The 57,671-nt window shown below is 37.3% G+C and carries 47 protein-coding genes (1 of these 47 cut by a window edge); 23 read left to right on the top strand and 24 right to left on the bottom strand.

What is annotated here, in order from left to right; genetic code table 11:
* Positions 1 to 974: 974 nt before the first annotated feature.
* The gene (locus tag DKG80_RS11480) at positions 975 to 1,958 is read right to left on the bottom strand and encodes a hypothetical protein (RefSeq protein WP_162555836.1); all 984 of its coding nucleotides are present in this window, start codon (positions 1,956 to 1,958) and stop codon (positions 975 to 977) included.
* A 360-nt stretch (positions 1,959 to 2,318) separates the two neighbouring features.
* Between DKG80_RS11480 and DKG80_RS11475 the strand changes: the two genes are divergently transcribed.
* The 5 genes from DKG80_RS11475 to DKG80_RS11455 all read left to right on the top strand — a co-directional run bounded on the left by DKG80_RS11475 (position 2,319) and on the right by DKG80_RS11455 (position 8,970).
* Positions 2,319 to 3,479 (top strand): J domain-containing protein, encoded by a 1,161-nt coding sequence (locus DKG80_RS11475; protein ID WP_109831485.1) that lies wholly within the window; start codon positions 2,319 to 2,321, stop codon positions 3,477 to 3,479.
* A 48-nt stretch (positions 3,480 to 3,527) separates the two neighbouring features.
* Positions 3,528 to 5,111 carry a M1 family metallopeptidase gene (locus DKG80_RS11470; protein WP_109831484.1) on the top strand — a complete coding sequence of 528 codons (1,584 nt, stop codon included), beginning with the start codon at positions 3,528 to 3,530 and terminating at the stop codon, positions 5,109 to 5,111.
* Positions 5,108 to 6,955, top strand: coding sequence for a M61 family metallopeptidase (locus DKG80_RS11465; protein WP_109831483.1), 1,848 nt, complete (start codon positions 5,108 to 5,110; stop codon positions 6,953 to 6,955). The genes DKG80_RS11470 and DKG80_RS11465 overlap by 4 nt, the downstream gene beginning before the upstream one ends.
* Before the next feature lie 115 nt (positions 6,956 to 7,070).
* Entirely contained in the window at positions 7,071 to 8,417 is a 1,347-nt protein-coding gene (locus tag DKG80_RS11460) for a PhoH family protein (protein ID WP_109831482.1), read from the top strand.
* A gap of 190 nt (positions 8,418 to 8,607) precedes the next feature.
* Positions 8,608 to 8,970: a DoxX family protein gene (locus DKG80_RS11455; protein ID WP_109831481.1), complete on the top strand. Its 363-nt coding sequence runs from the start codon at positions 8,608 to 8,610 to the stop codon at positions 8,968 to 8,970.
* Here the strand turns inward: DKG80_RS11455 and DKG80_RS11450 are convergent.
* The 3 genes from DKG80_RS11450 to DKG80_RS11440 are packed head-to-tail and all read right to left on the bottom strand — an operon-like array spanning position 8,967 to position 14,670.
* On the bottom strand, positions 8,967 to 10,772 hold the full coding sequence (locus DKG80_RS11450) for a glucosyltransferase domain-containing protein (protein WP_109831480.1): 1,806 nt from the start codon (positions 10,770 to 10,772) through the stop codon (positions 8,967 to 8,969). The genes DKG80_RS11455 and DKG80_RS11450 overlap by 4 nt on opposite strands.
* A gap of 2 nt (positions 10,773 to 10,774) precedes the next feature.
* A complete protein-coding gene (locus DKG80_RS11445) occupies positions 10,775 to 11,710 on the bottom strand; it encodes a glycosyltransferase family 2 protein (protein ID WP_109831479.1) in 936 nt (311 codons plus the stop codon).
* A 26-nt stretch (positions 11,711 to 11,736) separates the two neighbouring features.
* A complete protein-coding gene (locus tag DKG80_RS11440; protein ID WP_162555834.1) occupies positions 11,737 to 14,670 on the bottom strand; it encodes a triple tyrosine motif-containing protein in 2,934 nt (977 codons plus the stop codon).
* 539 nt (positions 14,671 to 15,209) lie between these two features.
* On the opposite strand from DKG80_RS11440, the gene DKG80_RS11435 reads away from it, so the two are divergent.
* Positions 15,210 to 16,031, top strand: coding sequence for an ion transporter (locus DKG80_RS11435; RefSeq protein WP_109831477.1), 822 nt, complete (start codon positions 15,210 to 15,212; stop codon positions 16,029 to 16,031).
* Between the two features lie 376 nt (positions 16,032 to 16,407).
* Here DKG80_RS11435 and DKG80_RS11425 read toward each other — a convergent pair whose 3' ends face one another.
* Positions 16,408 to 17,601 carry an S-adenosylmethionine:tRNA ribosyltransferase-isomerase gene (locus DKG80_RS11425; protein ID WP_245906999.1) on the bottom strand — a complete coding sequence of 398 codons (1,194 nt, stop codon included), beginning with the start codon at positions 17,599 to 17,601 and terminating at the stop codon, positions 16,408 to 16,410.
* 73 nt (positions 17,602 to 17,674) lie between these two features.
* Between DKG80_RS11425 and DKG80_RS11420 the strand changes: the two genes are divergently transcribed.
* On the top strand, positions 17,675 to 18,766 hold the full coding sequence (locus tag DKG80_RS11420) for an o-succinylbenzoate synthase (RefSeq protein ID WP_109831474.1): 1,092 nt from the start codon (positions 17,675 to 17,677) through the stop codon (positions 18,764 to 18,766).
* 81 nt (positions 18,767 to 18,847) lie between these two features.
* Here the strand turns inward: DKG80_RS11420 and DKG80_RS11415 are convergent, their stop codons facing one another.
* The 12 genes from DKG80_RS11415 to DKG80_RS11360 form a co-directional block, all read right to left on the bottom strand.
* A complete protein-coding gene (locus DKG80_RS11415; RefSeq protein ID WP_109831473.1) occupies positions 18,848 to 19,630 on the bottom strand; it encodes a queuosine precursor transporter in 783 nt (260 codons plus the stop codon).
* Positions 19,627 to 20,541 (bottom strand): ribonuclease Z, encoded by a 915-nt coding sequence (locus DKG80_RS11410; RefSeq protein WP_109831472.1) that lies wholly within the window; start codon positions 20,539 to 20,541, stop codon positions 19,627 to 19,629. The genes DKG80_RS11415 and DKG80_RS11410 overlap by 4 nt, the downstream gene beginning before the upstream one ends.
* 15 nt (positions 20,542 to 20,556) lie before the next feature.
* Positions 20,557 to 20,940 carry an STAS domain-containing protein gene (locus DKG80_RS11405; RefSeq protein ID WP_109831471.1) on the bottom strand — a complete coding sequence of 128 codons (384 nt, stop codon included), beginning with the start codon at positions 20,938 to 20,940 and terminating at the stop codon, positions 20,557 to 20,559.
* A gap of 10 nt (positions 20,941 to 20,950) precedes the next feature.
* On the bottom strand, positions 20,951 to 21,886 hold the full coding sequence (locus DKG80_RS11400) for a phosphoribosylaminoimidazolesuccinocarboxamide synthase (RefSeq protein WP_109831470.1): 936 nt from the start codon (positions 21,884 to 21,886) through the stop codon (positions 20,951 to 20,953).
* 57 nt (positions 21,887 to 21,943) lie between these two features.
* Positions 21,944 to 22,210: a DUF2492 family protein gene (locus DKG80_RS11395; protein WP_109831469.1), complete on the bottom strand. Its 267-nt coding sequence runs from the start codon at positions 22,208 to 22,210 to the stop codon at positions 21,944 to 21,946.
* Between the two features lie 120 nt (positions 22,211 to 22,330).
* A complete protein-coding gene (locus tag DKG80_RS11390; RefSeq protein ID WP_109831468.1) occupies positions 22,331 to 22,855 on the bottom strand; it encodes a GNAT family N-acetyltransferase in 525 nt (174 codons plus the stop codon).
* 103 nt (positions 22,856 to 22,958) lie between these two features.
* The gene (locus DKG80_RS11385; RefSeq protein ID WP_109831467.1) at positions 22,959 to 23,414 is read right to left on the bottom strand and encodes a GNAT family N-acetyltransferase; all 456 of its coding nucleotides are present in this window, start codon (positions 23,412 to 23,414) and stop codon (positions 22,959 to 22,961) included.
* A gap of 363 nt (positions 23,415 to 23,777) precedes the next feature.
* Positions 23,778 to 24,623, bottom strand: a complete 846-nt coding sequence (locus DKG80_RS11380) for a hypothetical protein (RefSeq protein WP_109831466.1) — start codon at positions 24,621 to 24,623, stop codon at positions 23,778 to 23,780.
* Positions 24,624 to 25,125: 502 nt separating this feature from the next.
* Complete coding sequence (locus tag DKG80_RS11375; protein WP_109831465.1) at positions 25,126 to 25,812, bottom strand: hypothetical protein; 687 nt, start codon at positions 25,810 to 25,812, stop codon at positions 25,126 to 25,128.
* 485 nt (positions 25,813 to 26,297) lie between these two features.
* Positions 26,298 to 26,513, bottom strand: a complete 216-nt coding sequence (locus DKG80_RS11370) for a helix-turn-helix transcriptional regulator (RefSeq protein ID WP_109831464.1) — start codon at positions 26,511 to 26,513, stop codon at positions 26,298 to 26,300.
* Positions 26,506 to 26,961, bottom strand: coding sequence for a hypothetical protein (locus DKG80_RS11365; RefSeq protein WP_109831463.1), 456 nt, complete (start codon positions 26,959 to 26,961; stop codon positions 26,506 to 26,508). Before DKG80_RS11365 ends, DKG80_RS11370 begins: the two co-directional genes overlap by 8 nt.
* Positions 26,962 to 27,237: 276 nt before the next feature.
* A complete protein-coding gene (locus DKG80_RS11360) occupies positions 27,238 to 28,377 on the bottom strand; it encodes a hypothetical protein (protein ID WP_109831462.1) in 1,140 nt (379 codons plus the stop codon).
* Between the two features lie 716 nt (positions 28,378 to 29,093).
* On the opposite strand from DKG80_RS11360, the gene thrA reads away from it, so the two are divergent.
* The 7 genes from thrA to DKG80_RS11325 all read left to right on the top strand — a co-directional run bounded on the left by thrA (position 29,094) and on the right by DKG80_RS11325 (position 39,377).
* A complete protein-coding gene (gene thrA, locus DKG80_RS11355; protein WP_109831461.1) occupies positions 29,094 to 31,541 on the top strand; it encodes a bifunctional aspartate kinase/homoserine dehydrogenase I in 2,448 nt (815 codons plus the stop codon).
* Positions 31,542 to 31,557: 16 nt separating this feature from the next.
* Positions 31,558 to 32,496, top strand: a complete 939-nt coding sequence (locus DKG80_RS11350; protein WP_109831460.1) for a homoserine kinase — start codon at positions 31,558 to 31,560, stop codon at positions 32,494 to 32,496.
* Positions 32,497 to 32,534: 38 nt separating this feature from the next.
* Positions 32,535 to 32,900: a four helix bundle protein gene (locus DKG80_RS11345; RefSeq protein ID WP_109831459.1), complete on the top strand. Its 366-nt coding sequence runs from the start codon at positions 32,535 to 32,537 to the stop codon at positions 32,898 to 32,900.
* Positions 32,901 to 33,076: 176 nt separating this feature from the next.
* The gene (gene thrC / locus DKG80_RS11340; protein WP_109831458.1) at positions 33,077 to 34,384 is read left to right on the top strand and encodes a threonine synthase; all 1,308 of its coding nucleotides are present in this window, start codon (positions 33,077 to 33,079) and stop codon (positions 34,382 to 34,384) included.
* Positions 34,385 to 34,582: 198 nt separating this feature from the next.
* Positions 34,583 to 37,264 (top strand): right-handed parallel beta-helix repeat-containing protein, encoded by a 2,682-nt coding sequence (locus DKG80_RS11335; RefSeq protein ID WP_162555833.1) that lies wholly within the window; start codon positions 34,583 to 34,585, stop codon positions 37,262 to 37,264.
* A gap of 136 nt (positions 37,265 to 37,400) precedes the next feature.
* Entirely contained in the window at positions 37,401 to 38,690 is a 1,290-nt protein-coding gene (locus tag DKG80_RS11330) for an oxygenase MpaB family protein (RefSeq protein ID WP_109831456.1), read from the top strand.
* Between the two features lie 9 nt (positions 38,691 to 38,699).
* The gene (locus DKG80_RS11325) at positions 38,700 to 39,377 is read left to right on the top strand and encodes a DUF6989 domain-containing protein (RefSeq protein ID WP_109831455.1); all 678 of its coding nucleotides are present in this window, start codon (positions 38,700 to 38,702) and stop codon (positions 39,375 to 39,377) included.
* 50 nt (positions 39,378 to 39,427) lie between these two features.
* Here the strand turns inward: DKG80_RS11325 and DKG80_RS11320 are convergent, their stop codons facing one another.
* From DKG80_RS11320 to DKG80_RS11310, 3 genes are all read right to left on the bottom strand, one after another.
* The gene (locus tag DKG80_RS11320) at positions 39,428 to 39,817 is read right to left on the bottom strand and encodes a hypothetical protein (protein WP_109831454.1); all 390 of its coding nucleotides are present in this window, start codon (positions 39,815 to 39,817) and stop codon (positions 39,428 to 39,430) included.
* 190 nt (positions 39,818 to 40,007) lie between these two features.
* A complete protein-coding gene (locus DKG80_RS11315; RefSeq protein ID WP_109831453.1) occupies positions 40,008 to 40,448 on the bottom strand; it encodes a GNAT family N-acetyltransferase in 441 nt (146 codons plus the stop codon).
* A gap of 97 nt (positions 40,449 to 40,545) precedes the next feature.
* Positions 40,546 to 42,063 carry a sulfatase family protein gene (locus DKG80_RS11310; protein WP_109831452.1) on the bottom strand — a complete coding sequence of 506 codons (1,518 nt, stop codon included), beginning with the start codon at positions 42,061 to 42,063 and terminating at the stop codon, positions 40,546 to 40,548.
* 380 nt (positions 42,064 to 42,443) lie between these two features.
* On the opposite strand from DKG80_RS11310, the gene DKG80_RS11305 reads away from it, so the two are divergent.
* The 8 genes from DKG80_RS11305 to DKG80_RS11270 all read left to right on the top strand — a co-directional run bounded on the left by DKG80_RS11305 (position 42,444) and on the right by DKG80_RS11270 (position 52,437).
* Positions 42,444 to 42,833, top strand: a complete 390-nt coding sequence (locus DKG80_RS11305; RefSeq protein ID WP_162555832.1) for a response regulator — start codon at positions 42,444 to 42,446, stop codon at positions 42,831 to 42,833.
* Positions 42,834 to 43,061: 228 nt separating this feature from the next.
* Positions 43,062 to 43,451 (top strand): response regulator, encoded by a 390-nt coding sequence (locus DKG80_RS11300; RefSeq protein ID WP_109831450.1) that lies wholly within the window; start codon positions 43,062 to 43,064, stop codon positions 43,449 to 43,451.
* Positions 43,452 to 43,777: 326 nt separating this feature from the next.
* A complete protein-coding gene (locus tag DKG80_RS11295; RefSeq protein WP_109831449.1) occupies positions 43,778 to 44,170 on the top strand; it encodes a response regulator in 393 nt (130 codons plus the stop codon).
* Between the two features lie 12 nt (positions 44,171 to 44,182).
* The gene (locus DKG80_RS11290) at positions 44,183 to 46,234 is read left to right on the top strand and encodes an LruC domain-containing protein (RefSeq protein ID WP_109831448.1); all 2,052 of its coding nucleotides are present in this window, start codon (positions 44,183 to 44,185) and stop codon (positions 46,232 to 46,234) included.
* 224 nt (positions 46,235 to 46,458) lie between these two features.
* Positions 46,459 to 47,217, top strand: coding sequence for a sugar transferase (locus DKG80_RS11285; RefSeq protein ID WP_109831447.1), 759 nt, complete (start codon positions 46,459 to 46,461; stop codon positions 47,215 to 47,217).
* Positions 47,218 to 47,237: 20 nt separating this feature from the next.
* Positions 47,238 to 49,106 carry an acyltransferase family protein gene (locus tag DKG80_RS11280; protein WP_109831446.1) on the top strand — a complete coding sequence of 623 codons (1,869 nt, stop codon included), beginning with the start codon at positions 47,238 to 47,240 and terminating at the stop codon, positions 49,104 to 49,106.
* Entirely contained in the window at positions 49,103 to 51,292 is a 2,190-nt protein-coding gene (locus DKG80_RS11275) for a GumC family protein (RefSeq protein ID WP_109831445.1), read from the top strand. The genes DKG80_RS11280 and DKG80_RS11275 overlap by 4 nt, the downstream gene beginning before the upstream one ends.
* On the top strand, positions 51,292 to 52,437 hold the full coding sequence (locus DKG80_RS11270; RefSeq protein ID WP_109831444.1) for a glycosyltransferase: 1,146 nt from the start codon (positions 51,292 to 51,294) through the stop codon (positions 52,435 to 52,437). The genes DKG80_RS11275 and DKG80_RS11270 overlap by 1 nt, the downstream gene beginning before the upstream one ends.
* Positions 52,438 to 52,601: 164 nt before the next feature.
* On the opposite strand, the gene DKG80_RS11265 is transcribed toward DKG80_RS11270, so the two are convergent.
* The 3 genes from DKG80_RS11265 to DKG80_RS11255 form a co-directional block, all read right to left on the bottom strand.
* Positions 52,602 to 53,132: a peroxiredoxin-like family protein gene (locus DKG80_RS11265; protein WP_109831443.1), complete on the bottom strand. Its 531-nt coding sequence runs from the start codon at positions 53,130 to 53,132 to the stop codon at positions 52,602 to 52,604.
* Between the two features lie 84 nt (positions 53,133 to 53,216).
* Entirely contained in the window at positions 53,217 to 54,056 is an 840-nt protein-coding gene (locus DKG80_RS11260; RefSeq protein ID WP_109831442.1) for a helix-turn-helix domain-containing protein, read from the bottom strand.
* Positions 54,057 to 54,264: 208 nt separating this feature from the next.
* The gene (locus DKG80_RS11255) at positions 54,265 to 55,134 is read right to left on the bottom strand and encodes a helix-turn-helix domain-containing protein (protein WP_221409114.1); all 870 of its coding nucleotides are present in this window, start codon (positions 55,132 to 55,134) and stop codon (positions 54,265 to 54,267) included.
* Between the two features lie 184 nt (positions 55,135 to 55,318).
* Here DKG80_RS11255 and DKG80_RS11250 point away from each other — a divergent pair, with 184 nt between their 5' ends.
* Positions 55,319 to 56,488, top strand: coding sequence for an MBL fold metallo-hydrolase (locus tag DKG80_RS11250; protein ID WP_109831440.1), 1,170 nt, complete (start codon positions 55,319 to 55,321; stop codon positions 56,486 to 56,488).
* Between the two features lie 349 nt (positions 56,489 to 56,837).
* Here the strand turns inward: DKG80_RS11250 and DKG80_RS11245 are convergent, their stop codons facing one another.
* Positions 56,838 to 57,671, bottom strand: partial view of a hypothetical protein gene (locus DKG80_RS11245; protein ID WP_109831439.1) — the 3' portion only. It continues 210 nt past the right edge of the window; only the last 834 of its 1,044 coding nucleotides appear in the window; its start codon lies off the right edge, out of view; its stop codon occupies positions 56,838 to 56,840.

Here is a 57,671-nt window from a genome sequence, read left to right as displayed (position 1 = left end):
TTAAAATTAATTATGGGAAACCGGTATCTCTTTACATGGCTTGTTTAGCTGCCAGAGTACCTAGCCAATAGACTCTAATGTTTATTCTATCTTTCAAGGCGAACTCTTAAAGAATAGGCATTTATACTTCATTATGTTTTTCAAGTTTGTCTTCTACTAGGTCTAAGAAGTCAAAAATAGTTGGAAGATGTTCTAAAAAATTTCGGAAGTCTTCGTTTACATTATCTCGTTCAGAGTTGAGATAGTATAAGGTTAAGGATCGTAAATACCTTCGAAAGATTTTAATATCAACGCACTCTAAGATCTCTGAGAGCTCACTAACCATATTTTGCGTTAGGTAACTTGATTTTATTACCTTAAAAGACTTGAAGAGTTCATCCATGAAAATAAAGATTATCCTTGCTACAAATGTAAATAACAAAACCTTTTCACTCTTTATAAAGAGTACTTTTTAAAGGGCATTAACCCAATCTTTGAGTTCCACTAATGAGTTCAAAGTTGCCCAACGATATCGAAACCCTTCAAAAGAAAATTGGCTCACACATCCGTCATTTAAGAGAGTCAAAGGGGATTAAGAATTATGAAAAGTTTGCTATTCAAAATAAATTCAGTCGCTCACATTATTGGAAGATTGAACAGGGTGAAGTGAATTTAACCATCAAGACATTGGGTCGTATTCTCAATTCGCTTGATACAAAAGTTGAAGACTTTTTTCAACAGCTAAGCAAGTAATCCCTCGGCTGTATTAAAATATTACAACACTACAAACCTAAGGTACCGCCATGTTTCACATGGTGGTTGCGCAACTACCATTCCGTTTGAATCATTTAAAAAATGTGAAGAGGCGTGTGGTTAATAACGGCTCGCAATTATTCGTAAGCTGGACTTTTCAAATTTCTACTAATGTATCGGATAGCATTAGCCCTTGCAAATAGCTCGAATGCATATGGAGTATAGGTTCTGTTATGATCTTTTTAATTGTTGACTTTCTTTTCAAGTTCATCAATTTTTTCCTGTTGAGCTTGAAGTTGTTTGTTCTGTTGGATTAGATACAGGGTTAACTCTTCTATCTTCTGAAGCAGTTTAGCATCCATTTCACCTAAGTTGATGCCATTTTCAATTACTTCATTTTCACTCGGAATCTGTGGGAGATGACCTTGTTCTTCTATGTGTCGTTCAACTTCCTCAAGTGTTCGAAGTTCGTAGTCTTCATAGAAAACAAAGTCAGACCATCCACTTGCTTCTACTTTAATTTCTCTTGCTCCGATTGAGCCGTCAACTGCTAGTCTATGAGAACCAGTATCATCTGTGCCTATGCCTACTTTACCCGAGCTTTTTATTTTCATTATGACATTCTCCGGATTTTTATCAGTGCTAAAATCATTATTCCCTGCTACAATGTTTAAACTTCTGACACCACTACCCTCGTTTATGAGAACAAATCCACCATACATTTGTTTTCCTGTCCCAGTAATACCTGCTAAATATATTCTTCTATCACCAAAATAAAGGTTGTTTCCTTCGTATCCGCTATTCGTTTTGATATCCAATGGATACTTTGCAATCATTTCTCCAGACCCAATTCCAACTCTTCCAGTACTCTGAATACTTAAAATTTTATTTTCTGGATTTGATATACTACTAAAATTGTTATTTCCAACAGAAAATTCCAATGACCTTAGACCTCCATGAATTGATGTAAGGTTATTAAGGATTAATCCGCCATACATTTGAGAACCTGTTCCAGTAATTCCTGCTAAATAGAATCTTCTGTCCCCAAAATATAAGTTGTTTCCCTCGTAGGTATTGTTGGTTTTGATGTCTAGGTTGAACAATGGACTGACTGTCCCAATCCCAACTTTGTCAGTTGTAGTCAGATTCGTTCCGTTATCTGTCCATTGAGCATGAGTTGATAAGGCAAATAACATTGAGGAAACTACTAAGTATATCTTTTTCATTTTGATAAATTTTGAAGTTCTGGGATTGATCATAATAACCGAGTAATAACACTCCGTTTTTTTCATATCGAAACACAATACTATAAACGACAACAACCAATCACAAACAGCACATAAATCCTTATTTACCTTTTAGCACACTTCAATCTACCAAAACAATACTTTCATTGCCCTAGAGCATACTCAGCAAACCTAAAACCGCACTTTAAATTCCTAAAAGCATCATTTATACTCCCAAGAGTACATTTTACGTATCCAATTGCATACTCTGATCGCCCTAGCGCATATTTATCATATAATATCATAAACCAATCAGTGCAATTTGTTCGTTAGTAAGGTGCCAGTTAATAAATTACTTGCATGGTTGATTACTATGAACTTCTAGGAATACCATCTACTGCCACTCAGCGTGAGATCAAGTTGGCATTTAAGGAAATGGCCAAAAGGTACCATCCCGACAGCTATACAGGCGGGGAACATACCGAAGAACAGTTTAAACTGATCAATCAAGCCTATCAGGTCTTATCTGACCCACATACCAAAGCTCAGTACGATCTGAAGCGAACGTATGGAGCCATATACTCTGCGCCTAGTCCATCGCCATTTCAGCAGCATTATCGATATCCATTTGGGCGAAAGCCTCCATTTTACCGAAAGGTCAAAGTCAACTCCAAAGAAAATATCCGAGCTACTCTGGTTGCTTTTTTAGTGACATTGGGAATCGGCATACTGGTATATGGAGGGACAGCTCTGTGGAAGTATAAAAAGTCACTCGAGCGTGCTGAGCGAATGGAGATTCGTCAGGATACGTTTAAAGAAGCGGTAGCTGAAAAGGAGAAAGGAAATGTGGCAGGAGCCCTGTTGGTTCTCAAAGGCATGGGATATTTCTCCAATGAAGAGACCTACATGCGAAAATTCAAAACAGAGTTGCTCAAGGGAATAGAGAAAAATGCAAAAGAAAACATGGCCTCCGGTCAGTTTGGAGTTGCTGCCCACCAGTACGAGGTGCTAATGGACTACACCTATTTGCCCTCTATGGAAATGATGATTCAATTGGCGCATGCCTATCACTACTCTGGAAACTACAGAAAGGCCATTCAATGGTATCAAAAGCTTCGAATCAAGGGATTAGATACCCAAAAGCTACTTTTTGAACTAGCCAAAGTGTATGATGAAGGAGTTCAAGACTATGAACAGGCGTTGGTTTATTATCAACTGAGTGCCGATCGTGCAGTATCTCAGTATGAAGCTGATTTAGGGAAAGCCTACCCTCTACTGATAAATGCAGGCATGATACCTAAGTCACACTATGAAGTATACCTTAAAGTCTCAGAAATGCAATTGATACTTGGAAAGTATAACGAGGCAGTAGAGTCAATAGCATGGGGCAAAGAGATATGGTCAGATAGTTTGGCCATTTGGGCAATCGAAGTCAAAGCATATGATGCTTTAGGACAGCGAGATAAGATGAATCATTCTCTTTCGATAGCAAAAAGTATTGATCCAGACTTTACTCTTTGAACATAGCTGCCTATTTTAGACTTATTGCCTAATACAAAACAACATTTTATGAATCCGCTGAAGATCTATTTACCTGCCTTACTCTGCCTTTTTATTTTTTCACCAGCTCTTGCCGATCGAGACATAGATGTAGTCCATTATCGTTTTGAAGTCGCACTGAATGATGCCTCAGATACAGTAGCTGTTAAAGCTGACATTCGATTGGTCCAAACAAAAGACGCATTGGACACTCTTCGTTTAGATTTGGACGCATATGATAAGACCGGAAAGGGAATGATAGTCAAGAGTCTATCTATCGATGAACAGCAAGTTGGTTTTATTCATGAGGATGAGCTTTTGTATATTTTGCTCAAGGACAAATACGCACTATCTGATACCATAGAACTATCGCTGACTTATGCTGGGATACCCAAGGATGGCATGTATATATCTCAGAATAAATATGGAGAGCGAACTTTTTTTTCAGACCATTGGCCCAATAGAGCACACTATTGGTTGGCAGTAGTGGATGACCCCGCTGACAAAGCAAGTTGTGAGTTTGTAGTTACTGCACCGAAACATTACAAAGTAGTAGGATCTGGTAATTTGATAGATCAATCCACTTTGGTAACTGGAGAGGTTCGACATCACTGGAAAGAGAATACACCGCTATCCACCAAAGTAATGGCAGTGGCTGCTGCTGACTTTGTGACCAAGCCTATGGAATCTGATCATTTCTCCACAAGCTGGGTCTACAGATCGACAGCGCAAGAGGGATTCAAGTCATTTTCTGATGTTATGAAAATATATAATTTCTTCCTGTCCAACTTGGGAGAATATCCTTACAGTAAACTTGACCATGTGGAGTCCACTACTCGATTTGCAGGTATGGAGAATGCGAGCAACATATTTTACGATGAGAATCAAGTAGGAACAGGTAAAGAAATCATTCAATTAATAGCTCATGAAGTAGCCCATCAATGGTTTGGCAATAGTGTCACGGAAAAATCCTGGGAACACGTATGGTTGTCAGAAGGCTTTGCAGAATTTCTGGAAGGGCGGTATCTGGAAGAACGAAAAGGGATGGTTCGGGCACTAGAGAAGTATGAAGCAGATCGCATAAAGATTCAAAAGTACGAAGCGAAGTACCCTGATAGGACAGTACTGATCAAATCTGTAGATGAACCTTCAAAGATCTTGAGTCCACTTGTGTATGAAAAGGGAGCTTGGATACTAAGAATGCTTCGTGACAGAATAGGAGAAGAGAAAATGTGGGAAGTGTTGATAACCTATTTTCAGACCTACAAGCATTCCAATGCAGATACGAAGGATTTTATTGCTGTAGTAGAAGAAGTGACAGGTCAAAACTGGGATGAGTTTTTCTATCAATGGCTGGAAGTTCCTGGAGGAGTCGATATTACATATGCTGTCAAAAGAAAAGGAAATAAAGTGATCGTAACTACCGTCCAGCATACAGACCACGTTTACGATGTGCGGGTTGATTTACAGATTAAGCAAGGAACGTCATTGGATGTAAGAAAATTGCGGCTTGATAGAAGAGAACAAAGCTTCAAAATTAAAGTCTCTTCGAGTCAACAAGGAGAATTTACCCTAGACCCAAAAGGGTTGATTTACGGTAAGATCAAAGGATGATGAAACTTGCTTCTCCATTCATACTGATTTGTATTTTTTATTTGGGAGGCAATATTTCATCAGCTCAATCTGTCTATCAGGTTCGTATAGATCTGACGACAGTCTCAAATGATCAACTTGCCGTAGAAGTATTGGTGCCAGAAGTATCACAGTCTAGTATTGAATTTCAATTTCCCAAAATCGTCCCAGGTACATACAAAGTGTATGATTTCGGTCGGTTTATCAGTGATTTCAGATGTTTTGATAAGGCAGGTAATGAACTTCAAATTGACTCCCTGACTGTCAATAGAAGGTTGATTCACTCCGCGCAGCAGCTTCACAAAATCAGCTATGTGGTAGATGATACCTACGATACCCATCTTAAGAATATAATTTTTGAACCAGCAGGTACTTCCATTGAAGAGTATGCTTTTGTGATGAACCTATTTGGATTCGTGGGATATCTAGACGGGATGAAATCAATTCCAATTCAGCTGAACATCGCCCATGAAGCTAAGATGTTTGGTACTACCGCCCTCAATAAAATCATTGATTCGGATACACAGGATCAGTTTGTGGCCTCTAGCTATCATGAGCTAGTAGATAGTCCGATCATGTACTGCCGTCCGGATACCACTACTTTTCATGTAGACAATTGTGAAGTAATGGTTTCGGTACATTCTTCGGATAACAGTTTGAGCTCAGGTTATGTAGCAGAGCTTATCAAACCGCTGATGAATGCTCAAAAGGAATATTTGGGTGGAAAGTTACCGGTAGACAAATATGTAGTACTAGTCTATTTACCTTCATCATCCACATTGTCTGGAGGATATGGAGCATTGGAGCACTCCTATAGTTCGCTTTTAGTTCTTCCTCAAGCCAGCCTTTTTTTTCTTGGACAGTCTATCAAGGACATCACAGCACACGAGTTTTTTCATATAGTCACACCTCTCAATATTCATTCTAAAGAAATAGCCAATTTCGATTTTATCAACCCAAAAATGTCTAGACACCTATGGTTGTATGAAGGTATGACCGAGTATGCCGCCCAACTGACACAAGTCAAATATGGAGAGATGTCAATAGATCAATTCCTTGAAGTAATCAATAATAAAATCCAATTCTCTTATCGCTACGTCGATTCATTGGCCTTTACCGAACTGAGTCTTCATTGTTTGGATAGACATATCGGACAATACAACAACGTCTATTTTAAAGGAGCCTTAATAGGGATGTGTTTAGATATACTATTATTGGATTTGTCTGACGGACAATATGGTGTTCAACAGATGATGAATCAGCTATCTGACAAGTATGGTAAGAATCGACCATTTGAAGACGGTGAGCTTTTTGATGTAATAGGCGAGATGACCTATCCTGAGGTGAGAGATTTCTTTAAAGAACATGTAGAGCAAGCGAATCCTATCCCTTACCAAAGATTTTTTAGAAAAGTGGGGCTCGAATACCAGCCTGGTTCTGTTATCCGAGAGTTGTCATTAGGTCATATCAGTTTTGGAGTGACTGAGGAAACCAATTTATTGGTGATCAATTCCATTGATTATATGAATGTATTTGGTAAAGCGATGGGATATCAAGAAGGTGATATCATTTACAAGTTTGATGGCGTCAAGATTGATATTGAGAACTATGAAGAAGAGTTTACAGAGTTCAAAAACAAACATGGAGTCGGGGACAAAATCCATGCTGTAGTTTTTAGAAAGAACAGAGAAGGGAAGCTGAGGAAAGTAAGGCTATCGGCAAAAACAGTGGACACTAAAGTGACCAAGTCTTCAAAATTGGAAGTCTGGTACAATTCCTCCGATAGACAGGAACGACTCCGTAAATATTGGTTGAATATTAAATAAAACGGTATTTATCAGTATGATAAAGCCACAAAAAACCGTGTCGTTTCAGTGGGAGAAGAGTTGGAGTTTAGCACATTTTTAAACAGATTACTAAAAATAAAAACCACTCTATTATATGGCGAAAAAAGCTTCCTCTAAGAAGATCTTTGTACTAGATACATCGGTTATTCTTCACGCTCACGACTCCATCATGAATTTTGCAGAACATGACGTCGCGATACCTATCACAGTCCTAGAAGAGCTTGATAATTTCAAAAAAGGAAACGATACCATCAACTTTGAGGCCCGAGAGTTTGCAAGGCTTTTAGATGGATTAGCAAAAGAACATCTATTGCAAGATTGGATTCCTCTCAATGGAAATACCAAAGGGAAGTTAAAAGTATTACTCCATTCTAAAACAGAGCCGGATCTAGACGCTGAGCATATTTTCAGTGATCATAAGAATGATCATAAGATCCTAAATGCAGCGCTCAAACTAAAGAAGGAAGAAAAAGGCAAGAAGGTAATTCTTGTATCCAAGGATATTAACCTTCGCCTCAAAGCAAAATCCCTTGACCTCACTGCTGAGGATTATGAGACAGGCAAGATCAAGAATGTAGACACGATGTCTTCGCTTGGCAAAAGTGAAGTAGGAAAAGTATCAGCTGCTGCCATTGATGATTTATACAAGATTGGTGCTGTTACTACTAAGAGAGCACTTGGCAAGCAGGAGCCAGTGAATAACAATTATTACATTCTTAAAAGCTCCAAGAATTCCGCTCTTGCTTACTACAACCCTATTGAGAAAAATGTCGGACATGTAGAGAAGAGGTCTGTCTACGGTATTAAACCAAAGAACGCAGAGCAAGCTTTTGCAATTCATGCGATGATGAATACAGATGTGAAGCTTCTAGCCATCACAGGAGTTGCAGGCACAGGGAAAACATTGATGGCTTTGGCTTCTGCTTTGGAACAACGACGTAATTTCAAACAGATATTCATTGCAAGACCCATAGTTCCTTTGAGTAATAAAGATATTGGGTATTTGCCTGGGGATATCAAGTCCAAATTGAATCCATATATGGAGCCACTTTGGGACAATTTGAAGTTCATTCAAAACCAATACAAAGAGACAGATAAAGAATATACTCGCCTTACGGAGATGGTCAATCAAGAGAAACTCTTGATTACTCCCTTAGCATATATTAGAGGGCGTAGTTTGTCCAATATCTACTTCATAGTCGATGAAGCTCAAAATTTGACGCCACATGAAGTGAAAACCATCATCACTCGTGCCGGAGAAAATTGTAAGATTGTCTTTACCGGAGATATTAATCAGATCGATACTCCATATCTAGACTCACAAAGTAATGGCTTGTCGTACTTAGTAGATAGACTTCAAGGTCAGGAACTATTTGCGCACATTACCTTAGAGAAAGGAGAAAGGTCAGAGCTAGCGAATCTTGCTAATGAGTTGTTGTAAATGATGTTTGAACAGGATAACAATAGCCTGAATCAATTAGTTTTTGGGCTTTTTTCATAGTTTTACAAGCTTTACGAAGAAGATACTTGTTCCAATAGGACGAGGTGCTTCGGGAATTTTTTTAAACTCGACTAAAGGGTCGGCGAATTAAACACATTGGGCTATTGCTCCAAGATTAAACCAAAAACGAATGAATCATATAGGTCTGTTATTATTGAGAGTATCTTTTTCAGTGATGATGCTTACTCATGGATATCCAAAGTTGATGAAGCTAGTAGAGGGGAAGATGAGTTTTCTTGATCCTATTGGGATCGGTGAAGTACCTTCATTGATATTAGCAGTGATTGGAGAGTTGATTTGTCCGGTATTGGTAATTGTAGGATACAAGACTAAGTATTCTGCTCTTCCAGTGATAGCAACGATGACTGTGGCAACTTTCGTAGTTCATGCAGGAGATGCTTTAGCCAAGAAAGAGCTAGCTCTACTCTATTTGTTCGGTTTCATTGCGATAGCTTTATTAGGCGGAGGAAAACACAGTATCGACCGTTCCTAATCGAACTTGACGATTACATATTCATCTAAGACATTTATAGAGCCTTCTTCTGGGTAAGAAGGCATTTTTTTTACCCTTTCTATGACTGTAGTCGGTAGATCATCTTCAGATACTACAGGGTAATTGAAACCAAGGTAATTCATAACGCCATTCAGTGTATGAGCCTCTCCATATGTACCCATTCCTGAAGCTGTGATCATTGTTAGCGCATTTTCATCAAATGGAGATAGTTGGTTATGAGGGAAGCGTTTACTTGATAAGTTACCTATCCTTACTAGTTTAAATTCTGGACGATATGCTTCTAATGAAGCAATTTTGACAGATATATCACTTGCTATTCTTAAAGTCGTTTCAGTCCAAAGGTGATTTTTTAGGTGGATAATATTGCTTCTATTAATAAAGCCTATCAGAATAACTATCCCTATCACATATCCTAAGCTTGATAGAACGCTAATGTGTTGACGAATAATGAAGAGAAGCAATCCAGCAAATACAGGCACAGTACCAAAGGTCAGAAGTGTATAGATATCTGTATTTAAGAATTTAGTGGCAAATACTAAAGGAGGAGCGACTAGTACTAATCCAATTATTACGAGTTTCTTACTAATAGTAAGCGTGGTAGAGGAGCGAAATAAAAGAATTAATATCGATATACAGAATAATGCTGCAATTCCAAGAAATAGGTATCCAGGAATAGAAACATATAGACCTGAGAAGAAATGTTTGATGGTACTGTAAGTCAGTAGAAAATTTTTAACGGAATGTTCTAGAATGTATTGAGTATTGATTTCATCGGCGTGGAGGTATTGGGTATACTCTAAATTAAGTACCCAAAGGATCACGTTTGTAATAAGCTTGTAAAATACGGATCCTCCGACGATCAGTATCGCATATCTTTTAATATTGAAAGGACTATTTGTTGATACATTTTGGATGGTAAGTACAAGAATGACTGAAGTAGCAAAAGAAATTAGTCCCTGATAAGTACCTAACATCAATGTGAACAAGATCAAAGCTCCGATCATGGATTTGACAGATTCTTTCTGAGCAAGAAAGATAGAAGAAAGCGCCAAGACAGTCGCCAGAGGATAAATATAGCATACCCATGTATACGACATACCCACTGCATACCCTGGGTAGCAAATTAGAACTGCAGAAACTAAAAGTTGACCAAGAGTGGACCTTGCTCCTAATATTTTGCTAAGCATCCATCCTGATATTGCTAGAAGGATAATACTAATCGCTACGAAAGGAAAAGGGAGAATAGTACTCTCACTGATGGTTCCCAATAAAGCTGTAAACCATCGCCCTGACGGAATATGCGCAATATTTGAATAATTTAAATTAAGAGCTCCATCCCAGTTGATAATAATATTAGTCAGTAAAAAACCGTGACAAAAGATCCCTATTATGATATTGATACCTAAAACGCTCCTGTCCCTAGAAGATAGTGAATGGAATACATTTTTAATGTTGTTCTCTAGGTTGAAACTAAACAACTCACTTAAGTATTTGTTATATATTGTCTTGAGTAATTGCTCCTTGGTTAATAGCAGTAAGGAGGTAGAAAGTCCTAGAATTAAGAAAAGCAACCCAAATATTAGAGTGATTAACCTTATATTGGTTAATGCGGTTAACTTACTAGAAGGAATATTACCATCTAGAGATAAATATTTAGTGACATACTCTGGAGTAAAAATAATATATCCTAATAGTGCTATTCCTGCTAATACAAATAACGAAATACCAAGTCCTAAAACTTGGCTTCGATGGTTTATATGCTTTTGCGTAGAGTCTGTCAAACTTAGTTTAGGTTAGTTTCCCTGATTACATAACTAGGTCGGTTTTTAGAGCTAATGAAAAGCCTTCCTAAATATTCTCCAAGCAATCCAAACATTAGCATTTGTATACCTCCTAAAAAAGATACTGTAGCTAGTAATGACGCCCAGCCATCTACTGAGGTATCCGTAAATATTTTGATATATACCGCATAACAACCATAGAGCATGGATAAAGATGCTATTACCAAGCCTATTACCAAGGATAGTCTTAACGGCTTAATTGAAAAGCTACTGATACCAGATATGGAAAAATTCACCATTTTCCTTTTGGTAAATTTAGAATCACCTGCTGTTCGCAAACCTTGTTCATAAGAAATCTCTGTCTGCTTGAACCCTAACCAACTGACCATTCCTCGTATGAAAAGAGGAGTTTCGGGAAGGCTTTTGGTAACATTGACCACTTTTCTATCTAGTAACCGAAAATCTGCACTTCCTTCTTTGAGCTCAATATCAGATAAAAAGTTCATCAAGCTGTAAAAGAGTTTTGAAGATAATCGCTTGAACAGCCCTAAGCTCGAATGCTCTTTTCGTAAGGTATTTACCACCTCGAAGCCATCTTGCCATTTGGAGATCATGGCTGGTATTAGTTCTATTGGATGCTCCAAATCACCATCCATTGATAATACACAGTCTCCTATTGAGTGGTCTAAGCCTGCTTTGAGGGCAGCTTGATGCCCAAAATTTCTAGAGAACGAAAGGTATTTGATTCTTTCGTTCTCTAAACAAATCTTATAAATCTTTTCAAGAGTGTGATCATTGCTCCCATCGTCTATAAGAAGTAATTCATAATCATACTTATGAATTAGTAGTAATGAAACCAAACTATCTACAAAGTCCTGAATGATGGATTCTTCATTGAAGAAGGGGACGATTATAGATAGTTTGAAATCGGATGACATGTTTACATTTGGTTCAATAAAAAGGTTTAAAGATCCTTCTTGGTTAGCCTTTTAATAGGCTCAGTCAATTTCAGAATATCCAATAGACCTTTACCGGCTACACCGTCTCCCGTACCATCAGCTTTTAAGTATTTCTTCAATAATTGCTCTAATGGGAATACACAAAGTGCAATAATTACATCAATACCAAAATCAACTACTGGAGAACTCTGTATGTCCAGATAGTTTCCTGCAACCGTTTGAAGGAATTCAATGATCATCACAAGAGTAATGATAGTAAGTGCCTCAGTTACTATGACGTATTTAGTTTGAGCCTTCCTATTCATAAAGGCTGAGGCAACTACCAAACTGGTCATGAATAAGATTTGTAAACCGTAAAACCACAGTGTCTGCCAGAATGGAGGCCTGATAATAATGTGGATAGGTTTTGACTCTTCTAAATTGTCGAACGAATCATGTGCTTGTACTAATAGTGTGTAATGTCCCGGAGGTAAGTAGTTAAACATAATATGGTACTTGTGACTCCACTCTGACCAAGATTCATTAGCTCCACTTAGTTTGTATCTATATACTGGACTTAAGATTCCTCTGTAATCAGGCTTGGACAGCTCAAAATCGATAGAATTTTCATCAAAGTCGAAGTACATAGTTTCAGAGAGTTTAACATCTCCCTTATTACTACTGACTTTTCTAAAGAACATTTTACTCTTGGTATGAAGACTGTCAAGAATAGCCTTATCGAATTGTAATACTTCCTTGGAATCATCAATTAACCAATGTCTTGAACCGTACTTAGAAATGTAAGTCATGTTAGGGAATAGCCCGAAAACATCCATTTCTTCTATCGTACGATCATGATCAATCTTAAACCAGTTTTGACCATTATTAATCCACACTACTCCATCACGTTGTTGAAGGTGACGAATAGGCTTTCCAATTTGGTTTAAAATAGCAGTATCCTCTTTGATAATTTGCTCTTCAGGATCAAGATAAAAGTAACCTTCAGAATTGATTAGATATAGAATGCTGTCAACATATGCCAGTTTAGTTTTATCGATAAACTGGTTTTTATACTTGAATAGTTTGTATTCGAAGTGATCTACTGTAATATCATCAAACTCAATTAGTGCAGTAGGAGTTACAAACCAAGTTCTGCCACTTTGATCGTTGAATGCAGTCATTACAAGGTCACCGTGCATGTTTAGGTTTTCTGTTTCTTCCCAGATATTACCTTCTTTATGATAGATCTTTACTTCGTTGTAAAGGTTACCAACAATTAGTTTATCATGTTTTTTCTCAGGCGTAATGAATCGAACCGGTTCGTGGATTACAAGTTCTGCTTTGTCATTTTTGATTTCATAGACTCCATTTGTTCCAGCTGCATAAAGGTTTCCTTGATAGACAAAGAATTTTTCAGTTTTAGCATGGATGCCATCTACATGTTTGAAATAGTATCTACTATCTAAGTACTGTCTCTTTACACGACGATATTTTTTATTTTTAGCCGTGATTGTGATTCTCTCTTGAGGCTCGTATATAGTTTCGGAAGATTTTTTAGACCTTTTGTGCTTTCTGATGAGTGCTGCGGTATCAATTTTTATAGTTTGAACTTCTTCAGATGAATCATCACTACCTGAGAAGAAACTACTTAATCTAGAGAAGAAACTCTTTTTGTTAGGAGTAGTTGTATTTGACTCGCTTGCACCTTCAGGGTTAGAGCTCTTTTTAATTTCAGTTTTTGGTAAGCGCTTCGATACAGGTATAGATTGATACTCAGTTTCGATTACTACTTCTTCATCAAGAGCTCCCTCTATTTCTGCTTCAGGTTCCTCAGGTTCATACTCTTGGAAATTTTTGTTTTTGAACTCTGAGTAGTAAACGATGTTCTTATATCTCTTCTGTCTTATGAGATGGAATACTCCTTCACTAGTAGCCACATATAGATTCTTCTTGTGGAAATAGGCTTCGTATAGGTTTCCATGAAGCCCTTGAAAGTTAGTAAAGCTTCTAAAGGGAATATCAATTTCCATTCTGGAAAGTCCAAACTCATGAGATATCCAAAGGCCTTCTTCTTTGTCAACTCCTATGGCTCTTACCTCATTGTCGGGTAGACCTTTACTTTGGTTAATGACTTCAACGATGCGAGAACGTTTATTATCATAGAGGATTACTCCGTTCTCCAGTGTACTCAGTGCAAAGTACCTCTCATCTACCCACATACCATTGTCCACAAAAGACTCACTTTCAGACAGGAATTTTGAGATTCTACATTGATAGAATTTCCCCTCCCGATATATGTATGTTTTGTTATCCGTAGTACCACAGACGTACTTATTTTCAGTAGGGTGTTTATTGAAGAAGATGAATTTAGCATCTTTCGGTTGATTCCAATCAAAAGCTAGAAGGGAGTCATTTTTGTATTGATATAGACTATCATTGGTCTGTACTAAGATTGTACTGTCAATAGCGAAGACCTTTGTATAAAACTCTTCCATATTATCGAGTACCGAGATACTGCTTCGTTTGTGAGCTAAATTGTATCTAATGATATTTTCTTCACTCATGAAAAACACACAAGTATCCATGAATACAGTTTGGAAATAAATTCCATCATCTTTCTTATTAGGATTCAATGAAACAAACTTGTATTGATTGTCTTGGAAATCGATGATACCAAAATCTCCTACACACCCTACATATAAATTGTCTTCGTCATCAAATGCTATCGAAACAGCTGCGCTAGGAGTAGATATGTAGTCCCAGTGTGTTCCATCATATTGTAGTATACCAGATCTATTAGCAATACAAAGCTGTCCGTGATTGTTGGTAATGATTTGGAAATTAGTATTGTCTAGCCCCGGAATATCGAGATTGTGGTGAGTAAGAAAAAGGTCTCCTTGCTGCGAAAAAACCAATAAGGGTAGGGAGGTGAGTAAGAAAGCGATGATGAATCTTGGCATTCGATTAGCTCTATTTTTTGTTATGAGTACTATAAGGTTGAAATATAACAATATCTGAATATGGATAAAAAGTAATAAGGCTTCAAGTGTCACACTTAACCATAAAAAGATACTTTGTTTTTGATATCTTAATTGATCTTCAAATTTGAATAATATTGATTGATTAACTTCGTCTCGCAATCGAAATATTTGTAGAAAATGAAAAAGAAGAGAGATATCTCATCGTTTAGACTGTCCAAGGTATTTAGGCAGAAAAACTCATTTTTAAATATTGTCGTAGTCAGTAAGAAAGTATTATAACGGTTGTTACTTTTTTCGAATAGGATAATTGTTTTGGTATTTGACTACATTGATTCTTCTTCCTGTGTTTTATTTTTTGTCTTGAGCTTCTCTGACAGGTTAAAAGATTGTTTCGCAATGACAAGTAGTACTTGTTTTGTGGATTTGGTCTATATAAATCAGAACAAGTACAAGAATTTTCTACCAAACTAGCTCTATCATTGATAAATTTCTAAAACACTATTTACTACTAATCAAATATGACAGGTCACAGAGAGAAACTAGCAGAATTTCTAGAAAGCGGAGGAGTTCAGCATTTTATCGTTTCCCTAATAGTTATCAATAGTTTGTCTATCGGTATGGAAACTTCTCGAAGCTGGATGGAATCATACGGACGTTGGTTTGACTTCGTTGATAATATTATCTTGGGCATCTTCGTGTTGGAACTTATTTTAAAGTTTTACGCATTTGGATTTAAGTTTTTTAAAAATTCATGGAATCTCTTTGATTTCGCAATTGTGGCTGTGGCCTTGGTTCCTACAGCTGGTGCATTCTCTATTTTTAGAACGATGAGGATTCTAAGAACTCTTCGATTGATTAAAAATGTTCCTAAGCTAAGACTCATTATTGAAGCGCTTATCAAATCAGTTCCTAGTATTGGGTGGATAGCAGTATTGCTAATTACTGTGTTTTACATTTTCGCTGTATTAGCTACCAATCTATATGGCCAAGCTTTTCCGGATTGGTTTGGTAATATTGGAGTAAGCATGTTCACGCTTTTTCAGGTAATGACTTTGGAAGGTTGGTCAACAGGAATTGCTCGTCCAATGATGGAAGTTATTCCAAACGCCTATTTGTTCTTTATTCCATTCATATTGATAGCAACTTATACGACTCTCAATATTTTCATTGCCATAGTAGTAAATACAATGAACGAACTACATCACCAAGACGTAGAAGCTGATGATGAAATCGCTCGTCAGATGATGTATCAAAACTTTGAAACGATGCAAAAGAAACTTGATGACCTATCTAACAAGCTTGAGGCTATGAATGAAAGGACTAAAGAGCCTGCTGGTTGAAAGGCTGATACTTGTTTGCTTTGCTATCAGTCTTGAGGAGAGTTCTAATGGATATGATATAACTGCCGAGGGTTAAAACATTAAATAAGAATAACCATTCTATATATGGAGCATCTGATACGAAAGTTAAAAGATGAATTATTAACCAGAACCCAACGCTTAGATATAACATTTGTAAGGTGTTAGAGCTCCTTTTTCCAGTTGACTTGTCGTGTATTTGAAGAAATTTTAAATGATACTTCATGATTCTTTACTTGCCTATTTGATTTATATGCAAATAAGTATCTAATCAAATTTCAAATCCTGCCAATTTACTTTATGATCCTGTCATTCCGTTTCGAATCCTGCCATTATTTGGCAGGATTATGAATTGATGCTAAGGAAGTAATAAAGAAGTGTCTCCATAGCTCAAAAATCTATAGTCTCTCATTAATGCCTCTTCGTATACATTTTTCCAGTTACTGCCAATAAAGGCAGCCACTAAAAGAATCAATGTAGATCCAGGCTGGTGAAAGTTAGTAGATAGACCTTCTGTAATTCTGAATTGATATCCAGGATAAGCGAAGATTTTGGTTTCTCCTTTCAGTTCATCTATTTCCTGCTCATCCATTTTTTTCAAGATGGCATTGAGAGCATCTTGTTTTGAGATTGATTGAAGGTCTTTTTGATAGGCATCTTCTTGTGAGATAGAGAAAACAGCATTTGAGTCTAGAAACAGTTTAGCACCGTACCAAAACATGCTTTCTAGCGTACGCAGTGCCGTCGTTCCAATTGCTATAACAGGCCCTTTAGAGTTTAAAACATTGAGAACATTTGATCTAGATATAACGATGCGTTCGTTATGCATATCATGATCCTTGAAGTTTTCAGAAGTAATAGGTTTGAAAGTTCCAGCACTTACATGTAAGGTTAAGCTATCTAATGTACATCCCTTAGATTTTATTGTTTCTAAAATTTTATCCGTAAAGTGAAGACTTGCAGTCGGGGCGGCTACAGCTCCTTCTATTTCAGCGAAGACTGTCTGATACCGATCCTTGTCTTCTATGTCATCTTCTCGATTCATATAAGGCGGCAGAGGGACATGTCCGATAGATTCAATGATATCTAGAAATGTTATGTTTTCGGTCCAATCGAGTTGAACTAAACCTTTTTCTCTATTGGATAGCTTGGCTTCTATTTTTTGTCCATTCAGTTCGCTGAAAATGGTTTCACCATCTTTCCACTTACGAAGATTTCCAATGATGCATTTCCATGTACAGGAATTTTTAGCCTTTAAGACTTCTTGAATGTCTGGGTGAGGTAGTACGGGTTCCGTGAGGAATACTTCTATTTTGGCTCCTGACTCACGATAGAAGTACATTCTTGCAGCTATTACCTTTGTGTTGTTTAAGAATAACGTAGCGCCCTGAGGTATTTGATCAGTGATAGACTTGAATGGCAAATGAGAAATTTTTCCCTTTTCGTAGACGAGAAGTTTAGAGTCATCTCTATTTTCAAGAGGGTGTTTAGCAATTCGCTCGTCCGGTAATTCGTAGAGGTAATCTTCTAGTTTTGTTCCTTCTGCTGTCATGTCCATCGGTTTTGGGTAGCAAAATTGGAATATTCCAGACTAGAATGTGGAATGAATTCGTAAATTTATCGCCATGCCAATAAAACTGACTTTCGTAAAACATATACTCAATTTTAAGTTTGATGCAGGAACCTCTCGTGGAGTCTTAAAAACTAAGGACGCTTGGATTCTTAAGGTATCTAGTGCTGAAAATCTAGATGTTTTTGGTTTGGGTGAAGTAAGTGTAATTGAGCGACTGAGCTATGATTACAATTTAGACTTTGATTGGGAGCTTAATCACCTTGCTGAATTATTAGAAAAGGAATCTGTGCCAAAGAGTATGGAGGATATTTATCCACTTATAGATAAGTATGTAGATGAGTCTAAGCCAGCTATTCGCTTTGGGCTAGAGACTGCATTGATGGATTTGATCAATGGAGGTCAGAGAATGATCTATGATAATGGCTTCTTCCAAGATGAATCGGGTATTCCTATCAATGGCTTGATCTGGATGGGGGATGAGAGCTTTATGAAGGAGCAGGTAGAGTCTAAATTGAAGGCTGGATTTACTTGTATCAAGATGAAAATAGGTGCGATAGATTTTGATAAGGAATGTAAAATCTTATCCATGATCCGTAAGGAGTTTCCAGCCGATCAGTTGACCTTAAGAGTGGATGCTAATGGAGCTTTCGATACACAAACTGTCTTGATGAAGTTGAATACTTTAGAAGAGTTTGATTTGCATTCGATAGAGCAACCTATCATGCCAAAACAGGAAATGGCGATGCAGCTTCTTTGTCAGAAGAATATTGTTCCTATTGCTTTGGATGAAGAGCTGATTGGAGTTTTTGGAAAGAATCATAAGAGAAGGCTTTTGGAAGAAATTAAACCTCAGTATATAATCCTTAAACCATCTCTTCTAGGAGGCTTAAAAGAAACTGCCGAATGGATCAAGATAGCAGAATCAATGGAGATAGGATGGTGGGTTACTTCTGCTTTGGAATCAAATGTAGGGCTAAATGCTATTTGTCAGTTTGTAGCCGAATACGATTATGTTGGTCATCAAGGGTTAGGTACTGGACAATTGTATGATAATAATTTTCATTCTCCACTAGCAGTTATTGGAGAGCAGATATTCTATAAAAAAGGAATGACTTGGGATTTTACGGATTTAGATTTCGCTTAATCGAAGTGTGATAGCCTTTTTTAGGGTGAATTTTTCTGCTGGGTAGAGTCAATACACGTTGAACGTTTGAGGCAGCAAGGTTCATTTGCTCATTGAAGCTTCTTCAGTTAATCTTTCTGCATTTTCTTTACCTAAATAGCTGTCAATCAAATAATGCCCTAAATATATAAATGGCGTGAGAGCCATTGCGATGACAAACTTGTAAATGTAATTGATGATACCAACGGCTATTACTTGTTTGAGAGGCCAGTTACCCCAGATGTAGAAAGCAATAATTAGAACAACAAAGCTGTCGATGAGTTGGGAAAAGAGTGTTGAACCAGTTGCTCTCAACCAAATCATTTTGGGGCCGGTGATGCTTCTTAATTTTTGAAAGACGGTCACGTCAAGTATTTGTGCGATTAAGAATGCCACCAGAGAACCGACTATTATTCCTAGTCCTTGATTAAAGATTGTTTGGAAGGCAGAATTGATGTTAAACGAATTACCTTGTTTGTCCACGCTATTGATATCTACCCAGAAGTCAGCTGGTGGCAGCACTGTGATAATGTAGATCATCAGAAATGCAAAGGAGACTAGACCGGCAGTTAAAAAGCTGATTTTCTTTACTCCACTTTTGCCAAAGTACTCGTTGATAATATCCGTGCAAATAAAAACAACAGGCCATAATACTACACCTGCTGTCAAATTGAAGTCCAATACGAATTCTCCCAAAAGAGAGATTTGTGCTGGGTCGGTATTTAATAATTTTTCAAGAGAAAAAATCTTCACTCCTACTATTTCCGCAAGGAGAGCATTGGTGATAAAAATGCCTGCTAGTACTAGAAATAGAGTGTTCTTTTTGTCTTCAAATGATTGATTCATGATACCTCGTAGTCATTGCCTTCAATGGACAGTAGTGTTTCTTCAAATACTGTTTTTGCTTCTTCTAGCATGGGTTGGAGGTTTTTATATCTAGTCGAATAGTGACCAATAAGAAGCCTGTCGACTTCTGCTTTTTTAGCGATTTCTGCTGCTTGTTTGGCAGTAGAGTGATACGTAATCTCTGCTCGCTCCTTCATATCATTCATGAATGTAGATTCATGATAAAGAAGGTTTACACCTTTTATGTAAGGTATAATACTTTCATCATACTTCGTATCTGAGCAAAAAGCATATGATACAGATGGAGCTGGTGGAAGTGTATAAGCTTTTGAGGAAAAGCGAATATCTCCATCATCATCCAAAATATCTTCACCACTCTTGAGTCTCAATATCATCAGCGGTGTGATCTCATTGGTTAACTTCTTTTTATCAATTCTCCTTTTCTTAGGCTTCTCTCTAAAAACAAACCCTGAGCAGTTGATTCTGTGATTTAGAGGAAATGAATGAATTGTAATATTTTGGTTTTCAAACAATAGCTCACTTTCGTTTGGAGTCCATTCCTTCATGTTGATTTTGTAGTTGAGGAATGTTTGTGAGTGCTTTAGGTTAACAGTAATAATCTCACCTAAACCTGGAGGGCCATATATATTGAGGTCTTTGGTCCTGCCATAGAGGTGCATAGAGGAGATCAATCCAATCAATCCATAGTAATGATCTCCATGCAAATGGCTAATAAAGATATGGTCTATCTTCTGAGCCTTGATTTTGTATTTTTTTAATTGAAGCTGAGTACCTTCTCCACAGTCTATGAGAAAAGGTACTTGCATCATCGTCAGCAACTGAGCTGTTTGATTTCTGTTGTGTGCTGGGATAGATGCATTCGATCCGAGTATTTTGACGGTATATGACAAGGTTGGTTATTATGTTTACTCGGCGTCTCCTTCTTCTTTCAACCCTTGCTCTAGCTCATTCATAAAGACCAAGTCGATTGATTCCTCTACAGTAGGCAATACTGTCAGTACTTTATCTAGTTGAGAAATAGAGATAAGTTTCTTCGCATGATCCGAGACACCAGACATGACAAAAGAACCTCCACCTTCAGTAAATACTCTATTGCCAACTAGAAGTGCTCCTAGTCCAGATGAATCGATATATTTTACTTCACTTAAATCCACGATCAAGTTTCCTATTCCTTGGCCTTGCATGGTTAAAAACTCAGACTTCAAATCTGGAGAAATAGTAGAGTCAAGTTTCTCTTCATCTACTTTGATAATGTTGTATTTTTCTTCTCTCTGTAGTGTGAACTTCATGGTGTGTATGTTATATCGATTGTTCGATGTTTGTTTTAATTCTATTCTCTATATCCTCGGTATTCGCTCTTTCGAAATCTTGACCTGTGATCTTTTCGAATAGCTCTATGTAACGATCGGAGATCGAATTTACTTTTTCTTCGGTCATTACTGGGATTTTTTGTCCTTCTTTTCCTTGAAAGCCTTCAGATATCAACCACTGACGTACAAATTCCTTTGAAAGTTGTCTTTGCTCTTCGCCTTTTTCTTGAAGACTTTCATACGTGTCTTTGTAAAAATACCGTGAAGAGTCTGGTGTGTGAATCTCATCTATCAGTGTGATTTCATCATTGTATAGGCCAAATTCATACTTTGTATCTACGAGGATCAAGCCTCTCTCAGCTGCCATCTCAGTTCCTCTCTGGAAAAGTTTCTCTGTATAATCTTCCAACTGAGTGTAAAGACTTTCTTCTACGATACCCTGAGCTATGATTTCTTCTCTGGAAATATCCTCGTCGTGCCCTTCGTGAGCCTTGGTAGTAGGAGTAATGATAGGTTGAGGAAGTTTGTCATTTTCCTTTAGCCCTTCAGGTAATGGAACTCCACAGATCTGTCGCTTGCCGTCTCTGTATTCTCTCCATGCGTGACCCGCTAGATAGCCTCGGATCACCATTTCTACTTGAAAAGGTTCGCATCTCTTACCGATAGTTACAGATGGATCTGGTACTGAGTCTACCCAGTTGGGTACTATGTCAGCAGTAGCTGCTAGGAATTTTGCGGCAATTTGGTTGAGTACTTGCCCTTTAAAAGGGATGGGCTCAGGTAGTACTACATCAAATGCAGATATCCTGTCTGAGGCTACCATGGCGAGTTTGTCTTTAAACTCATAAACGTCTCTTACTTTTCCTGTATACTTTCTGATCAACCCTTCGAACTGAAAGTCTGTAGATTTTAGCCCTTTGCTCATGGCTGCAAATGTAAGGGAAACTGACAGACTATTCTATATTAGAGTTGGTTAGAAGAGCTAACTCTGGAACTCTTCATGACCATTGCAAATCTGCATGGGTGGATGGAGTGAGATCTTCCCATTTTCTATGAGGGTTACTTTTTGACGATCGAGTAAGAATTCTAGTGCGTTTTCTTTAGTAAACGAATTGCCGGAGCAAGAGGCAAAACGAACGTCATTACCCAATGTACTACCAATATTATCAACTAGCTGCTCGGGTGTCCATACGGCATTGTTGCCTTCTATTAGGAAAATTAGTTTATGAATGTGTTTGATGTTGTTCATGCGAGTCGTCGGATTAAACCCGCTTCATACACTGGAGTTTAGTAATGAGATTTTAAATAACAATAATGAGGGAGACTTAGAATGGTTGACCACCATGCTGCATGGCAGTAACGAAGGGCACTATTGGAGATGATGGTGTTTTTCACTAATTATTTTTTGCATAACAATCAGTTCGGGACGCTCTGGATCGATATAGTTCGCGGTTCTATTTATCTCTGAAAAACCACATTTGGTATAAAATGAAATTGCTGAATCGTTAGTACTCAACACGTCAAGTTGAATTTCCTGAATTTGTTTTTTTCGGCAAAAGTTTTCAATAAAATCAATCGATAATCGACCAATGTTCTGACCTTTGGCTTTCTTGAGAAGATAAATCTTCTTCAGGTAGAGGACTTTTTCATTGGTTAAACTCAGCTTAAAATAACCTACATCTTCTTGTTTACCGCTGATTATAAAATACATTGATTCATTGTGTTCAATGTCCCTTTCCAAAAACTCAATGCCAAATGTTTCTTCTAGAAATTGATTTAATGAATCTTTATTCAACCAAGTTTCACTAAAGGTCTGAATATAAGTTTCCTTACCAAGTATTGATAATTGAATGAGATCCCCTTTTTCAATTTTTCTAATGGATAACTTGTTCATTGAAAGACTTTAATTGGTGTTAAAGTTTAGTGTTTGAAGGGGGTGGTAAATAGCACTGAATTTTAGTCAACAAACAAATGTAATAATAGCTATATTCAGTGTTTTAGCTAGTTTTTATTTCAAGATTGAAGTGATCTACCTTTTCACATTTACCAAAAGTAGATTCATAAAACTTGACTGCTTGTTCATCTTCCGAGTGCGCGTCAACGAAAATTCCTTCAATTCCGTTTTTTGCTGAATAATTCTTTAAATGCTCAATTAATTTCTTTCCTATACCCTGATTATGAAATTCTGTTTTCACAGCTATATCATAAATATACAATTCACTCTTATCCGTATAATACCCCTCGAGTTCATATGCAGTCAATCCTCCAATTACTTTATTTTCATAGATTACTGCAATTGCAAGAAAATCAGGTTTGCTCAACAGTCTTTTCAATTGTCTTTCTGAAGCCACTTCATTAGGCTCTTCGAAAACCTCATTCAATAGTTCTACAAGTTCTGTGAATCGCTCGATATTATTTCCTTGAATTCTCGAAATTTCTAGGTTACTTTTCATCTTGGGATTAAACTAGATGCAGTTACGTTTCTATTGCACTTAAGCGCTCGCTATTGGCTACCATTCTTAATTTAATATAGATTATAAGTTTAAAGTAAAAAAAGTGGTCATGTTGAACAGGGTAAAACATATAATTTGTAATTGGGGTGTGCAGAGTCTCTTTGCTATGGCTGTTTTTTTGAGGTGATGGAGATTTTGAATGGTGAACCGCCATACAGCCTTGGCACTAATGGAGCTCTAAACATCTTCACTGCATTCAAGACCGTGTCAGAGACACTACTGATTCATTTCCTGTATCAAGACGCAGTCTTAAAGCAACTGGGCCTCTTCTACCTCTGAGCCGCCCTGCAGACATATCAAATGTTAGAGATATTTTTCGTCCTCCATTTGCATACAATGTTTATATCGTTTCTGCTGATTCTCTCTAGAACTAGTTTCAATTTCTTCTACTATTTCTAAAGGAGTCATGTTGATAAATGACTTACAATCGTTAATGCTTTTGATTTTTAAACTGGAACATGAACTGCTAAGATTATCCTTAATCGAAGACTTAATATAAGAACTGAAAATCCAATGTACTGTGATCCATTGAAATGATACCCATCCTCCAAATGACATATCATGCTTTCTGTTTACATAGTAAGTCGTAGAGCCATAATAAAGGTGGTAGTAATTTTTATTGTTGATTTTTGCCGACTGATAAAGGTAATGAACACCTTCATTCAATTCAAATTTTATGTTAAACCGATATGGTGTTAAATCTTCTATGATAAAATTAGAGAGTTCATTAAGAGGTGACTCTTTATTGATAGATTGAAGTTTACAGCCTATAATTTTTGCTAAATACTTGAACAAATTTCGTTTTTGAGTTAGCCAATCAAGTTGAAAAATACTCTCAAAGTTTAAATTTTGTTGTTCTAATAATAGATGATAATTTGATTCTATATAACTCATGAATTGATCAAAACTGTTGTCGTGAGGGTCAGTTTTTGCGTTATTGCAATCCGCACATATAGAATTTTCAAATTTGACCAAGGGAGATTTGTATGATTCGATTCTTTCTTCCTCTTTAGGTTGGCCGTTTTTGATCAAATACAATGAATCCTCATTCTTGTACTTTTTGCCGTACCCTTTTCTTAGTAGAGAAGCTTTGAATTTGTGTTCCCCCGTTAAAGGTAAGTCACCATTACAAATCCAGCATTTCGCCATATATTTTATCTCTAACAACCGAGTAATAACACTCCGTTTTTCTTTCGTATTGAATACAATACTATAAACGACAATAATCAATTACAAACGACGGGAATACATAGTTTACTCTAGTGCAGAATCAGTAAAACAGTCATTAAACCCATAAAACCACACCAAAACTCTCAAAAAACGACGCCACGCAGTTTAGAATGACAAAAACCCAGAAAAAATAACCCTTCGCTGAAAAAAAATGGCGCTACGGAGATTTTCTGGGGTCATTCGCACATTTTCAGGGGCCATTCGCTGTTTTTTGAGTGCCATTCGCTGATTTTGAAGGGGTATTCGCATGCGAATGGCTATAAAAAAGTGCGAATGGGCCTTCCAAAACAGCGAACACCCCTTCCAAAAGTGCGTAGAGCCATTTTTTTCAGCGAATAGGGGCAGAATAATAGCGAATGGCGGTTTTTTAGCCGTTTCTGGAACAAAAACCTGCTCAAACCCTATTCATTTATAGCGTTTGTTAGCGGTGTTTCAACCTTTCAACTTTATTCATTTGTTGAAATGCATGATTCTCTCTATTCATAATTAAAAGACCACCACCAATGTAGTCATAGGGTTCTCGCTCATAATAACTTTCTTCAGATTTATACTTTTGATAAAAATTCAAATGGTCACGTCCTTTCTCCTTCATCCAGTACATACTTAAAAACCTGTTAATACACTGTGATCCAGTATGTGGCCAAATGCCTAAATGATCAATATTTAAGTGTGACTTTACTTTTCTGGAAACTGTTTTTTTAAGACTATCCCTTATCCATATTTCAGCCTTATCGCGTATGGCTTTTTTTAATCCTTCGTACCAGAAATACCCATTGGGAAGTATCAAGTAGTCAGGAAGGATTAAATCTTCCTCTGTCAACTTACTCATCCCAATGTAATTCCATGCATCTGTTCCTCTCAATTTAGGCCTGAAGTACATATTTTGAGGGAAGCATATAATATCATCTGTTTCAAAAAATTGCGGGTCAAACGATTTTTTGATGCTAGATATAGAGTAATAATTGTATGGCTTTACAATAAACAAGTTAAATGTGTCGTCTGAATCGATATCGTGGAAAATTATTAATTTAACATATCCGAACCCTAGATTATCATCCAGTTTAACTTCAAAGATTGCTCCTGTTCTTAGATCTTTTATAGTTGACATTAGAATTTTAGGATTACCGCTATTGACCAGATATGGCACGTGCCTCTGAACCTATTTAATACCTACTAAAGTATCGGATTTAGAGAATAGTTTCAAGTAACCCCTAGGTATGTGCTATATCGCTAATATGTGCCTTGAACGGTGAATATTCTCTCAAAAGAGAGGCGTTCCAAAAGATGAAAGTCCTGTATGCGCTCCAAAGGCGACTGGGGAAGCAAAACAAGCGGCAAGGGTGGTGAGAGAGATCCTACATTTGAAGTAAGCTAGCCCCAAATTCCCTCTAGTTCCCGCCATGTTTCACATGGTGGTTGCGCAACTACCAGTCCGTTTGAATCACTGAAAGAATGTAAAGAGCCATGTGGTCGATAGCGTCTAACTATCATTAGTAAGCAAGACTATTCAATTTCTATAAAAATATCTGATCCCACCAGCCCTTGCAAATAGCTCAGCTAGCTTATGGATGATAGTATCTATTGTTGGGCTTTTTATTCATTTGATACAAGTTCAAATATTTGTTCTGGTCTGACATTAAAAGCTTTAGCAATTCGGAATGCGGTTATAGTAGAAGGAATAAACTTTCCTGTTTCTATTGTATTGATGGTCTTGCGAGAAACACCAATCATCAAAGCTAACTCAGCTTGTGTCATGTTTCTTTTGGCTCTCTCTACTTTAATAGTATTTTTCAATTCGAATTCAGCCATTAGCAATACTCTTGTTATAATAAATAAAAGCAGATAACGCTACTGTAACTGCAATGAAAATAGATATTTCGGCAGAAAGGATACCTGAAATGTCAAATGAAAGAAGGGATAAAGCCATTATTGCTAGTTGAGCCAAAACAACAGTGATAAAAGCTATCCGCCATGATTTCAATCGATTTAACTCAACTAGTTCATCATTTAGGATTTGTGCCGCTTGTTTTACTTTCTTGACTTTATACCCCATCCGAAACATTTGAATCAAGCCCAATGTCCATGTTAGCCATCCTAGTAAGCTAATTGTTGTGGCATAATTCACCATTTTATTTTCAGGAAAGTGGTTAGTAACGATTCTAAAACCATCCCAAAAAATAAATCCGATTAGAAAAACAAGAAGCCAAGTAGTTCTCATCTTTTCCAATTCTTCAATCTGCGATTCTAAATTTTTCATGTGTGTAACTTTAAGGCGTATAAAAGTAACTCTTAGGTTACAAACCTATTTAAAATATAGTAAATACATTTCGTTCAAGAAGAATTTAGATTAGTGACTTGCGAAATGCTCTACAACATCACTGTATCAATCGTGGCGTGTGGTTTAGTATAAGTTTCCCTTAATTCCCGTCATGTTTCAAATGGTGTTTGCGCAACTACCATTCCGTTTGAGTCATTTAAAGGATGTAAGTAGAAAACAGGTCTGTCCAAACTAGCAGAGTGCACCATGGCGAGATCAGCGATTGTTAGGGTCTTTTTTCATCTTCATTCTAGACTGGACTGTAGAATATTCATCAAATGAATAGCTTAAATCTATAGTCAGTTCTTGGTCTCGAAGTTCATAGATGGTTAGATGTTTTTGTAGTAGCGGATTGTCTTCAGATATTAGAGTTATGAAGTCTGCAGTCGTTGAAAGTTGCCACTTACCTGTTAGGTTTTGTTGATATGAGGAGACTGAACCTGATTCAATGTATTCAGCTTGATTGGTTAGTCTAAAAGTACTGTCCAATCTCAGATCAATTGAATAGTTCAAGTCTATGAGAGAGTCAAATATATAAGTTGTTATATTCGAAGAAAACATCTCAAAGTTCCACTTTCCAATCAATTCAGTGTAGATCTGCTGTTGTTGAGAGTTTGTAATTCCTTCAGTTTTGGTTAGAACAACCTGAGATTCTGTAGGATGATCCATATTTTGATGATCGATAATGAATGATAAACTATCACCGTCTCGATTCTTTAAGTAGAATATGAAATCGTCTAACATATTATGTCTATCGGTAATCTGTAAACAATGATATTGATTGCTTTTGTGAACTTTGTAAGTAGCAAAGGAGGTTGTTCCGAAATGTTCCCTTTGAATAACAACATTGACCTGTCCACTATCTAAGAAATGAAGTGTCCAGCCATTAAAAAAATCATAATTAGAGGAAGTTACCCAGTGTGAATTTTCAAAGTCTTTAAGTTGAATCTCTCCTTTGCTGTTTTGAAAAGGGTAGAGAATCATAAAATCGTTAGGTTCTTTTTTTACCCTCAATACTAAGCTGTCTGGAGAATGGTTGTCAACGCTAACCCTTAGACCGTTTGCTTTAAAAGTTGAATTACCACGCTTCTTTTCGAGTTTCACAGATTCAGGTTCATTTACAAAACTGTGAGATATCACCTTGTTTTTTGAAACTTCAAGGAGACCACTAAGTTTATGGTATGTTATGAATGCAGGTGATATATAATATTGATCTGTAGATCTGGTGTCAACTTCAACTGACAATGCTGAAGAATCAATAGTCTGGGCATGACTTACTCTCCAAGTTCCTTCAATGCTTTGAGATTGAACAGTTATTGATGCAATTAAATAGGCGGCTAATAAATAAAATTTCATTCTGTTCTGAGTTGACCCTAACAACCGAGTAATAACACTCCGTTTTTCTTTCGTATTGAAACACAATACTATAAACGACAACAACCAATAACAAACGGTAATCTACAACACATATATCCTTATTTACCTAACCCAAAAAAACAAACCAAACCCCTCAAAGAACGACGCCACGTAATTTTGAATAACAAAAACCTGCTCAAACCCAATCCCAACACCATACTTAACACTCCCACAAGCGCAGTTTAACTTCCTAAGACCATGTTTCAGTTTCCCCAAAGCATACTACACTTTCCTTTTAACACACTTCAGACTACCCAAACAATACTTTGATCTCCCTAGAGTATACTCAGCAAACCCAAAACCGCACTTTAAATTCCTAAAAGCATAATTCATCCACCCGAGAGCACACTTTCCGTACCCAGCTGCATACTTTGATCGCCCCAGAGCATATTACATAAAAAGTAAAGAGTAGCGGAGTGAAAAACTTACAAACGAAACACAGACACTTTCATAAAAGCTTAGACACTCTCTTATCGTCGAGGTGAACCCTCAAGTAAGACTATAATTAAATGCGTTTACCCCGTTTTGTTTCTGGCTAATAGAGGCATTCCCCCAATAGAACCATATATTTGCGAACATTTCGAAAAGCTGTTTTTTCGAAAGTATTTGACAGATCGGTGGGTTTGTAGCTGTCGATCAAAAACTTAAAAAACAAAATGAAAGTATTGAAATTTGGAGGAACTTCAGTAGGTACTCCAGCCAACTTGAGAATCGTAAAAGACATCCTAGCATCTGGTAAGTCTGGCGAAAAAACCGTTTGTGTGGTTTCTGCGCTTGGAGGAGTGACCAATCTGCTACACGAGTGCGCTACCCAGGCCGCAGAGTGTGATGAGAATTACGAAGAAAAGATCGCCCAAATCGAGCAAAGACACCTAGATACCATCAAGGACCTTTTGCCCGTACAAGGCCAGTCAGCCACATTCAGCAACTTCAAGATTTTGCTCAATGAGCTAGAAGACATCATGAAGGGAATCTTCCTGATCAGAGAACTATCCCCAAAGACACTAGATAGAGTATTGAGTTTTGGCGAAACTTTCTCGTCCAATATCATCGTGGACTACTTGAGATCAGAAGGATTGAAAGTGACCTTAGCCAATACCAAAGAGCTGATCATCACAGACAGTGCTTTCAACAATGCAAACGTCGACTTCGACGTCACCAATCAAAACATTCAGGAATTTGCCAAGACCTCCGAAGACCTAGTACTCGCACCAGGATTCGTTTCTGCCGATAAAGAAGGAGTCACTACTACCTTGGGTCGTGGAGGATCAGACTATACAGCAGCTATTTTTGCCTCAGCGCTCGATGCACAAGCCTTTGAGATTTGGACAGATGTCAATGGTATGATGACTGCCGACCCGCGTCAAGTAAAAGGAGCTGCCTCTATAGAAAAGCTTTCTTTCCAAGAAGCCATGGAGTTATCCCACTTTGGAGCCAAAGTGATCTATCCTCCGACTATACAACCTGTGTTAAACAAGAGGATTCCAATCAAGATCAAAAATACATTTGAAGTAGAAGCGGCCGGTACTACTATCTGTGAAGAAGGAGGAGAAGGTAAACAATACGTGAAAGGACTATCAAGTGTGAGAAATATTTCTCTGCTCAATTTGAGTGGAAGTGGGATGATAGGTATCCCTAAGTTCTCATTCAGACTATTCAAGGCACTCTCCGAAGCCAAAGTCAATGTCATATTCATCACACAAGCCTCATCAGAGCATTCTATCTGTGTAGGAATCGACGATCAAGACGTAGAAATCTCTCAGGAAGTCATCAACGAAGAGTTCCAATATGAACTTAGTCTGAAGAAAGTCAACCCACTAGAAGTAGAAACCGGACTCGCAATAGTAGCGCTAGTAGGAGATAACATGCACGACCACGTAGGAGTAGGCGGTCAAATGTTCTCTGCCCTAGGAGAGAATGGTATAAACATCAAAGCCATAGCACAAGGAGCCTCAGAAAGAAACATCACAGTAGTGATTGAAGAGAAGCACTTGCGCAAAGCCCTGAACGTACTGCACGAGAGCTTTTTCCTATCCCAGAAAAAGACCATGAACCTTTTCATGATCGGAATAGGAAATGTAGGAGGAACCTTCATCAATCAAATAGCCGCTCAGCAAGAGTATCTATTAGAGCATGAAAATGTAGACTTGAGAGTAGTAGGTATCGCCAATAGCCGAAAGATGTACTTCGAAGAAGCAGGCGTGAACCTTGAGACCTACAAGGATCAGTTAGAAGATAAAGGTGAACAAATGGATGCCCAAGCATTCATCCAAAGAATCGTAGATATGAATATGCGAAATAGTGTATTCGTAGACAATACTGCCAATGCTGATATCGCGGGTCTTTACAAGCAAGTGCTGAGCAAGACAATCTCAGTAGTGACTCCAAATAAAATAGCGTGTGCTTCAGACTATGACAACTATGTAGATCTCAAGCAAACCGCCAAAGAGTACAAATCAAAGTTCCTTTTTGAGACGAACGTAGGAGCTGGACTTCCGGTGATCACTACGCTAGGAGATTTGGTGAAGAGTGGAGATAAAGTAAATAAAATCCAAGCGGTCTTATCAGGTAGCTTGAATTTCATCTTCAATACTTTCAAGCCAGGAGTGAAATTCGCTGACGTAGTCAGACAAGCAGGCGTAGAAGGGTACACCGAGCCAGATCCGAAGATAGATTTGAGCGGTGTAGACGTGATGCGTAAGATTTTGATCTTGATCAGAGAGAGCGGAGTTAAAATCGAGCTCGATGAGATCGAATCAAAAAGCTTCATTCCTGAAGAATGTATGAAGACTACGACCAATGAAGAGTTTTATGCATCACTAGAGAAACACGATCAGGTATTCCAAGATATCGTGAAAGAAGCTGAAGCCAATGGATGTAGATTGAAAGTTGTAGCAACATATGACAATGGCAAAGCCTCAGTTGGACTAGAGCAGATTCCAAGCGATCACCCATTCTATGTATTAGAAGGTAGTGACAATATCGTCCTATTCTATACCAATAGATATGTGAACCAGCCTCTAGTCATAAAAGGTGCAGGTGCAGGAGCAGAAGTAACAGCATCAGGTATATTTGCGGACGTAATGAGAATAGCACATAGCTAATCTTAGAGCTAGAATTATGAAAGTTCCAGAGCAAATTCAAGTATTTTCTCCATCTACCATAGCCAACGTAGGCTGCGGATATGACGTATTAGGTTTCGCCCTAGACGGAATAGGAGAACGAATGACCGTCACTCGTAGAGATGACGGTAAGATGGTGATCGAGGAAGATGATAGATTCAATCTTCCTACCAACCCTCTCAAAAACGTAGCTACTGTCGCTGCCACAGCTCTTCTCAGAGAAGCAGGCATCAACATGGGATTCACTTTTGCATTCGAAAAGGAAATCCATCCAGGCAGTGGAATGGGAACCAGTGCATCAAGTTCGGCAGGAGCAGTATTTGCAGTCAATGAGATGATAGGTCTTCCATTCAACGAGCAAGAGTTAATCACTTTTGCTATGGAAGGTGAAAAACTCATTTCAGGAAAAGCACACGCGGACAATGTAGGACCAAATATCTTAGGAGGCTTTACACTAGTAAGAGGGTATGACCCATTAGACGTTTTGAGGCTACCAGTACCAGAAGACTTGTACGTCGCTATCGTCCATCCTCAAGTAGTCGTCAAAACTACCGATGCTAAGAGAATGCTCAAGAGTCAGGTGAAACTTGAGCAAGCAGTGAATCAGTGGGGAAATGTAGGAGGACTAGTTTCAGGGCTGTACGAATCTGATTACGATTTGATTGGTAGGTCGATGGTAGATAACATTGTCGAGCCTACTAGGAAACTTTTAATACCGATGTATGACGACGTGAAGCAAGCCGCGATGGATTGTGGAGCAATTGGAGCCAGTATTGCAGGTTCGGGGCCATCTATTTTTGCATTTACCAAAGGAAAAGAAACAGCAGAAAAGATCAAGGAAACCATGCAGTCACTTTACGATGAGGTGGGAATTCTCGCCTACACCTATCTATCTAAAATTGGAAAATCAGGAGTGAGGACTTTGGAGAGTTTATAGGCCGTGGTTTAGACTATAGACTACAGTTCATAGAAGAGATGAAGCAAGGAAATTTCAAGTTTGAAAAGCTCAAAGTTTGGGAAAAGGCTATCCAACTCTCAAACGATGTTCATATGATGACTAGAGATTGGCCAAAAGAAGAGATGTATATATTAACATCCCAGATTAAACGAGCCACAGATTCTATCTCCTTGAATATTGCCGAAGGATGTACAGGTCAATCCGATGCCGAGTTTAAGAAGTTTTTGAGTTACTCCAGCAGATCAGCATTAGAAGTAATCAATTGCCTCTACCTCGCCAAAGGAAGAGAATTAATAGACCAAAGTTTATTCGATACTAAGTACGAGTACGTCGGAGAGATCGTAAAAATGATTTTTGGACTAAAAAACTCCATAGGAAAATAAAAATGCTAAAGATCATACCCTTTAAAAGCTTCTTATTAAATCTATTTAGTGACTTAAAGACAAGAGCCTGTCCCCAACAGTCTACCCACTATCAACTCTTAACTATGGACTATCATCTATCCTTCGACTATTGTCTATTAACTATCATCTATCAACCATTAACTATCTAAAATATTATGAAATACTACAGCACTAATAAATCCGTACCAGAAGTAAGTTTTGAAGAAGCCATTTTCAAAGGCTTGCCAGATGATAATGGGCTGTACATGCCAGATACTATTCATAAGCTAGACCAATCTTTCTTTGACAATATCGAGAATATGTCACTGGCAGAAATCGGCTATGAAGTAGCCTCCAAATACATAGAAGATGAAATCCCTGCTGAAGACCTCAAGAAGATTGTAGCTGAGACGATGAACTTCGACATTCCAGCTGTAAAAGTGGAAGAAGGCGTATATTCATTGGAGCTATATCACGGTCCCACGCTGGCATTCAAGGATGTAGGAGCACGGTTTTTAGCAAGGTGTTTGAGCTACTTTTCAGGAAAGAAAGAAAAGAAAGCTACGATTTTGGTAGCTACATCTGGAGATACTGGAGCTGCTGTAGGAGCTGGATTCTATGGAATGGAGAATATCAATGTAGTGATTCTTTATCCAGGAGGAGGTAAGATCTCAAAGATTCAAGAAAAGCAATTGACAACATTGGGAGGGAACATCACTGCATGTGAAGTAGATGGAACTTTCGATGATTGTCAGAAGATGGTAAAAGATTCATTCTTGAATCCAGAAATGAAAGACAAATTCAATCTAACGTCAGCCAACTCTATCAATATGGCTAGATTGATCCCTCAGTCTTTCTATTATTTCTGGACATATGCACAGCTTAAGTCAGTAAGTAAGGACATTGTGATCTGTGTGCCTAGCGGTAATTATGGAAACCTGACAGCAGGCCTGTTAGCCAAAAAAATGGGCTTACCAATCAGACAGTATATAGCAGCCTCTAACGCCAACGATATCGTACCGGCCTATATTCAGTCAGGGCAATTCAATCCTAAGCCATCCGTGATGACTATGTCCAATGCTATGGATGTAGGAAATCCAAGTAACTTCTTCCGTATGAATGACCTTTTTGGAGCTTCTTGGGATGTTTTCAAAGAAGAGTTGGCAGGATACGCTTATGATGACAAGCAAACAGGTGAGTGCATCAAACAAGTAAAAGATGATACTGGCTATTTACTAGATCCACATGGCGCAGTAGGATATTTAGGATTGAAAGAATATATGAACGACTACCCTGCTGAAGTAGGAGTATTCTTAGAAACTGCACATCCAGCAAAATTCGGAGATGTCGTGGAGCCAATTATCAATGAACCAGTCGTCATGCCAGATAGATTGAAGGCATATGCAGAAGGAACCAAAGTAGCTGAACCAATAAAAGCTGATGTAGCTCAGTTGAGAGTAGTATTAGAGAAGGTTTCGAATTAGTTCTTTGATCTATAGCCCTTAAGGGGTGTATTTTGTTAGCTGACATTTTATGTAATTCTTAAAGTACCGTTTTAATCAACCATTATCTATCATAGCATTTAAATGATATCTATTTGAACTATTCTGAGGAGTGTGTCTGTGTTTTGCAGATGGGTTAGGCACACAGATTCCTCAGTTTAGAAAAATAAACTGATGACTATGAAGAAAATGATTTGGAGCATCATGATATGCTCCCTTAGCTTGAATATTCTTGAAGCCAAGGATATTTATGTTGCTAAAAATGGTAAAGATTCAAACACCGGAACAGAAGCGTCTCCCTATTTGACCATATCGAAAGCTGCTCAAGTAGCAGTCGCCGGAGATATAGTTTACGTGAAAGAAGGTGTTTATAGGGAAACAGTTTCACCTTCAAAAGCAGGTACTGCAGGTAATCCTATTACTTTCAAAGCATACGGGGATGATGAGGTAACCATTTCCGCTACAGAAGAACTATCAGGGTGGACTCAGCATAGCGGAGATATTTACAAAGCCTCAGTGACTATGAATCGTGGTCTTAGGAATATGATCTATTTTGATGGTAAAGCCATGGACCTAGCACGCTGGCCTAATAATACAGATGATAATAGACACACCATCGATGCTCATCCAGATGTAACGGGAGGATCAGCTTCAACTATCAATACAAGCGGAGTTCCGAACGTCGATTGGGATGGAGGTTTAGTATGGTATCTAGGCGCTCACTCAGGGGCAAGCTGGACAAGAGAGCTTACTTCAGTGACTAGTTCAAAAGTGAGTTTTACGGCTGTAGATATTACTAAATGGCCGTTTAAGCCACATAATCCTACAGTTTTTAGAAACCATAATTATGGTAGGTTCTATCTGTTAAATGCTATGGGCGCTCTTGACTATGAGAGAGAATGGTATTACAAAAACGGAACAGTATATTTTCAAGCACCAGGCAATGCGAATCCATCTACTGGTTTAGTTGAATATGCTGCTAGAGAATACACTATCAACATCACTAAAGATTATATAGAATTTGATGGAATTAGTGCATTCGGAGGAGAAGTGATGATCGGAGGCCAATACGCTGTGATTAAAAATGGGCGGTTTAAGCATTGCCTAGAGACAGTCGATTTATTGACTAATAAGAGTGCTCAGATTAGTAATGGATCTATTACAGTCAGGTCAAAGCACGCCACCATTGAAAACAACATTATTGAGTATGGATCTTCTAATGGAATAATGGCTAGAAACACGTCTAATTATGTTACTATCAAGAATAATATTATTAGACATTTCAATACGATAGGTAATCACTCATCTTTGATTCGGTCAACTTCTAGAAATGCAAAGGTTTTGAATAACACATGTTATAGCACAGGAAGGGATGGAATGTATATTAACTCTTACGATTGTGAAGTAGCATATAATGATGTGTACGAAGTGATGAAAATCAATAATGATGGAGGTTTATTCTATGTAGTAGGAAATGATGATTCTAGAAATACAGAAGTTCATCACAATTGGTTTCATGATTCATTTGGTCCAGAATATGCCGATGGTCGAGCAGCAGGTATTTATTTAGATAATGATAGTAAAGGCTATACTGTCCATCACAATGTAGTCTGGAATATTACTTGGACAGGAATTCAGACTAACTGGGATGTTTGGGATAACAATATTTATAATAATTCGATTTGGAATGTAAGCGATGCCATGGGAGCTTGGTTACCCAAGAGAAGTGGATATCAAACTACTATACAACGAACAAAAATCTATAACAACTACGCTAGTAAGGAGGAGTGGCTAGGTACAGATGAGAAAAATAACATAATCAGTGCTGAGTCACCATTTCAGAGTATCGAAGATCATGATTTCATGCCGCGAGCTGGGGCATCCAATATAATCGACAAAGGTCTAGTTATACCAGGAATTACTGACAATGTCACTGATGGTAAACCTGATATTGGAGCATACGAGTTTGGAGGAGAGTCTTGGGCTCCGGGTGCTAATATAGCTTGGACTTGCACTACTGTTTGGTTTCTAGATAAGGATGGAGACGGTGTAGGTGATTCTAACAATTCTATTGAGAGTTGCGCTGGACAGCCTGATGGCTATGTAGCGATTTCTGGGGATTTATGTTTAGATGACCCCAATAAAACAAACCCTGGTCATTGTGGCTGTGGAGTGAAAGAGCAAGAATGTACCGAAGCCATTGATTTTGCTCAAAATATTACAACCGTACCAGGTATCAAGAATATTCCAGTTGATTTGGAATATGGAGTGGATGAAGATCGGGATTTGTTATTAGTGTTATTGGATGGTAATGGTGGATGGGTTGGTAATACAACCGAAACCGTAAAAGAAGGTTCTGGTATTCAAAGAATTACGATTAAAATGGGCGTTGCTCCTACTCCTGGGCCGAGCTATAGACTGGATGCATATATACTACCTGTAAACGGTGACGTGACTCAAAGTCTAGCTACGGCTACTAGAAATGTTTCAGTTAATGAACCAGGAGTAGAGGATTGTAATGGAGATGTAGATGGTATAGCTATGGTAGATGGCTGTGGCAGGTGCTCTGGTGGTAATACTGAGTTTATTCCAAAAGACGATGATTGTGATAGTGATTCTGTGTCAGTTATTAAAGAGAATGACAATGTTTCAGGTATTAAAGAGAATGACGATTGGTTAGTTTATCCGAATCCGACTACTGGTTCAGTGTATCTTCAGCAACCGAAGAAGTGGGAGATATTTACACAAGTAGGGGAATTCTTAAAGAAAGGGGAAGGACAAACTATTAGTCTGGAAGAATTGCCAGAAGGCATTTATATTCTTTACTCTGGAACCAAGTACACTAAAGTGATCAAAGAATAAGCCGCAAAAAAATAGATACTAAAAAATACAAACGCACTTGGTGTTCATCAGGTGCGTTTTTTTGTACAAGTTTCTAGTTAACGGTACAATTAATGACAAATCCTTATATATTCAAGGTTGATTCAATTATTAGCCAATGAAAGAACCAGTATTTGATATTAATAGTATTACCGTTGAAAAACTAGATCAGTTTAGACATGAAACAGACCCGCTAGCTGATCAGACAGTAAAAACAATAATAGAGTCAGGTTTTGAAAAACAGATCAACCAAGTCTTTATGACCTTGGTATCTAACGAAACTTATGATGAGAATACTTTCTCAAAATTTGACTCTGGACTTGCGGAGACATTAAATGACTATTTTCAGCAATCGTCGAAACTACCCACATGGTTAGACCCTAATAAGGTTGAGAAAGGAGAGCGAGTATTTTCATTGTATGGGCCACAAATCTTTATGATTCTCAATGTGAGTTCTTTGCCAATGTGCTATACCTGTGCCAAAGGTGCTCAAGTCTTATATGAGACAGGAAGATTGATGGCTCATGGTGGTAATACCGACCCTCTTGCTAGAAGACTGATGGAGACAGCACAGATGATAATCAATGTAATGGCTAAAGGAGGAGTGTCGGCAGGAGGAGCAGGAGTTGTTACCACACAGAAGATTCGTCTAATTCATGCTTCGATCAGGTACTTTTTGAAGTCGGGACAATTTGGAACTCCTTGGGATGTTCAGAAATATGGAGAGCCTATCAATCAAGAAGATTTAGCAGGGACATTAATGTCTTTTGGGCCAGTTATACTTTCAGGATTAAAGAAACTTAATATTGATCTTAGTGACGAAGAAGTAGATGCTTACATGCATTGTTGGAAAGTGATAGGGTATTGTATGGGGATTCAGGAGGAACTGTTACCAGAGACTTTTGAGGACGGCTTTGAATTGGCAACCAAGATTCTAGTGCATCAAGCCGAAGAATCTGAGGCTGGTAAAGAACTAACAAAGTCTTGTATACTCTTCATGAAAAATATAGTACCAGGCAATTCATTTGATGATGTGCCAGCATTTATGATTGATTACTTTTTTGAGGATTTATCTAAGGCTTCAGATAAGGATTTATCTTCAATAGTGGCCGTGGGAAGTAAAATTGACCTCAAGGATAAGATTGTTCTTTCCGTAGCCAAATTCGTCACAGGCTTGATCGGGAGTCTGGATCATTCAGAGTTTGTCAGAAAACTAACCTCGCTATTTAACCGAGCCTTGCTACAAGGAATAATTTATCACTTTAATGATGGTAAGCAAGTTCAATTCAATATCCCCCCTTCTTTACAGAAAGACTGGAAAATTGTAGAGAATTGGGAAAATGACTGGACAAGTCCTGAGATATTTAAAAAGCGATTAACTATTCAGAAAAAAATATACACTATCTAAATAACAATAATGGAAAATAATAACGTTCCCGGTCTAGACGCTAAGACCACCAAAACCATATTAATAACTTCAGGAATACTGGTTGCTTGGTCTGCATTCAGTTCTTTTTTGGCTATAGGACCAATAACTGCAAGTATTATTACTTACTCACTATACGCCTTTTACTGGTTTTATGCGGTTCACTATAAAAATCCGCTAATCCTTCGATTAGTTATTATAGGAACCATCGCCGGAATATTAGAGCTTTACACAGATCATTATTTAGTAGACACAATCAATAGTCTAGTGTATCCAAAGAGTGAGTGGATGATTTGGAGTTCACCAGCCTATATGCCATTTGCATGGTCCAACGTAATATTACAGCTCAGTTTTGTAGGAGTACTGTTAACCAAGAAATTCAATATTTGGAAGGCTTCCATTATCCTATGTTTACTAGGGGGGATGTACATTCCTTTATATGAGCACTTGGCAAGAAACGCTGGCTGGTGGTGGTATAATGATAATACACCAATGATTTTTAATGCACCTATCTATGTGATAGTTTGTGAAGGGCTTATTTCACTTTCATTGCCCGTTATTGTTGATTTTTCAGAAAATAATAAACTCGGTAAGACCTTTGTACTTGGGGTTGTAGAAGGAGTTTGGATCTATGTAGCAGCTTTGCTCTCTTTTGCTATAGCTGGGTAATGAATTTCAAAAAGGTATAAAGAGGTGGCTTAAGGTGTGACGCCGCTTCTTTATACAGTTGTAACTTCTTGAAAATTGACTAGCCAATCAAAGGCTTCCGCTTTATCATTGAAACACCTCACGCATTCACTTCCTGTAGCTTTTAAATAGCTATTGAACATAAGTTTTTTCATTCCGGTGATACCTAATATAGCCGCACATTTTCTGTGTTTTTTGAATACCGTATCACCTAATTCAGTTATTCTTTTCATGTAAGCTTGGGCACCAGAGCTTCCATCTACACCACGATAGTCTACGAGTAGAGGGATAGGAGATTCTTGTTTTTCTAGTTCTTCTGCGACTTTTTCAAGAAGAAGCAATTGATCAAAACTATCAGAGCACTGTCTATAGTCAGCTAATAATATCGAGACTCCCTCGTAATCAATGTATGATAATGACATAGGTGGAATAGGTAAATAATACAGGAGGCATAAAATTAGAAAGTCTTAGCTATCTGTCACTATTTATAGTAGAAATATTAATGATCAAAGTTTGTTAGCCAACCTTAAACAGTCAAGTAACATAAGGTGATACCTTTTAAATAGTGTGAATGAACTATGGTGACTTTTTAAATTTAGTTCCCATTTAGATTCATAACCGAAGGTTCATTTTTTGATGGGGGATGCCTGTTTTGGACGAATTATACACCGCACCTATAGTCTTAAAGCCATGTTTTTCATAAAATTTTAAAGCAGTTGTTCTAGCAGATAATATTATCTCATTTGAATCTTCGGAGATAGCTTTTTCTATCAGTTGAATTAAGATTTCTGAGCCTATTCCTTTTCCTTGGTGACCTTTAAGAATAGCCATTTGAGAAATAATTGCCTTGTTTTGTTTGAAATTGAGCCTGCCTGCACCTACGACAGTGTTATTATCCAAAGCAATTAGATGTAATCCTTCCTTTTCATCTTGGTCATGTATCAAATTAACCGCATTATTGAAACCAGAGAAGAAACAAGATATTCTAAGGTCAATGGCTTGCTGATATTTAGGATTGTCCTGAGTGATGAAAAGAACCTGCATATATTTCATTAAAGGTAGGATGATAACTTTTGCTTTGTTCTCCTCTCAATCACTTTGCTGATTGGAATGAATACATCTCTATTTAGAAAATGATAGAATATCACATTTAGAATTTGATCGGTGCCGTTGATCGCTTTTTTGAATCTCTATATTGATTGAACTTTGCAAACATTGATTTGATTCTTTCTTGTTGTTCGGGTTGATCAATGAGATTGTTTTTTTCTTTTACATCTTCATTTAGGTTGAATAGCATGAGAGGGGTTCTTGTTTGATCTGACTTATCCTTTTTATCAAATTGAACAATTAGTTTCCAACCATTTTCTATAAGTGTTCCTCTTTTATCGCTTCCTCCTTGAAGCACCATAAAATCACGGCCCTTAGCTTCTTTTTCATTTATCAGAATAGGTAGGAAGTTATAAGAATCTAAAGCTTGATGACTGGGAATACTAGTATTATGCAATGCCGCTAGTGTAGCCATGATGTCATTACCTTGAATGGCTTCTGATGAAGTGATACCACTTTCGATCATTTTTGGCCATGATACGATGAAAGGTACACGATGACCTCCTTCAAATGTACTATTCTTACTTCCACGATAGATATCACTAGAATTATGTCCAGCTCTGATAGACTCTTTTACTTTAAGACCTCCATTGTCAGAAGTAAATATGATGAGTGTATTGTCATAGACGCCATTTTCTTTGAGAGCGTCTATTAGCATAGCTACTTGCTGATCAAGTTCTTTTACCATATCTAAATGTGGAGAAGGTGTAGAGCCTTTGATTTTTTTACCATTGATTGATACAGGAGGAGTATGAGGCCGATGAACTGCCTCAGAACTATAGTAGATAAAAAAGGGCTCTTTTTTCTGAGAGTGACTATGAATATAGTCTACAGCTTTTTTTGCCAATAATGGTCCCATCTTTCTAGAATCCCATTCTGTATCTGCTAGCCCTTCTTCCTTATCCAGAATCAGTCCTTTCTTTTCTGCTTCTAGATAACTTAGAAATTCTATTTTAGAATTTTTGTCAAGAGGATACCATTTGCCATTTTCGAAAACAGCGTATGGGGCATCTTGTATCCCAGCTGGATAAGTAAAATCATAGTCAAACCCTTGGAAGCTTGGACCTCCGCCTACATACTGCGAGATATCAACATCTACTTCTCTCTTCCTATTGTTTGATCGATAAACTTCATTTGGATTACTCTTTCTTTTGAAATCTCCTCCAATGTGCCATTTACCGAAAAACGCAGTTTGGTAGCCCACAGATTTCATCAGTTGACCCAATGTTATGTCTTCCTTTTCAATAGGTGATCTTTGGTATGAACCCCAGACTCCCCATGGTTTATAACTCCGATAGGTATTGTTGCCAGTCATGATAGCGTATCTAGATGGTGCACACAGTCCAGCAGGTGAATGCGCATTAGTAAATGCCATACCTTCTTGTGCGATTTTATCTATAGTAGGTGTTTGTACAATCAGGTTTTGTGAGTGTTTACTTCTATAGTAGGATATGTCTCCTAACCCAATGTCATCAGCCAAGATTACCAATACATTTGGTTTTTCAGCCATTGTACTAACCCAACAAAATATACCGATCAACACCAATACTCTTCTTCTCATATTACCTCCATTAAGTTATCAGTCAAAAGTACTAGTTTGACATAGAGTCAATAAGGAAATATAGTTCAGCTTCGAGGGGGGAATTTGGAATCAGCGTGTTATCCCCATTATTAATGCTTTTTGAGCCCTAAAAAACTCTAGAATTAAATAAACAAAAAGTCACCTTGCCTAAAGGTTAGAATTACAGTTCAAACTCAAACTGCCCTCTTAAATGGTTATTTGACTCATTTCAATATTCTATAATCAAAGTTTCGCTCAAACTATAAAACCGTTAAAACTTACTGACCAACCGTAAATCTCGGTCAGTCATCTATTATTCTCTACATCGAGCTTCTATGCTTCTAGTTTTGAAGTACTATCAAACCAAAATACGAGAAAGAATGGAAAGCAAGATTATGATCATAGAGCCCAATCAAACGATGAGATTATTCTTGTTTAACTACTTAGGTCATTACTACAGGGTCGAGGCTTATGGTTCATTGGAGGATCTATCCAAAGTTGAAAAATTTGATCAGCCAGATCTGGTATTATACACTATTACGGATAAGGACGATACTTATATCAAAACACATTTAGTGCTAAGAAACTCAGCCATTATAGCCTTGACGAATGAAGATAATAGTGAGGAAAGGATAAAGGCACTTAGAATGAATGCTAATGACTCTATTTCAAAACCATTTAGTCCAGAGGAACTTAAAATTCGTATCAAAGTTGCGATTAGAAATAGAGAAGCTAGATCAAAAAATAAATCTTCAATTCTTGCAGTTTAAACTTCAGTCAAAAATTAAATTATTTCAATTAAAGAATCCTTGTGAAGATTGAAGCGTTAGGAGTCAAGAGTTAGGTTCTTTTTGTAAGTAATCAGTCGAGAATATGCTTATCACAGTAAAAAAACTTACAAAAAACATTGATTAGCCATAAAATTCTCTCACTTATAGGTTTTACTCTTTTATCGATGTTCCTAATTTTGTAGTACAATCAATCTAAACACTACAATTATGGAACACAAGATAATAATCATAGAGTCCGATCGAATGATGCGATTATTCTTGTTTAATTACTTAAGCAGTGAGTACCAAGTAGAGACTTACAGTTCGTTGGAGCAGCTGGTTGAACTTAAAGAGTTCGATCAACCAGATTTAGTACTTTATACTATGACCGACAAGGATGATACTTCTATTCGCACACACATTTCACTAAAGAATTCAGCCCTCATAGCCTTGACTAATGAGGATAAAAGCGAGCAAAGAATCAAAGCACTGAAAATGAATGCTAATGATTCTATCTCGAAACCTTTCAATCCAGAGGAACTCAAAGTTCGTATTGAGATTGCTATTAAGAATAACTTAAAAGGAACAGGTAAAGGATTATCTACTGTAGCGGTATAAGTATATAATTATACTAGTTATGAAAAGTTAATGCTTAGTGAAGAGTAGATATTCTACTCTTTCACGGGTGATATAGATCGTTTTGATTTGTTAGAAAGAATAGTCTGGTAGATAACTAGACTATCGGTGCTATTTATTGGTTGAATGGTTAATAACCGAAGTTTAATGGTTTTTTAGTTACGTAACTGGCGTAAAAATTAGGATCAACTACTAAGACCATTAAAAATTACCAATCAGCCTTAAATCAGTGTCAGTCATCTATTATCTCTTTTACGGAATAAGGCTACTTCTAAATTTGAGACATATTCAATACTAAAAGAAGAAATATGGATCGCAAAGTAGTAATCATAGAGCCAAACCAAATGATGAGATTGTTCTTGTTTAACTACCTGAGTAGTACTTACGAAGTAGAAGCATTTAGCTCTATGGAACAGTTGATTGAGATCGAAGAAGAGTTTGACGAGCCTGATTTGCTATTGTATACTATGACGGGAGAGAGCGATGATCTGATCCAATCTCATATTTCATTAAAGAATTCAGCACTCATAGTTTTAACTAATGAGGATAAAAGCGAGGAAAGAATAAAGGCACTTAGGATGAATGCATTTGATTCAGTTTCTAAACCATTTAATCCAGAAGAACTCAAAGTCCGCATTGAGATCGCGATCAAAAAAAGCGGGAAGAGAATAGAAAAAAGAATACCAACCATTGCAGTATAAAACCAAACAACCATGAAAAAGTTAATCTTCATATTAGGCATAGCAATCCTATTTTTTCAATGCAGTATGGATCGTCCTGATTTGGATGACGATCCAAACGACCCGATACCCGGAGCAGGGACTGATTTTGAGTTCAATACAGTTGACGATTCCAAAGTTTACGTCAGTTTATCTGATAAAAAAGATGATCCTATTGTGGGGGTGCCGATAGAAGTGATGTCTAAAAATGGAGATATCCTTTTCAAAGCTTTTACTAACGATCAAGGAGTGGTGGAAGATCATCTGAATGTAGCTACTATGCATTCTTCCATTTTACTCCATATAAGTCTGATAGGTATGCCAGAGTTATTTGAGGTTGAAAAACAGGCTTCAGGCTTCATATTTGAATACAATGGAATCATAGAAACAAGTCATCATGTTGCAGATACTGCATACACCGAAAACACGGGTACGAATACTGTTGCGATCAATAATACCTCTTCCCAAAGATCGCTCGCGGTTAATGATGTAAATATTACATATCATGGCACTTATAGTTCTAATGGTGTACCAGATTATCTAGAAAGTGTGAATGATGTAATATCTGCAGATCTTTTACTATTGATAGATGCGTCTCTTCCTGAGAAACAACCAGTACCTACTTATCACCCCAAATATTTAGATGGTGACAAGCAAACAGACATAGATGTAATTCAAACTGCGGACGTGTATTTGACCTTTGTTCATGAAGGCGCAGGATGGAGGAATGCCATTGCTTACTATACTTATCCTACGAATGACCCACCATCATCAGAGTCTGACATTTCTGAATTAATAGTATTGTTTCCTAACCTTTCTTACGCTGGAAGCGGAGGGGGACTTCAATCAGGTAACAAGGTACACCTAGGTCAGTTTGAAGCGGGTACATCTATTGGACTTGCTTTACTAGCTGATGGCTGGGATGGTAATAATTCAGAAGATTATAATCACTTAGTTTTCTCTAACAAAGAGCTTAACCCTGAACCAGACGAATCGATTAGACAGCACAATGTGTTGTTGTTTGATGAGGAGAATGAATTATTCTTAGTAGGTTTTGAAGATGTCAGAAGAGATAATATTCCATTCTGGTGTGATCAAGATTTTAATGACGCGATACTGTATTTCAGTGCGAACCCTATAGAGGCAATCAGCACAGAAAATGTTAACCCTATAGATAAACCAGTGGATTCAGATAACGATGGTGTCAATGATGTATATGACGACTATCCTAATGATCCTAATCTAGCATACAATAATTACTACCCATCATTCACTGAATATGGTACGTTAGCGTTTGAAGACAACTGGCCAGATCTTGGAGATTATGACTTCAACGATATGGTGGTAGACTACCAGTTCTTGATGAGATGCAATGCTCAAAATAGGATTTCTGAAATTGAGGCATCTTATATAGTCCAAGCATTAGGAGCAGGGTTTCGAAATGGATTTGGTTTCAGTATGGATATAAGTCCTAGCTTAGTGTCATCAGTAAGTGGGAGTTCGATCACTGAAAATTACGTTACACTCAATGCGAATGGAACAGAAGCAGGTCAAAGTAAAGCTACGATCATAGTAAGTGATCATTTACACGGACATTTTCCTACATTCGGTTTTGTAAATACCAGAACCGAGGATCAATACCATGATCCAGTTGAGCTTGCTGTGGATATTGCTTTTAGCTCACCACAGACTAATTCTTCTTTAGGTTTAGCTCCCTTTAATCCATTTTTGATAGTGAATCAACAGCGAGGAGTAGAAGTGCATTTACCTTCATACGAGCCTACGGATTTAGTAGACACAGACTTGCTCGGAACCAATGAGGATAGCTATGAAGGACAAGTGTCTCAGCATTATAAGTCTAGGTCGGGATTACCTTGGGCCATTAACATGCCTCAGAAGTTTGACTATCCTAAGGAAGGACAAAATATAAGACGCGGTTATTTAGCATTTGATGGCTGGGTCAATAGTTTGGGCTTCAGTTTTATGGATTGGTATCAAGAAAATGATGGATACAGAGATAATGATAAGTTATACAGAAAAAATTAGTTAGATAGATTGTGATTTTAGTGAGATTGGGGAGCTGGGGAGCTCCCCTATTTTTATTGCAAATGGAATAATACCGTTATTTAAGTAGCTTAAATGAACGTTATATAACATTTGTGAAGCTAGATCCTCCCATTCGTTATAGATATTGTGTATTATGATTATATTGATATGTATATGGTAAGTAGACCTTACTATATTTAATACACCAACTAAAACCGAAACATATGAAAACCAAAATCCCAGCCTACAAAAGAGCTTTTGATATTGTAGTTTCTGCAGGTCTAATACTTGCCATTAGTCCGTTACTAATCCTGATAGCTATTTTGATAAGATTGGAATCCAAAGGTCCAGTTATCTATTATTCACTCAGGACAGGTAGAAATTATAAGGTTTTTAAGTTTTACAAGTTTAGGTCTATGGTCACGAATGCTGATAGCATGGTTGACAAACTCAAAAAAACTAACAACCAATATTCCGCTGAAGAAGAAGCAGATTTGGAAGGGAAAGAATTAAACAGAAGTTTGATAGCCTTTCATCGAGATAATCCATTATTGGTTGGAAATGATTTTGCGTATGAGATAGATGACTTCGACACTTACAAGGACGGAGACAATAAGAATAGTTTTTTCAAAGTTCAAAATGACCCCAGAATTACCAAAATAGGTCACTTTATTCGTAAGACCAGTATAGACGAGCTACCTCAACTATTCAATGTACTATTTGGTGATATGTCTATTGTCGGTAATAGGCCACTGCCGCTTTATGAAGCGGAAAAATTGACAATAGATAAGAGTGTAGGCCGCTTCTTAGGTCCAGCAGGAATCACAGGTCTATGGCAAGTGACAGACCGAGGAAAAGCAGATGTAGATCCTGATAATAGATCAAGACTAGACATTGAATATGCGCAGAATTATAATTTCATAATGGATCTTAAGATCCTTTGGAAGACTCTGCCAGCTGCTATCCAAAAGGAAAACGTCTAACCATTTAAAACCTACTGCCTATGAACTGGTTAGAAATATTCAGAAGAAATACCAATGGTAAAGCCTACATGCCGCTAGTAGATGGTATCAGATTTGTTGCCATCATGTTGGTGTTATTTCAACACCTCAATGAAAGATTAATAAAATTCAGTACTACTATCGACCAAACTAGTGCAGATGGTGTACTAAGTTTTGCTATCAGTAGAGGAACTATTGGAGTATTTATCTTTTTCGTGTTGAGTGGGTTTATCATCAGTTTACCATTCACAAAAGACTCTTATCGAAAGAAGTTTGCTTTTTCCAGCTATGTGTCCAGAAGGTTGACGCGGTTAGAACCACCCTATTTAATCTGGATGACAGTTTGGGCCTTAGTTCTAGTATTTAAAACAGACGCTTCTTGGTTGAATACGGGAATACACTGGTTAGCTAGTATATTTTATGTTCATCAAATTGCATTTGGAGAGTATTCTATTATCAATCCAGTTGCATGGTCCTTGGAAGTGGAAATTCAGTTTTATCTGATTGCTCCGTTGTTGTTCAAAGCATACTATGAGATTAAAAAATTCAAATCCAGATCAATAGCAACAGCACTATTTGTTTTTATCTGGATTACTGTACAGCATTATTTTGGATGGCACCTTATGCCTATGAAGGCATCTTTATTAGGATATTTTCATTTGTTTGTGATTGGTGTATGGATGTCAGATGCCTTCAAGAATAGTAATGTTTTAGAAAGAAGCTTAAATCCAATTTGGGATGTTTTGGTATTGATCTCTCTACCAGTCATGGGCTTGATGTGGACCGAAGAACTCGTAAAGACATATGTATTCGCGCTTACCATTACTATTTTCTTTGTCGGGCTATTTAAAGGAGCCTATTTCTATAAAGTGCTGTCCAATCCATTAGTAACTGTGATAGGTGGGATGTGCTATACTATCTATTTAGTACACCTTCCTATAATGGAGGGAATGGGAAGTTATTTCTTTTCACGATTTCCAGCTTGGGCTTACGAGTTGCAATTGGCAATAGCTATTATATCTTCAATTTCACTAGTTCTAGTAATTAGTGGAGGTGCTTATCTACTGATAGAGAAACCCTTTATGTCAGGATCTATTAGCTTCAAACCCATCAAGTCTGATAAGAAAGCACCAGCAGCTAAAGTCTTGTTTAGTAAAGAGCTTAGAATCATTATTATTCTTCTAGTAGGAGCCTATGTCTCCAAAGCCGATTCAAACAATGAGAAGGTACTCAGACAAAACAATATTTTGCCATTGGCTGAGATTATTATGTTGGCTGAAAATAATTCTATGATCAATAAATCTATAGATGCTAATCAAGAAGAAATAAGAGAAGAAATTAAAATCCAGAAGAAAAACTGGATGGATCATGTATTTATTACTTCTAGTGTCAGTACTGGAAAAGGTCAAATAGCAGACAACCTTTATACGACTGATGACATAGGACAGACCTATCTTGACAGAAGGAATACAACATTCAATGTCGGCTTAAATGTATTCTTGCCTATCAGTAAGGTGGCCAGCCGAAGAAATAACATCAAAGCGCGTCAGTATCGGTTGGAAGCATTAGAATACTCCAAAGAAGAAGCGAATAATAAGATACGGTCAGAAGTCATTCGCCATTATAATGAGCTGAAGTATCAGATGAACACCATTAAGATGTATGCTGAGAAGATGGAAATCAATAAGGCTACTATGGATATGGCGGAAAAATACTTCTCAAGCGCAAGGATCGACATTGAGGCTTATCGGTCAACAGTAGATAGCTACTATAGTTCACAGCTGGAATATGAAAAGGCAAAAAAAGAAATAGACTATCGCATCAAGATGCTCGAAGAGCTAGCTGGTGAAACCATAATTGTTAAAAAATGAATGGTTTAGAGTTTGTAAGACTTTGTCTCCGTAATGTAAAGTACATTCTATTGACCATGTTTGGACTTTTTACAATGGCTTTTTTAGGAACTAGAAATGAGAAAAAAGAATACGTGTCTCATACATTGATGAATACGGGACTTATTTCAGGATACAATATCGAAAGTCAAAGTGGGAGTAGAGTAGACTATGCTTATACTAACAATGAGATAGATAACTTGATCAATTTGGCTACTTCTACAGAGACTATGCTAGAGTTATCCGTGAGCCTCGTAGTCGAGCTATACGATCCCTATCAAGCTAAAGAACTAGCACTGGAGGAGACGACGATGATAGAATTGGATGAAGCATTTTTAGAATTAGATGTCCAAGAATATAAATCTAAAGAAGAGCTCTTTTCAAGGTTGTTCAAAGAGTTTAAAGAAGCGAAAAGTGGAAACTTCTATGACTTATTTCATTCTAAGAATCCATATTTTGGATTTGAGCAATTGTCTACGATAGATATACACAGAGAAGGCAATACAGATATGATTGCTATGGAGTACAAAGCATCTGATGCCCGTATTTGCCAGATGACTCTTGAGCTTTTGACTCAGATTTTTTTAAAGAAACATGCTGCTATTAAAAAAGGCCAAACTGAAAATGTAATTGGTTTCTTCGAAGAGGCTACTAAGAAAACTTTGGCAAAATTAAATGACGCTGAGAACGAACTATTGAAGTTTAGAGTAGACAATCAAATCATCAACTATTACGAGCAGACAAGATTCATTGCAGGTAGTAGACAAGAGCTCGATAAAGCTTATCAGGCAGAACTCAAAACACTCGCAGGATCTGACTCTGTGATTCTTCATCTAGAAGAAAGGTTGGACGGTCACTCAGAGCTACCAGTTTTACAGGCATCTATTGCGGAGGATAAGTCTAGGATTTCAACACTGGCCTCTGAATTAACTCTCTTGAAATTGACTTCTGATGATACGGATCCTAACCATGACCAGAAAGTAGCTGATATTGAGAAAGAGATGGCTAGTATTAGGGGTAAAATGAATACTTCATTATCGGATGTGATGAAGCTGAGTGTGACTCCTGATGGTATTCATACCAAGGAGCTCTTGAATGAATGGTTGGATAATAATGTAATCCGGGCTCAAAGTTTAGCACAAATACAGGTGATACGTCAGAGACAAAAAGAGTATGAGAAGATCTACAGTACTTTCTCTCCCTTGGGATCGACATTGAAAAGATTGGAAAGAGAAATTGATGTAGCGGAACGAGAGTATCTGGAGAATTTACACAGTTTCAACCAAGCCAGACTACACAAGTTCAACATGATGATGTCGAGTGACCTGAAGGTAATAGACGCGCCATTCTATCCAGCGAATCCTGAGAAGTCCAAGAGAATGGTTTCCTTGATTCTAGCTTTCGTCGGGGGAGCAGTATTGTCTATTAGTATTCTCGTAGCGTTTGAGTTGATGAACAACTCTGTGAAGAATTCACATAGAGCAGAGCAAATTATCAACCTTGAAGTAGCAGGAACCTATTCCGTAATTCCTAAAAAGCAAAAAAAGGGCGGGATCAATTACAAGGCACTTAGCGATCAAGCACTCAATCAGTTCTTTCAAAAAGTCCGTGCAAAGTCGATCATCAAAGAGAATCCATTTTATGTAGCGGTGACCAGTACGGAAAGAAATGAAGGCAAATCGTTCCTATTGAATAAATTCTATGAATATGGTCAAGCTATGGACAACAAGATATTGTTTGTAGTGCCAGACGATGAAAGTGAAGATTACAGAGAAGACTTCATCAAGTATAGTATAAAAAATGAAGACGTGCTTCATTATAAAAGCATTCGAGATCTGATGGCAGATTCATCTGTTGACTTAGAAGAGTATGACTATGTAATCGTTGAAATTGCCTCATTGATTCATACCCCCTATCATCCCAACTTGATTATCCGTTTTGACATGAATGTGTTAGTATGTAACGCGACTAGAACATGGACTGAATCGGATCGAAACGCCCTCAAAACTTATGCAACCGCTACCACTACAGCTCCTCAAGTCCTCCTGAATGGTGTATCTACGGATGTGATGGAGGAGATTGTCGGTCAAGTCCCTAAGAAGAGAACGTTTATAAGAAAATTGATCAAGCGATTATTTATCAAAATCGGAGAAAAAACTTTTAAATAATGCCTACCTCAATTATCATTCACAGCCTACCCGCATGGGATAGTCCCTATATCAAATCTACGGTCGAGCTGGCAAAAAACATGGATCAAGACGCCCTGTTTATAGATTATGCATATACCTGGATAGATGTATTGAAAACCAAGCATGCTCCTAATTCTAGAATACTAGGTCTGAGATCTAGAACCAGAAAAGAGAAAGGACATTACGGTAATACAATTACTATCTTGAATCAGCCTGCTATTATCCCTACCAATAAGATCAAATGGAACTGGCTACGATTTCGGGTTCATAGATTGAATGTCCAAAAGCTCAATCGATTTTATCGAAAGTGGAAACAAAAGTTGTGCGTAGACCGACCAGTAGTCATCAATGCCCAAAACCCTGTTCAAGGTATTCATACAGACTATGAAGCAAGTTTTAGTCCTTCCAAAATTGTCTACTATTCGTATGACAATATCGAAGCCATGAAGTGGCTCAGTAAACAAGGAAAAGAAGCCGAGGCAAGGTTTATCAAGAGAGCCAATCAAGTAATATGTACTTCCAAGGGACTTGCAGATAAGTTCTCGTCGATGCATCAGGATGTGAAGGTCGTACACAATGGAGTCAATGACACTGTCTTTTGTCGTCAAGAAACTACTCCCAAGAACTACATTGACTATCTAGGTGCTGTGGATGATAGATTAGACCTTGATTTGGTTAAGAATCTAATAAGCAAGTTTCAAGATTACACCTTTAGATTCATAGGACCAGTCAAGTACAATAAACTCGCTAAAGTCGTTAACAAGTCTGAAAATGGACGAATGACAGGGGCAATGGGACAGACAGAGGCTGTTGACTTATTAGCGGAGGCTAAAGCCTGCATTATTCCATTTAAGTCCAACGACTTTACCAAGTTTGTTTATCCCTTGAAGATCAACGAATACTTATCTATGGGTAAGCCTGTAGTGACTACTAACTTCGCAGACCTTAGTTCATTCACAGAGATCGTGTCAATAGCTCAAAGTGCTGATGAATTCCTAGAAATGCTCTCCCAAGAGTTAGATTCTGACAATACCGACAAACAGCAACAACGTGAGTTTTTTGCCAAGCAAAATAACTGGAGATCCAGAGCCCTTCAGTTTGAGTTTTTAGTCGGGGATAGTTAGATAGAACCCTGTAAAACACCATTAATCACGCCCTGTTTGTGTTGCTAAAGCACTTAGTTTCGATATCGCAACCTGCTAGCTTTTGACTAGAGTAATTGACATCTAGGAAGTAGGAGCTAAAGATGTATATTGAAAAAATATCCTATTTTAACTTCTACTACTTTTTATTTCCATTGTAGAATATCATCAATAGGCAAGTGATCATCAAAGTCACTGCCATAATAGGCTCTGTGTATAGATTGATCCTCATTGATTAAAAATTCAGCAGGCAGTACTGGATCTTCTGGTACAGTTCTTAGACTAAAGAAACCTCCTTTCATTGCCTTCCATACTTTAGATGGAACTAGCATAGTTTGCAGCATACCTTTAAAGGATATCTGAATTCCATATTTTCTGTAGATATCAAATTTTTCGTCTGCTATGATCGAAAAAGGAGGGTTTTGACTTCCTGCATATTTCAACACATCTTTTTTAGAAGAAGCAAAAAGTGCTACGACTTTGATTCCCTTACTTTCAAATTCTGCATGTCTTTTAATCAATTGTTGCATTGCCATATTACAAAATGGACAAGCTGCTTTCCTGAAAAAACTGAGGAGTAGTTTTTGTCCCTTGTATTCGTTGATGTCAATTTTTTCTCCATTCACATCAATACTGGCAAATGGAATTACTTTCTGATTTGATTCTAGCTTCTTCATTTTGATGCACTTTTTTCATGTCAAAGAGAAGAAATTATAAAACCTAACAAATAGACAAAAGGATCAGGTTACTGGACGATTAGATCATGATTGAAATTGCTCTCTATAGATGCTGGGAGGGACACCTTCTTTTTTCTTGAAAGTACGAGTGAAATAGTATGGGTCATTGAAACCAACGTGGTAAGAAATTTCACTGATAGATAGATCACCGACTTGGAGTAGTTCTTTGGCTTTTTCGATTTTCTTTATGGTTAAGTAGCTGCCAGGACTATCATCATAGATTTCTTTAAAATCTCTTTTGAACGAAGACACACTCAACCCGCACAAAGTAGCTAGTTCCTCGATAGATAGATTTTCGTACTGATGTAAATTGATAACCTGTTTTAAATTCGCAACTCGAGGAGAGTATAGTTCTTCGATCAATTCCAATATGGAAGAAGCATTTTGGGTCTGGATTAATAAAAGAATAAGTTCTCTAATCTTTAATTCAAGTAGATCATCATTAATTAAACTAGGGTTGTCAAAATAGAATTCTAAAGACTCGATAAACTTAGTGATGAAATCATTATGAAGAATGATTTTGGTCTGATCCATTACCTCTCTTCGTTTTAAGGATTTTGGTAGTTCATTTTTGTACAGATGCTTTAATAGGTCTGGATACAGATGCACTACAATGACCGTCACAGGTTGAGTTGCTTTTTTCATCCAGTCAGCGAAGTAAGAGCCACATTTGAGGAGGACAGCCTCTTTATCTTTCAGGTCAAGGTTAACTTCAGAAGACAGCAATTTGGTCTTAGCCCCTTTGACATATATGAAACAGCCTTCATTGTGAAAGATGGCACTGTAGGAAAACGGTGGACGAATAATGAGTTTCTCAATAAGTTCTTTGCCCTTATACCTAAAAGCGATTCTATTTTCTATCATAAATACCGATCTCTTTAATTATTTCCTTTAAGCCCCTAAAATTTTCTTGGTTAGACCTTGTGTCTTTATGAATAGACTCGTAAATAGTTTTCTTGAATTTATCATTACTTTCTGGTTTCTAATATTGATTTAGAAGTAGATCATAATGGAATAAGATGCATGTAGTGTGTCTTAGAGACTACTTCTATCCGTCAGAGGTTTTATGGTTTCAATTTCCGTCATTTTCCAAAAAATCATTTTTTTCCTTTCTGTATTGTTTTGGTGTTAGTCCCGTAGCTTTTTTGAAATACTTTGTGAAGTAAGAATTATCATAAAAGTTAAAAGTATAAGCTATCTCCTCTATGCTGTTATCAGTGTAGATCAAAAATCGTTTTGTTTCTAAAAGAATCTTCTTATTGATAAGTTCACTTGCAGTTAGCCCAGTTATATTTTTACAAACTCGATTTAAGTTTTGAGGAGTCATATATAGCATGTCAGCATACTCATTTACTAATCTGATAGACATATAATGTTTTTCGATTAAGGTCTCAAACTCAAGAATCACTTTGTTTTGTTTTGGCTCACTTTCCAGTTTTGATTGGGAATAGATCCGAGATAAATGTGCTAAAACAAGTATAAGGTTGGCTTTAAGAATGTCATACTTGTATGCAGAGCTAGACATCTGTTCATTGATCATTTGACTTAAACAACTAGAAATTAAGTTTTGTTCAGTATCTGAAAGTGTAAGAATGGGGGTGCTATGAAATCTATGAAACAACGGGAGTTTTTGAAGCCAATCAATAGGGAGTAGTAAAAAATCCTTTTTGAAAAGGATTCCAAATGCAAATTCTACTTGCTTATCATTTACATCTATGACTTGGTTTGGGCTTATAAATCCAACATTCTGTGATTGAAGACGATAGTGTTTAAAATCAATTTTTATATCCATCTCTCCTTTTAGAACAAATATTAGAGCATAGAAGTCATTCCGGAAGGGAGTTAATTGCTGCAATTGTACAGGTACGTGGTCTGAGTCAAAGACGTAAAAATTGGTGCTATCTATTAAAGGAGCACTCAAATTCTGCTTCAATTTGCTCATTTTGTTGAGTGTTATGCTTTTCATAGTAATGGTATTTTTGGAAAAGAATAGTGTTAAAATACCAAATGATAATAGATTTTTGAGTTGCATGTTTTAAATGAACCATTTGATGTGTGATATGTACCATTTTTTCATGTCTTATCCTTTTAGTTTAGTGTTAAGTTTTTATACTAAATAGGATATCATGTCAACAAAAATCAGTTGGGTTATAACCATTATTGCAGTTATCGCAATGTCTGCAATGTATTTGCTTCAAGATAAAGATATAGCTCAAGGGGAATACACCTTTCGACCTGTATCGCCACTAACGTCAAAAACGGAGCGTATAGAAAATAGAGAAAGGGTGTCTATTTCTGAGGTCAAACCTTTAGAGCCAAACCAGATGCTTGATATTTCAGAATACCCTATCAATGAAATTAATATTCAGAAATTAACCGAAAATAGTTATTGGATACTCTCTAATTTACACGGAATGACTATGTACATTGGGGAAGAAGAGGTTCTACTGGTGGATTCTCCTGAAGGATTAGATGCTAATCGTCTACTCGAGCGAATTGCAAAGATTACAGACAAACCTGTTACTACACTGGTCTATAGTCACCCACATTTAGATCATATAGGAGGTGCACAGGTATTAGTAGATGCCTTGACAAAAAGGAACCAGCCTTTAAGAATAATTGCTACAGATCAATTTGTTTCGGCATCTACTCTTTACAAGCAGAAAATACCACAGCCAACGGAAGTTGTTTCTACCCCAGTGGCTTATTTTGAGTTTGACAACAAACAGTTTAAGGTTGGGACTCCGATGTCGGTTGCACATAGTATGGCTGACAGTTACATTCTTTTTCCTGACAAGGTGATTACTTTTATTGATTTTATATATGCAGCTAGACTACCTCTGCATGGATACAGTGGTGTTCAAAATATGACTGGGTATATTAACTTTCTACGCCATGTAGCGGGAGAAGATTGGACCTTTGCCAACACGGGTCATACTAATATTAGTTCACCACAGGATTTAGAATTTACACTTCAGTATACCAAGGATATTTATGACGCTTGGTTCAAAGCTATTAGAGCAAACTGGAACGTATCTGGATTTATAAAGGCTAAAGCAAAAGGAGATTATGTTGCTGTTTGGTTACGGAATGTTTTCGATAAAGTAGCATTTGAAGTTGCTCAAGAATTGGAGCCTAAATATGGAAATTATCCACAATTTGAATTGGCGTTAGATCATGCTTTAAAAGTTCAGTGGGATGGGTTCTTACACTATGACTTTACAAATCATCCTGATGTTCGACCAGATTTTACACCTATCAAACCGATCGAAACAATACAGACTGTTAGCCAATAAAGAGTTAACCGATTGTTTTACGAATGGAGCTATATTGTAAAATATATCACATTGTGTTAACAGAATATATTTAAATACACAGTAGTGATGTGATTGATATTGATGAATATGTTTTCAAATTACTAGTCAGTGGACACTAAATCTGAGGAATCAAAAAAGCTTAAGCTATAATATTGGTTTTAAAATGGTTAGTGTTCCACGTGCTCTTTCAAGAAATCTTAGGCCAAATAGTCAGAAAGAGCAGGTTGATATTTTTCTTCTTCTTGGATAGTTAATTTATCCTATAGCGTCCGTACGTCAATTTCTTTATCTGAGAATAGACTTTACTATTCGTCTATATGAAATACCCTCATTTAAAGTCTTTGAAAAGAACCTTTCCGAAATCTTTTTGAGTCCTCATTTCCTTGTGGTCACCCTCGGGAAAATGTCTGAAAGTTAATAAAGAGCCATGTTTGTGAAGAATCCAATTTTCATCACCTTTAGCGTATTTGAAGGTTATTATATCGTAGCTCCCAGAGGTGTTCCCATATCCGTAGTATTCTAAAGAGAAATATCCGTTTTTGATTACGATTTTGTCGAACACAGTCCCATCTACTCCATCATACTCAAGTGAGTCATTTTTTGCAGCCAGTATGTATTTCCCATTCTCTTGTCCTAAGAATAGATAAACATGCTCCCTGTACTCAGGCTCATTTTTCATCTTGAATCGCAAAATAATGTCCTCAAATGGATCTCGATTTAGATCACCAGAATAAGCTTTGCACTCAGAAGTGGAATCAGGAATATAGTCTTTGATTTTCATGCGAAGCATAGCATCATAAAGACCCTCTTTTATGTTACCAAAATATTCACCACCAGATCCTTGCATATCATCTTGAGTTGCAATAATTGGATCTTGAGGGGATGGAGCGAACAAATCATGCTGGAAAAGCTCCTCATCTCTATTCAAAATCCAATAATCATTACCTAGTTCATCACTGTGATATCTAAACGTGATTTTGCGATAGCTTCCAGCATTACTGTCTTTACCCTTATAACCGATAGTGAAGCCGCTGTTTTCAGAAATAGTGATGGAGTTGAAGACCATTCCATTTGTATTATCAAAACTGAACTCATCTTCTTCATCCAGTTTTAGCGTGCTATCATTTTTTCCTAGAATTATAAGAATGTGTTCTTTTTCTAT

This window comes from Reichenbachiella versicolor, assembly GCF_003171675.1.
GTDB lineage: Bacteria > Bacteroidota > Bacteroidia > Cytophagales > Cyclobacteriaceae > Reichenbachiella > Reichenbachiella versicolor.
The sequence above is the reverse complement of the archived record's forward strand: the minus strand, read 5'-3'. Positions and strand labels throughout refer to the sequence as shown.

Bases quoted from the DNA above. Each gene is read 5' to 3' on its own strand.
- DKG80_RS11465 (WP_109831483.1), top strand. From the start codon at position 5,108: ATGATGAAACTTGCTTCTCCATTCATACTGATTTGTATTTTTTATTTG.
- DKG80_RS11275 (WP_109831445.1), top strand. From the start codon at position 49,103: ATGAATGGTTTAGAGTTTGTAAGACTTTGTCTCCGTAATGTAAAGTAC.
- DKG80_RS11295 (WP_109831449.1), top strand. From the start codon at position 43,778: ATGGATCGCAAAGTAGTAATCATAGAGCCAAACCAAATGATGAGATTG.
- DKG80_RS11460 (WP_109831482.1), top strand. From the start codon at position 7,071: ATGGCGAAAAAAGCTTCCTCTAAGAAGATCTTTGTACTAGATACATCG.
- DKG80_RS11380 (WP_109831466.1), bottom strand. From the start codon at position 24,623: ATGGCGAAATGCTGGATTTGTAATGGTGACTTACCTTTAACGGGGGAA.
- DKG80_RS11330 (WP_109831456.1), top strand. From the start codon at position 37,401: ATGAAAGAACCAGTATTTGATATTAATAGTATTACCGTTGAAAAACTA.
- DKG80_RS11440 (WP_162555834.1), bottom strand. From the start codon at position 14,670: ATGCCAAGATTCATCATCGCTTTCTTACTCACCTCCCTACCCTTATTG.
- DKG80_RS11290 (WP_109831448.1), top strand. From the start codon at position 44,183: ATGAAAAAGTTAATCTTCATATTAGGCATAGCAATCCTATTTTTTCAA.
- DKG80_RS11370 (WP_109831464.1), bottom strand. From the start codon at position 26,513: ATGGCTGAATTCGAATTGAAAAATACTATTAAAGTAGAGAGAGCCAAA.
- DKG80_RS11320 (WP_109831454.1), bottom strand. From the start codon at position 39,817: ATGTCATTATCATACATTGATTACGAGGGAGTCTCGATATTATTAGCT.
- DKG80_RS11255 (WP_221409114.1), bottom strand. From the start codon at position 55,134: ATGAGCAAATTGAAGCAGAATTTGAGTGCTCCTTTAATAGATAGCACC.
- DKG80_RS11250 (WP_109831440.1), top strand. From the start codon at position 55,319: ATGTCAACAAAAATCAGTTGGGTTATAACCATTATTGCAGTTATCGCA.
- DKG80_RS11445 (WP_109831479.1), bottom strand. From the start codon at position 11,710: ATGTCATCCGATTTCAAACTATCTATAATCGTCCCCTTCTTCAATGAA.
- DKG80_RS11365 (WP_109831463.1), bottom strand. From the start codon at position 26,961: ATGAAAAATTTAGAATCGCAGATTGAAGAATTGGAAAAGATGAGAACT.
- DKG80_RS11385 (WP_109831467.1), bottom strand. From the start codon at position 23,414: ATGAAAAGTAACCTAGAAATTTCGAGAATTCAAGGAAATAATATCGAG.
- DKG80_RS11345 (WP_109831459.1), top strand. From the start codon at position 32,535: ATGAAGCAAGGAAATTTCAAGTTTGAAAAGCTCAAAGTTTGGGAAAAG.
- DKG80_RS11400 (WP_109831470.1), bottom strand. From the start codon at position 21,886: ATGAGCAAAGGGCTAAAATCTACAGACTTTCAGTTCGAAGGGTTGATC.
- DKG80_RS11260 (WP_109831442.1), bottom strand. From the start codon at position 54,056: ATGATAGAAAATAGAATCGCTTTTAGGTATAAGGGCAAAGAACTTATT.
- DKG80_RS11265 (WP_109831443.1), bottom strand. From the start codon at position 53,132: ATGAAGAAGCTAGAATCAAATCAGAAAGTAATTCCATTTGCCAGTATT.
- DKG80_RS11325 (WP_109831455.1), top strand. From the start codon at position 38,700: ATGGAAAATAATAACGTTCCCGGTCTAGACGCTAAGACCACCAAAACC.
- DKG80_RS11425 (WP_245906999.1), bottom strand. From the start codon at position 17,601: ATGACAGCAGAAGGAACAAAACTAGAAGATTACCTCTACGAATTACCG.
- DKG80_RS11270 (WP_109831444.1), top strand. From the start codon at position 51,292: ATGCCTACCTCAATTATCATTCACAGCCTACCCGCATGGGATAGTCCC.
- DKG80_RS11405 (WP_109831471.1), bottom strand. From the start codon at position 20,940: ATGAAGTTCACACTACAGAGAGAAGAAAAATACAACATTATCAAAGTA.
- DKG80_RS11360 (WP_109831462.1), bottom strand. From the start codon at position 28,377: ATGAAATTTTATTTATTAGCCGCCTATTTAATTGCATCAATAACTGTT.
- thrC (WP_109831458.1), top strand. From the start codon at position 33,077: ATGAAATACTACAGCACTAATAAATCCGTACCAGAAGTAAGTTTTGAA.
- DKG80_RS11285 (WP_109831447.1), top strand. From the start codon at position 46,459: ATGAAAACCAAAATCCCAGCCTACAAAAGAGCTTTTGATATTGTAGTT.
- thrA (WP_109831461.1), top strand. From the start codon at position 29,094: ATGAAAGTATTGAAATTTGGAGGAACTTCAGTAGGTACTCCAGCCAAC.
- DKG80_RS11455 (WP_109831481.1), top strand. From the start codon at position 8,608: ATGAATCATATAGGTCTGTTATTATTGAGAGTATCTTTTTCAGTGATG.
- DKG80_RS11300 (WP_109831450.1), top strand. From the start codon at position 43,062: ATGGAACACAAGATAATAATCATAGAGTCCGATCGAATGATGCGATTA.
- DKG80_RS11280 (WP_109831446.1), top strand. From the start codon at position 47,238: ATGAACTGGTTAGAAATATTCAGAAGAAATACCAATGGTAAAGCCTAC.
- DKG80_RS11470 (WP_109831484.1), top strand. From the start codon at position 3,528: ATGAATCCGCTGAAGATCTATTTACCTGCCTTACTCTGCCTTTTTATT.
- DKG80_RS11335 (WP_162555833.1), top strand. From the start codon at position 34,583: ATGAAGAAAATGATTTGGAGCATCATGATATGCTCCCTTAGCTTGAAT.
- DKG80_RS11315 (WP_109831453.1), bottom strand. From the start codon at position 40,448: ATGAAATATATGCAGGTTCTTTTCATCACTCAGGACAATCCTAAATAT.
- DKG80_RS11395 (WP_109831469.1), bottom strand. From the start codon at position 22,210: ATGAACAACATCAAACACATTCATAAACTAATTTTCCTAATAGAAGGC.
- DKG80_RS11475 (WP_109831485.1), top strand. From the start codon at position 2,319: ATGGTTGATTACTATGAACTTCTAGGAATACCATCTACTGCCACTCAG.
- DKG80_RS11350 (WP_109831460.1), top strand. From the start codon at position 31,558: ATGAAAGTTCCAGAGCAAATTCAAGTATTTTCTCCATCTACCATAGCC.
- DKG80_RS11435 (WP_109831477.1), top strand. From the start codon at position 15,210: ATGACAGGTCACAGAGAGAAACTAGCAGAATTTCTAGAAAGCGGAGGA.
- DKG80_RS11390 (WP_109831468.1), bottom strand. From the start codon at position 22,855: ATGAACAAGTTATCCATTAGAAAAATTGAAAAAGGGGATCTCATTCAA.
- DKG80_RS11375 (WP_109831465.1), bottom strand. From the start codon at position 25,812: ATGTCAACTATAAAAGATCTAAGAACAGGAGCAATCTTTGAAGTTAAA.
- DKG80_RS11305 (WP_162555832.1), top strand. From the start codon at position 42,444: ATGGAAAGCAAGATTATGATCATAGAGCCCAATCAAACGATGAGATTA.
- DKG80_RS11310 (WP_109831452.1), bottom strand. From the start codon at position 42,063: ATGAGAAGAAGAGTATTGGTGTTGATCGGTATATTTTGTTGGGTTAGT.
- DKG80_RS11415 (WP_109831473.1), bottom strand. From the start codon at position 19,630: ATGAATCAATCATTTGAAGACAAAAAGAACACTCTATTTCTAGTACTA.
- DKG80_RS11420 (WP_109831474.1), top strand. From the start codon at position 17,675: ATGCCAATAAAACTGACTTTCGTAAAACATATACTCAATTTTAAGTTT.
- DKG80_RS11480 (WP_162555836.1), bottom strand. From the start codon at position 1,958: ATGAAAAAGATATACTTAGTAGTTTCCTCAATGTTATTTGCCTTATCA.